The organism is Microbacterium maritypicum MF109, from assembly GCF_000455825.1.
GTDB lineage: Bacteria > Actinomycetota > Actinomycetes > Actinomycetales > Microbacteriaceae > Microbacterium > Microbacterium maritypicum_A.
Map to the genome: position 1 here is coordinate 570,407 of NZ_ATAO01000206.1, position 57,671 is coordinate 628,077.

Annotated in this window: 51 protein-coding genes (2 of these 51 running past the window's edge); 30 read left to right on the forward strand and 21 right to left on the reverse strand. The window is 66.1% G+C overall.

Going from position 1 to position 57,671, the window contains the following annotated elements:
* On the reverse strand, positions 1-154 hold the start of the coding sequence (locus tag L687_RS37035; RefSeq protein ID WP_152525935.1) for a hypothetical protein. The gene continues 341 nt to the left of window position 1, outside the view; only the first 154 of its 495 coding nucleotides appear in the window; its start codon is at positions 152-154; its stop codon lies off the left edge, out of view.
* A gap of 1,304 nt (positions 155-1,458) precedes the next feature.
* Here L687_RS37035 and L687_RS37040 point away from each other — a divergent pair.
* From L687_RS37040 to L687_RS37065, 6 genes are all read left to right on the forward strand, one after another.
* Positions 1,459-3,798, forward strand: a complete 2,340-nt coding sequence (locus L687_RS37040; protein ID WP_167540707.1) for a hypothetical protein — start codon at positions 1,459-1,461, stop codon at positions 3,796-3,798.
* Positions 3,795-5,156 (forward strand): hypothetical protein, encoded by a 1,362-nt coding sequence (locus L687_RS37045; RefSeq protein ID WP_021200899.1) that lies wholly within the window; start codon positions 3,795-3,797, stop codon positions 5,154-5,156. The genes L687_RS37040 and L687_RS37045 overlap by 4 nt, the downstream gene beginning before the upstream one ends.
* Before the next feature lie 66 nt (positions 5,157-5,222).
* Complete coding sequence (locus tag L687_RS37050; protein ID WP_021200900.1) at positions 5,223-5,408, forward strand: hypothetical protein; 186 nt, start codon at positions 5,223-5,225, stop codon at positions 5,406-5,408.
* Positions 5,405-6,001, forward strand: a complete 597-nt coding sequence (locus tag L687_RS37055; protein ID WP_021200901.1) for a nuclease-related domain-containing protein — start codon at positions 5,405-5,407, stop codon at positions 5,999-6,001. Before L687_RS37050 ends, L687_RS37055 begins: the two co-directional genes overlap by 4 nt.
* Entirely contained in the window at positions 5,998-9,735 is a 3,738-nt protein-coding gene (locus L687_RS37060) for a hypothetical protein (RefSeq protein ID WP_152525936.1), read from the forward strand. Before L687_RS37055 ends, L687_RS37060 begins: the two co-directional genes overlap by 4 nt.
* A 92-nt stretch (positions 9,736-9,827) precedes the next feature.
* On the forward strand, positions 9,828-10,595 hold the full coding sequence (locus L687_RS37065; RefSeq protein WP_021200903.1) for a metal-dependent hydrolase: 768 nt from the start codon (positions 9,828-9,830) through the stop codon (positions 10,593-10,595).
* A gap of 23 nt (positions 10,596-10,618) precedes the next feature.
* On the opposite strand, the gene L687_RS42850 is transcribed toward L687_RS37065, so the two are convergent.
* The 3 genes from L687_RS42850 to L687_RS37080 are packed head-to-tail and all read right to left on the reverse strand — an operon-like array spanning position 10,619 to position 13,629.
* Positions 10,619-10,996 (reverse strand): hypothetical protein, encoded by a 378-nt coding sequence (locus tag L687_RS42850; RefSeq protein ID WP_021200904.1) that lies wholly within the window; start codon positions 10,994-10,996, stop codon positions 10,619-10,621.
* 55 nt (positions 10,997-11,051) lie between these two features.
* Positions 11,052-11,672: a hypothetical protein gene (locus tag L687_RS37075; RefSeq protein WP_021200905.1), complete on the reverse strand. Its 621-nt coding sequence runs from the start codon at positions 11,670-11,672 to the stop codon at positions 11,052-11,054.
* A 13-nt stretch (positions 11,673-11,685) separates the two neighbouring features.
* Complete coding sequence (locus tag L687_RS37080; protein ID WP_152525937.1) at positions 11,686-13,629, reverse strand: PD-(D/E)XK nuclease family protein; 1,944 nt, start codon at positions 13,627-13,629, stop codon at positions 11,686-11,688.
* Between the two features lie 672 nt (positions 13,630-14,301).
* On the opposite strand from L687_RS37080, the gene L687_RS37085 reads away from it, so the two are divergent.
* From L687_RS37085 to L687_RS37120, 8 genes are all read left to right on the forward strand, one after another.
* The gene (locus tag L687_RS37085; protein ID WP_021200907.1) at positions 14,302-14,886 is read left to right on the forward strand and encodes a hypothetical protein; all 585 of its coding nucleotides are present in this window, start codon (positions 14,302-14,304) and stop codon (positions 14,884-14,886) included.
* Between the two features lie 2 nt (positions 14,887-14,888).
* Positions 14,889-15,980 carry a hypothetical protein gene (locus tag L687_RS37090; RefSeq protein WP_021200908.1) on the forward strand — a complete coding sequence of 364 codons (1,092 nt, stop codon included), beginning with the start codon at positions 14,889-14,891 and terminating at the stop codon, positions 15,978-15,980.
* Positions 15,977-18,463: a hypothetical protein gene (locus L687_RS42855; RefSeq protein WP_167540709.1), complete on the forward strand. Its 2,487-nt coding sequence runs from the start codon at positions 15,977-15,979 to the stop codon at positions 18,461-18,463. Before L687_RS37090 ends, L687_RS42855 begins: the two co-directional genes overlap by 4 nt.
* 109 nt (positions 18,464-18,572) lie before the next feature.
* On the forward strand, positions 18,573-20,327 hold the full coding sequence (locus tag L687_RS37100) for an FtsK/SpoIIIE domain-containing protein (RefSeq protein ID WP_021200910.1): 1,755 nt from the start codon (positions 18,573-18,575) through the stop codon (positions 20,325-20,327).
* Between the two features lie 5 nt (positions 20,328-20,332).
* On the forward strand, positions 20,333-20,803 hold the full coding sequence (locus tag L687_RS37105) for a hypothetical protein (RefSeq protein WP_152525939.1): 471 nt from the start codon (positions 20,333-20,335) through the stop codon (positions 20,801-20,803).
* 188 nt (positions 20,804-20,991) lie between these two features.
* Entirely contained in the window at positions 20,992-21,309 is a 318-nt protein-coding gene (locus tag L687_RS37110; protein ID WP_152525940.1) for a hypothetical protein, read from the forward strand.
* On the forward strand, positions 21,306-21,749 hold the full coding sequence (locus tag L687_RS37115; RefSeq protein ID WP_152525941.1) for a hypothetical protein: 444 nt from the start codon (positions 21,306-21,308) through the stop codon (positions 21,747-21,749). Before L687_RS37110 ends, L687_RS37115 begins: the two co-directional genes overlap by 4 nt.
* A 53-nt stretch (positions 21,750-21,802) precedes the next feature.
* Positions 21,803-22,009, forward strand: coding sequence for a hypothetical protein (locus L687_RS37120; RefSeq protein WP_021200914.1), 207 nt, complete (start codon positions 21,803-21,805; stop codon positions 22,007-22,009).
* Between the two features lie 31 nt (positions 22,010-22,040).
* Here L687_RS37120 and L687_RS37125 read toward each other — a convergent pair whose 3' ends face one another.
* The gene (locus L687_RS37125) at positions 22,041-23,240 is read right to left on the reverse strand and encodes a hypothetical protein (protein ID WP_152525942.1); all 1,200 of its coding nucleotides are present in this window, start codon (positions 23,238-23,240) and stop codon (positions 22,041-22,043) included.
* Between the two features lie 53 nt (positions 23,241-23,293).
* On the opposite strand from L687_RS37125, the gene L687_RS37130 reads away from it, so the two are divergent.
* The 7 genes from L687_RS37130 (at position 23,294) to L687_RS37150 (ending at position 28,605) form a co-directional block, all read left to right on the forward strand.
* Positions 23,294-23,731: a hypothetical protein gene (locus L687_RS37130; RefSeq protein ID WP_021200916.1), complete on the forward strand. Its 438-nt coding sequence runs from the start codon at positions 23,294-23,296 to the stop codon at positions 23,729-23,731.
* A 25-nt stretch (positions 23,732-23,756) separates the two neighbouring features.
* Positions 23,757-25,967, forward strand: a complete 2,211-nt coding sequence (locus L687_RS37135; protein WP_021200917.1) for an ATP-dependent DNA helicase — start codon at positions 23,757-23,759, stop codon at positions 25,965-25,967.
* Positions 25,968-25,969: 2 nt separating this feature from the next.
* The gene (locus tag L687_RS43290) at positions 25,970-26,422 is read left to right on the forward strand and encodes a WhiB family transcriptional regulator (protein ID WP_021200918.1); all 453 of its coding nucleotides are present in this window, start codon (positions 25,970-25,972) and stop codon (positions 26,420-26,422) included.
* A gap of 188 nt (positions 26,423-26,610) precedes the next feature.
* A complete protein-coding gene (locus tag L687_RS37140; protein ID WP_021200919.1) occupies positions 26,611-26,811 on the forward strand; it encodes a hypothetical protein in 201 nt (66 codons plus the stop codon).
* A gap of 112 nt (positions 26,812-26,923) precedes the next feature.
* Positions 26,924-27,319 (forward strand): hypothetical protein, encoded by a 396-nt coding sequence (locus L687_RS37145; RefSeq protein WP_021200920.1) that lies wholly within the window; start codon positions 26,924-26,926, stop codon positions 27,317-27,319.
* 282 nt (positions 27,320-27,601) lie between these two features.
* Positions 27,602-28,399, forward strand: a complete 798-nt coding sequence (locus L687_RS0121915) for a tyrosine-type recombinase/integrase (RefSeq protein ID WP_031207828.1) — start codon at positions 27,602-27,604, stop codon at positions 28,397-28,399.
* A 26-nt stretch (positions 28,400-28,425) separates the two neighbouring features.
* Positions 28,426-28,605: a hypothetical protein gene (locus L687_RS37150; RefSeq protein WP_021200922.1), complete on the forward strand. Its 180-nt coding sequence runs from the start codon at positions 28,426-28,428 to the stop codon at positions 28,603-28,605.
* Between the two features lie 34 nt (positions 28,606-28,639).
* Here the strand turns inward: L687_RS37150 and L687_RS37155 are convergent, their stop codons facing one another.
* The 5 genes from L687_RS37155 to L687_RS37175 form a co-directional block, all read right to left on the reverse strand.
* Positions 28,640-29,080, reverse strand: coding sequence for a hypothetical protein (locus L687_RS37155; RefSeq protein WP_235045243.1), 441 nt, complete (start codon positions 29,078-29,080; stop codon positions 28,640-28,642).
* Between the two features lie 341 nt (positions 29,081-29,421).
* Positions 29,422-29,856: a hypothetical protein gene (locus L687_RS42565; RefSeq protein ID WP_152525944.1), complete on the reverse strand. Its 435-nt coding sequence runs from the start codon at positions 29,854-29,856 to the stop codon at positions 29,422-29,424.
* 4 nt (positions 29,857-29,860) lie between these two features.
* Positions 29,861-30,220 (reverse strand): hypothetical protein, encoded by a 360-nt coding sequence (locus L687_RS37165; RefSeq protein ID WP_021200925.1) that lies wholly within the window; start codon positions 30,218-30,220, stop codon positions 29,861-29,863.
* The gene (locus tag L687_RS37170; protein ID WP_021200926.1) at positions 30,217-30,954 is read right to left on the reverse strand and encodes a hypothetical protein; all 738 of its coding nucleotides are present in this window, start codon (positions 30,952-30,954) and stop codon (positions 30,217-30,219) included. The genes L687_RS37165 and L687_RS37170 overlap by 4 nt, the downstream gene beginning before the upstream one ends.
* Before the next feature lie 25 nt (positions 30,955-30,979).
* Entirely contained in the window at positions 30,980-31,438 is a 459-nt protein-coding gene (locus tag L687_RS37175) for a hypothetical protein (RefSeq protein WP_021200927.1), read from the reverse strand.
* A 151-nt stretch (positions 31,439-31,589) separates the two neighbouring features.
* Here L687_RS37175 and L687_RS37180 point away from each other — a divergent pair, with 151 nt between their 5' ends.
* Entirely contained in the window at positions 31,590-31,841 is a 252-nt protein-coding gene (locus L687_RS37180; RefSeq protein ID WP_021200928.1) for a hypothetical protein, read from the forward strand.
* A gap of 20 nt (positions 31,842-31,861) precedes the next feature.
* Entirely contained in the window at positions 31,862-32,752 is an 891-nt protein-coding gene (locus L687_RS41965; RefSeq protein ID WP_021200929.1) for a RusA family crossover junction endodeoxyribonuclease, read from the forward strand.
* A 6-nt stretch (positions 32,753-32,758) separates the two neighbouring features.
* On the opposite strand, the gene L687_RS37185 is transcribed toward L687_RS41965, so the two are convergent.
* Positions 32,759-33,739, reverse strand: coding sequence for an ArdC-like ssDNA-binding domain-containing protein (locus L687_RS37185; RefSeq protein WP_021200930.1), 981 nt, complete (start codon positions 33,737-33,739; stop codon positions 32,759-32,761).
* Positions 33,740-33,939: 200 nt separating this feature from the next.
* On the opposite strand from L687_RS37185, the gene L687_RS37190 reads away from it, so the two are divergent.
* Positions 33,940-34,440, forward strand: a complete 501-nt coding sequence (locus tag L687_RS37190) for a hypothetical protein (protein WP_167540711.1) — start codon at positions 33,940-33,942, stop codon at positions 34,438-34,440.
* 16 nt (positions 34,441-34,456) lie between these two features.
* Here the strand turns inward: L687_RS37190 and L687_RS37195 are convergent, their stop codons facing one another.
* The 6 genes from L687_RS37195 to L687_RS37220 all read right to left on the reverse strand — a co-directional run bounded on the left by L687_RS37195 (position 34,457) and on the right by L687_RS37220 (position 42,631).
* Positions 34,457-36,550 carry a DEAD/DEAH box helicase gene (locus tag L687_RS37195; RefSeq protein WP_152525946.1) on the reverse strand — a complete coding sequence of 698 codons (2,094 nt, stop codon included), beginning with the start codon at positions 36,548-36,550 and terminating at the stop codon, positions 34,457-34,459.
* A 28-nt stretch (positions 36,551-36,578) separates the two neighbouring features.
* Positions 36,579-37,856: a hypothetical protein gene (locus L687_RS37200; protein ID WP_021200933.1), complete on the reverse strand. Its 1,278-nt coding sequence runs from the start codon at positions 37,854-37,856 to the stop codon at positions 36,579-36,581.
* Positions 37,857-37,873: 17 nt separating this feature from the next.
* A complete protein-coding gene (locus L687_RS41645; protein WP_021200934.1) occupies positions 37,874-38,698 on the reverse strand; it encodes an HNH endonuclease family protein in 825 nt (274 codons plus the stop codon).
* A 479-nt stretch (positions 38,699-39,177) separates the two neighbouring features.
* Positions 39,178-40,017, reverse strand: coding sequence for a hypothetical protein (locus L687_RS37210; RefSeq protein WP_021200936.1), 840 nt, complete (start codon positions 40,015-40,017; stop codon positions 39,178-39,180).
* 2 nt (positions 40,018-40,019) lie between these two features.
* Positions 40,020-42,026, reverse strand: coding sequence for a hypothetical protein (locus tag L687_RS37215; protein WP_021200937.1), 2,007 nt, complete (start codon positions 42,024-42,026; stop codon positions 40,020-40,022).
* A gap of 308 nt (positions 42,027-42,334) precedes the next feature.
* Positions 42,335-42,631 carry an HNH endonuclease gene (locus L687_RS37220; RefSeq protein ID WP_235045249.1) on the reverse strand — a complete coding sequence of 99 codons (297 nt, stop codon included), beginning with the start codon at positions 42,629-42,631 and terminating at the stop codon, positions 42,335-42,337.
* On the opposite strand from L687_RS37220, the gene L687_RS43160 reads away from it, so the two are divergent.
* Entirely contained in the window at positions 42,521-43,084 is a 564-nt protein-coding gene (locus tag L687_RS43160) for a hypothetical protein (RefSeq protein ID WP_235045250.1), read from the forward strand. The two genes, L687_RS37220 and L687_RS43160, sit on opposite strands and share 111 nt — an antisense overlap.
* Before the next feature lie 183 nt (positions 43,085-43,267).
* On the opposite strand, the gene ssb is transcribed toward L687_RS43160, so the two are convergent.
* The 3 genes from ssb to L687_RS37240 form a co-directional block, all read right to left on the reverse strand.
* Positions 43,268-43,843: a single-stranded DNA-binding protein gene (ssb, locus tag L687_RS37230; RefSeq protein ID WP_084487418.1), complete on the reverse strand. Its 576-nt coding sequence runs from the start codon at positions 43,841-43,843 to the stop codon at positions 43,268-43,270.
* 132 nt (positions 43,844-43,975) lie between these two features.
* Entirely contained in the window at positions 43,976-44,563 is a 588-nt protein-coding gene (locus tag L687_RS41970) for an exonuclease domain-containing protein (RefSeq protein ID WP_021200940.1), read from the reverse strand.
* A gap of 22 nt (positions 44,564-44,585) precedes the next feature.
* Complete coding sequence (locus tag L687_RS37240) at positions 44,586-45,650, reverse strand: hypothetical protein (RefSeq protein WP_021200941.1); 1,065 nt, start codon at positions 45,648-45,650, stop codon at positions 44,586-44,588.
* Positions 45,651-45,713: 63 nt separating this feature from the next.
* Here L687_RS37240 and L687_RS37245 point away from each other — a divergent pair, with 63 nt between their 5' ends.
* The 5 genes from L687_RS37245 (at position 45,714) to L687_RS37270 (ending at position 57,584) form a co-directional block, all read left to right on the forward strand.
* The gene (locus tag L687_RS37245; protein ID WP_021200942.1) at positions 45,714-48,830 is read left to right on the forward strand and encodes an ATP-binding protein; all 3,117 of its coding nucleotides are present in this window, start codon (positions 45,714-45,716) and stop codon (positions 48,828-48,830) included.
* A gap of 79 nt (positions 48,831-48,909) precedes the next feature.
* Entirely contained in the window at positions 48,910-54,069 is a 5,160-nt protein-coding gene (gene dnaE / locus L687_RS37250; RefSeq protein ID WP_021200943.1) for a DNA polymerase III subunit alpha, read from the forward strand.
* 72 nt (positions 54,070-54,141) lie between these two features.
* Entirely contained in the window at positions 54,142-55,287 is a 1,146-nt protein-coding gene (locus tag L687_RS37255) for a hypothetical protein (protein WP_021200944.1), read from the forward strand.
* The gene (locus L687_RS37260; RefSeq protein WP_021200945.1) at positions 55,284-56,240 is read left to right on the forward strand and encodes a hypothetical protein; all 957 of its coding nucleotides are present in this window, start codon (positions 55,284-55,286) and stop codon (positions 56,238-56,240) included. Before L687_RS37255 ends, L687_RS37260 begins: the two co-directional genes overlap by 4 nt.
* Positions 56,241-56,699: 459 nt before the next feature.
* The gene (locus L687_RS37270) at positions 56,700-57,584 is read left to right on the forward strand and encodes a hypothetical protein (protein ID WP_021200947.1); all 885 of its coding nucleotides are present in this window, start codon (positions 56,700-56,702) and stop codon (positions 57,582-57,584) included.
* Positions 57,585-57,587: 3 nt separating this feature from the next.
* Here L687_RS37270 and L687_RS37275 read toward each other — a convergent pair whose 3' ends face one another.
* Positions 57,588-57,671 carry the 3' end of a hypothetical protein gene (locus L687_RS37275; protein ID WP_021200948.1) on the reverse strand. The gene runs 171 nt beyond the window's last position, so 84 of the gene's 255 nt are visible here — the last part of the coding sequence; the start codon falls outside the window, past its right edge; its stop codon occupies positions 57,588-57,590.

Sequence of the window (57,671 nt, forward strand, 5' to 3'; positions counted from 1 at the left end):
CCACATGATCCGTCACCGCCGCCCATGCCGGCTCGTCAACCTGCACTCGGAGTAGTACGGGACCGGGCCCGCGCAGCATCCCGGGCACGCGCTCCGCCTCCGGAACCTCGCCCGGATCGACGCCCTCCAGCACCTCCGGGTACATCAACCGCAACGCGCTCTCATCAACAGGCCGTGGCAATAGCGCTGTCAGCGTCGCCAGCTTCGATGATGGGATCTCGACGGCACCACCCTCATCGTCCTCAAGGCCGACAACACCGCAAGACATGTGACTACGAGTCCACGCAACAAGAATCACCGAGGCGGTCGGCGCATCCATCCGTACCGCTGCTCGTAGATCATCAAACGCAGATATCGCCAGACGCGTCGTCAACGTCACAGGAGACCTCCCAATCGCACCGGCCAAGCGTACCGAGGTCGCTCGGGTGCGACTAGGTGGGAACCGCCGATGATGCTCGTACCAGCATGCGGCATCTGATCAGACTGAATCCACCCGCTTTACGAACACGACAAACCGTGCAAGCACATCTCGGCCCGGGATGTGCGAGAGGCGATAGCCGAGCACGGATCGCGCGAGGCAGACCGAGCGCCGGCAGGCGATAGCCCGACGCGGCCGACCAGCGCAGAACCCATCCGATCCCCCGCATACATAAGAGCTCGCGGCCTCCTTCGTCGGCCGCTCGCGCGTGGCGCGGCTTGCCGCTGCCGTTCTGTTGCCGTGGTGTCGCGTGTGGCGTTCCGCCGTCGTGGTGCTGTCGTGCTGGTGACGTTGCGCTGGGTCGTTTCGCTGCCGTGCTGCGGGCTGTTCGTGCGTATCGGGGTGCCGGGTTCTTGGTGCTGCGCACGCTGTGCCTGGGTGTTGTTCCCTGTCGTCCTTTCCGTCGCGTGGTGTCGCGTCCTGTGCCGTCTCGTGCGTTCCGTTTCGTGCCGTGTCGTTCCGTCGACGTGACGCTGCCCGGCTGTGCCTGTGCTGACCTTGTCAAGGCGACCATGACGCCCGAAGGGCACAAAGTGTCTGCGCTGCGCGCGCCCCTCCCGGGCAAGGCAGGTCCACCCTCGTGGGCATGCCGGGCGTGTACCCGGTGAAGCAGCAGCAGAGCGCACCAGCGGTGCGCAGCGGATCGTCGTCGATCCGCCCGGATGGTGCAGAGGCAGAAGCCAGCTTCAGACACCCAACCATCCCGCGCGAAGCGCAGACGCGAAGCGTCTCCGTCGAGCCTTCAATGGCGAGACAAGACCCCGCCCCGGCGGCACGTCCCTGTGCCCAGGGAACTGCGGGGTCGAGCGGCGGGGGCCGTGTATGTGGCGGCGCTGGGCGAATTACGTCGCCACATACACGGCGAGAAGCCGATTTCCCGGCCGTATTTCTCCCAGCGCTCGGGGTCGCTGTTCGCAGGGGTGGACGATATGACGTCTCGACACTCAGCGCGCGCGTTCCGCTTCACGAAGGCCGGCGCGATGCACACCTCCGCCACCGATCTCGGCAACGTCGCCTCCAGCGCGATCGTCGCCCTTCCTCCTGGTGCGACGTTCCTCACGACGCGCACCGACACCGGCCTGGAACACGTGCTCGTCACCCCTGATTTCTCTGACGCCGAGTCCGTCGCATTCGCGATCGCGCGGAGCATGAACGCCCGCAGTGACGAGGTCGATGAGGTCCCGGATCTGACCCGCACTGCGCACGTCGCCCGGCTACGCCTCGACCGCGGATCGACCCCGCGCCCGGACACGCAAGCGGGCGCAGACTTCACGGTGCTGTCGCGCGTCATCGGAGACATGTTGAAGCCCGGCGAGTGGGTCGCGATGGCTGTTCGGAAGCCGTCCAAGGCAGAGAGCCGGCACAACAAGATCTGGCTCGAGCACTTCGGTGTTCGCACTCACCATTCGCTCGCTCCGAACGCGGTCGTGATGCAACTGCTCGCCGGCGGGACGGACGCCCGGCGCGCGATGGACCTGACCGTGCGAACCGCCAGCGCGATCCCCGGTTTCGGTCTCAACGTGACCGGCGAGAAGGTGTCCCCCGCGAAGCTGGTGACGTCGTTCATCGTGCTCGCCGTGCTCCTGGTCGGCGCCGGGATCGCATCCATGATGATCCCGCAGATCGCGTGGCCGTGGTGGTGGACGTCGATCCCAGCGGCTGCGGCATCTGTCGTCGTCGCAGTGCTCTTCGGCCGCCAGGTTCTTCCGTCATTCGCTCGGTCGGTGCGGCGCCTTCTGCCGTGGGGCCAAGTGCCGGTCCCGTCACGCCGCTTCGGACGCTGGCAGCCGCCGAAGGCCGCACGCACAGTCCAGAACAAGGAGACCGGTGCGCTCACCGAAGTACCGGCACAAGACGGCGACTACCCGCTTCAGGAGAACGCGTTCCTCGTCGGCCCGCACCTTCCACTGGCCTTCGTCTCTCCGCACACTGGCGCCGGGTCCGGTTCCGCATCCACGGCCGCGCGTTCCGTCCCCGGCGAGCTTCGCGCGAAGGTCGGGCCGCGCGCAGGCGTCGTGGACGACAGCCCCGTCCATCTGTCGTACGCCGACATGTGGGAGTGTATGGCTGCCATCGGCCAGCCGGGCTCTGGAAAGACGGCTCTGCTCGAACATCTGTGGGGTTCGCTCGCGTGCGATCGGAAACATCCCGGCGCCGCGTTCGGACTGCCCGCGCGCAACGCGATGGTCGCTTTCGACACGAAGGGAGATGGGAAAGCCACCGAGCAGTACGCGAAGTGGATGGAGTTCGCCGGCGACCAGCCAGATGTCTTCCACGTGGCCGACCCGACCGCGCTCGAAGGGATCGAGCTGTTCCCGGATCTGTCGGGTCAGACGGCCCACGAATGGGCACGCGACGTCGTCAGCGCCATGCAGTACATCTGGGGTGAAGAGTCGATCGGTGCGCGCTCGTTCGACACGCTCACCAACGTCATGCAGGCGTCGAAGCTGATCGCGCGTCACGACATCGCGGAGCGGGTGGTGCTGCGCACGCTCCCCACCGATGCGTCGCCATGGTTCTACGCGAACCTGCTACTCACCAACGAGGGAGATGAGATCGGCACCGAGCTGTTCGCCGCTCTCGCCGATGCCGCCGTTCAGCCGGACGCACCAGCAGAGATGGCGCAGGCCGTCGCGACGCTGTCACCGATCTACGGTTCCGGTGTGACGCAGGCGCAACGACGTCAGCTGGTGGAAGCGCCGCGCACAAAGATCTCCGCGCTCGTGTCCGCCGAGCACTGGTGGTCGCGACCTTCCACTCGAACTTGGGATGAGCTGCTCGACCAGGACCGAGCTGTCGTCATCAACACCGGCATCAGCCCGTGGGGGCACGTGCTCGACGAGAAGCTCCGAACGGACCTGTCGAGCCTGATGCTGTTCACCTTGCGCAGCGCGATCCGGCGGACGTGCGTCGGCTGGTTCGAGAGCGGCCGCGCCGTCTGGGTGTTCGCGGACGAGGTGAAGCACATCGCGAACGTCTCCGCCGAAGTGATCTCCTGGATGCGCAACGACGCGCGAGCGTACGGACTCCGCTGCATGTTCGCCACGCAGACACCGGACACGCTGATCCCCGAGCTGCGGCGCATCCTCCTCGGATTCGGGACGCTTGCGCTCTTCAAGCAGAAGGAAGGCACGACGGTCCGGGAGATCGTCGCCACGCTCACGCTCTCCGGAACCACGTGGGACACACCCGACCTGGTGAACCTTCGGCGGTACGAAGCGATCATCTCGACGATCTACGACGGCAGCGAGCTCGAACCGTTCAACGCGGTCATGCCGGACTACCGAGGCGAGCGAGACGCCGGCACCTGGGCGGCATGATGCGGTTCGATCAGATTCCCTCCGCGACACCGGATGCATCCAACCGGACCGCTCTTCGGCTGGACCCATACTGGGACGGTCTGTGGCAGTTCGGGTCCGCCGGACAGTGGGTCAAGCGCGAGCACGCCCAGCGGCTTCGCGCGGCGGGAGTGATCGGTCAGCTGCCGGGCCGGCTGCGCACAGACCCCGCCGAAGCTCTCGCCCGAATCGATGCTGACTGGGAACGCAAGCTCGACATCCTCGGCGCCCTCGCCGGGTGGCGAACACTCACCGCAGAGCAGCAGGCCGCGTTCGCCGGCACGGTCGCCGCGGGCACACGTGACCGCGTCATCGGCGACCTCTTCGCGCTCGGGCTGATCGACTCCGGCACCATCTGGGCCCCCACCTCCGAGACGGCCGGCGCTGACCGTGCAGCCCTGTGGCGGCCCGCAACCACGGAGGTCTTCGACAAGCTCCTCGCCCCGCTGCTGACGTACGCCGAGACCGTGTCCGTCACCGGCGGGGAGTCGTGGACAAGCGGCAGCCAGTTCGACCGGCACAACATCCTCACCGCGGAGCTGTGCCTCCGGCTCGCAGAATTCGCTCGGATCGGCACGGTCCTCGGCGAGCGGCTCTCGCGTGTGCGCACTCTCGCGTACTCCGGCGCCGGCGCACCAGAGCCGCCGGGCGTCAGCAATCAGACCGCCGACGCCGTCATCGTCCGACGCGATGGGCTGCGCATCGCCATCGAGACGACAGCGCATACCGGCGGGATGCACCGGTTCGTGAAGAAGGTGAAGAGTTGGTGCGACGTATTCGCCCGCCGACCTCTGGAGACCAACGGCTTGGTCGTCTGCTTCGTCGGCGTCGACCGCGTCGATGTGCGCGCCGAGAAGTCTGTCCACTATGCAGCCCGGAAGGCGATTGCTCGAGCCACACGTGATGTGCCCGGCATCGCCAGCAATCGTACCGCGGACCGCATCTTCTACACCGACTGGACGGACCTGTTCCCCGCGCCCCGGGAGGCATCCGCGGACCTGTTCACGTTCCGCGCGCAACGACCGAACGGACCATCGGGAGGATGGGTCGACGCTCACCTCCTCGATGAGGAATCCGTGCCCTTCGATCCGTCCCGGATGCCAATCGACCCCACGGCAGTGATCGCGAACGCATCCGGCATTCGCGCCACACCGCACTGGCTGCGCGACCCCGTCGACGCCCGGCCGCAGCTGCACATGCTTTCGCTCCGCGAAGCCGGCCTGGACCCGATACCGCACCCGGCACGCAACCGCCGCACCGGCATCCGACTCCAAGACCTCGAGAGCAAGAACAGGGAGATCGGCGGAGCGATTCAACCGCCCGCGCGCCTGCGCTTCTAGTGCACGACCGGTGCTCGTGTTCGCAGGGCTGGACGACATACGGCAACACATGGAGGCAGAGCAATCATGGGCAGGATCAAGGACCTCACCAGTCGGTTCACGGAGCGTGTCAACGAGGACGCTGACGACATCGGGGCATACTTCCACTCCCGCAAGGGAATGTGGTTCAGCATCGTCGCCGTCGTCGGCATCGGTGGCGCCATGCTCTTCGCCCTCGGTGTCAACATCGTCGGGATGGTGCAGGGATCATGACCGGCATTCCAGGTACGGTCATCGGCCGCCCCGGCGGCTCCCTCGTCGACGCTGGCTGGGCGAAGAACGCCGCAGTCGCCGACATCGGACGCGCCGGCGAGCAGCGCACCGCCGCGGTACTCAACGACCTCGCCCGTCTGCCCAGCGGGCCGACGGTCCTGCACGACCTTCGCATCCCGATCCCCGGGTTCACCGCGAACATCGACCACGTCGTCGTCGCCGGGTCCCGGGTCACGATCATCGACTCGAAGGTCTGGCGCCACGGCATCTACTGGACCGCCGCCGGGCGGACCCGCCGAGGCTTGGAGAAGATCGACTTCGCGGACAAGAAGACGCTACCGACGGCGCAAGCAGCGCTGCGGCGTCACCTCGACTCTCGCATGACCCGAGACACAGTGTTCGGGACGAACATCCTTGCCGTCTGGCCTGCGGGCGACGGCGCACTCCTGACCTTCGCCTACCGCCCCCAGGATGCTGTCGTGGTTCACGGTAGGACCCTGCGCCGGCGACTTCCCCGGCTCACCGGCGCGGCTCCCGCGGACCCGGTGATCGTGCAGATCCTGTCACAACTCGTCAACGGGACTGACGCATGATGGCGGCACCACGAAGCGTCGCCCCGCAGCCGAACCTCGCACCGCTTGTCGGCGCGAGTGCTGTCGTCCTGTGCGTCGCAGCGTCGGTCTTCCGCCTGCCGGGTTTCGTCATCCTCCTGCTCGGCCTCATCGTCGCCGGCATGATGAGCTCGTCCCCGCCGCTGACGGGCAAGAAGGACGCTGCTGGGTACCCGACGATCGGCAACCCCGGAGAGCATGCCGCGGTCCTCCGCCATCGCCGGTGGTCAGCGCTCCGCTGGCGTCTGCTCGTGCCGAACCGCGACTGGCTGCTCAACGACCCGTCGGAGGTGAAGCCGCACATCGAGCGCGCGAACCAGTTCGCGAAGGGGCCGCTCAAGAACATCGCACGAGTCCTGCAAGCGGCGATCGTCATCTTCTGGCTGGTCGTGCCGATGTCGTTCACGTCGATCGGGGCGCTCGGACTCTCCGCTACTGTCTTCACCTTCCCTGTCGACGCGATGGCGCTGTGGGGGTGGATGCCTGACTCGGGCGCCTGGCTTATGTGGCCGAACACCATCTGCGCATACATCACCACCGTCGAGTTCTTCGCGACCCGCCGTCGATACGCCGCAATGGAGGACCCCGCTCCGCCCGTCACGATCGGTGATCTCCTCTCGAAGTTCCTCGAGGCGTCCCGCGTGAAACTCCTCGCCGCTCTGCTTCTCCCCGCGGCGGCCGGGACCGCGGCAGCGATCGGCGTATGGTTCCTCACTGCACACCTCGGCGTGACCTGGCTGTTCGTCCCGTTCCCCCTGCTGCTGGCCGGAATCGCGACCGTGTTCGCCGCAGTGCTCTGGCGAGCTCTCGCACTTCCGGACGCCCTGAGCGACTGGCGGAACACCGTCCAGGCGCGCGAGGTCTGGCAGCAACGCTGGGAGCCGTTGAAGATGGACCCCCGCCCGTACCTCATCTCACACTCCCGGCACGGTGATCCCGCAGCGCCTCTGATCCTTGACACGTTCGATGCGCCGCCGACTCAGGGGGCATCCGGGATGCTGGGCATGGGCTCGAGGATCCACCCGCTCATCGGAGCTGGTCAGGCAATCGCCGTACTCAACGAGCCTGACGTCGACAGCTCGGGCCAGCCGATCCCAGGCAGCCGGCACCCTTCCCGTTTCAGCGTGGCCACATGGCCTGTCGACCAGCCCATCGATGTCTCAGATCCGACCGTCGACCGCGGTCTCCTGCGCGAGCGCGTCCGCTCAGCCCTGGCGATCGCCGGCAGCAGCTATCCGCAGTTGATGGTGTCCGCCCTCGACCCGATGTGGGACACCGCCGACACGGACAGCACCGCGGCGTGGTCTGTGCAGTGCGAAGCCACGGATGCCCCGGTCGCCAGCATCCTCCCTGCCATCGCCGCAGAAGTGGGAGCTGCCCTTCGAACCGATGGGGTCTACGACAAGAAGACCGGGCTGCTATACGTCGGCGCCCTGACTGCGGACAGTACGCACTATGTCGACGAACGCCAGGCCCACCGATTCGTGGAGCTCGCACGCGAGGCGCGCTGGAACCAGCGATGGAGCGACGTGCTGAAGATGGGCGAAGCACGACCCCGCACCGAATCCGACGTGTACAAGACAGCGCAGCTTCCGACTGGCCAGACGATCGAGTGCCAGCCTTTCATGACCCCGCAGGGCATCAACGGCTCGTATTTCCTGACGCAGCAGAAGGAGAAAGCGCTGGCGAACGCGTTGGGCAACGCCCCGTGGGTGTCTGTTATCGGGTGGGAAGGCCGCGGCGACAAAGCCGGCGAACGGCACCCCGGCGCGTTCCGTGTCCTCTGGTCGGCGCAGCCCATCCCGCTCGACCCGGCACGCCTGGAGCCTCCGGGCCGCGGCAGGCCGGGCGATGCACTCCGGTGGGCCATCTCCGCCGCCGTCAACAGCGGATTCGATGCGGCCAAGCTCGCCCGTCCCGAAGTCGTCGCGGTCACCTCCCTCACCACAGCTGACTCCCGTGGGCACATTTGGGATGTCCGTCTGCGTCTCTACGACGGCGTCGTCCTCTCCGAGGTCAAGCAGAAGGCCGAGAAGATTCGCGGCGGTATGGGCGGCACCCCTTGGCTGAGGGTGACCGACAGCGGCGAGCACGTCCGTGTCGTCGTCGGCGCCGTGCCGGAATCCCGAGGTGTCGAATTCGCCCGCCCCGAGGCGAAGAAGCTCACCCTGGCTTTGGATTGGGAGCAGCGCTTCACGGACGCCAAGCTCGCCTCGCCGGTCGACGGCGTCGCCCCGCGGCTCATTGCTGCTGAGCCCCTGGAGACCAACGAGCAGGTGGACGTCCTCGAGTTCACCCTCCCCCGCTCCCTGGCGATCACCGACTTCCAGGAGCAGAAGACGGTCGACAAGCTCCGCGCAGCATCCGGGAAGACGTTCATCAACGTCCGGCACAACGCCGACCCCTCCCGTTTCACGATGCTGGTCTGCGACGTCGATCCGATGCCGAGCCCGGCACCGTTCATGTGGGACCGAATGGGGGTGGTCACACCCCGGTCGACGACCTTCGGCACGCGCGTGGAAGGCGCGCCGGTCACCTGGCACCTCGACAACGACAGCCACCTCATGGTTCTCGGTCAGAACGGCTCCGGCAAGGGCATCGGCATGTCCGCGATGGCTGCGGACAACATCATGTCGTTCTGGGACGTGTACGCGGCCGACCCGATCAAGGGGTTCAACGACTTCCTCTTCGCGGATCCGTGGCTGCGCGCTCGGGCGACCACCTGGACCCAGACCGTCGCGGTCGTCCGCCACCTGTTGCGCCTCCTCGACGAGCACAAGAAGCTGAACGAGCACTACGGCGTCTCGAACATCCGCGATCTCCCTGACGATGTCCGCCCTCGGCTGTCCTGTCTGTACCTCGACGAGTTCACATCACTGGTGATCCCTGATGCCGTAGTGAAGCTCCGCGACAACGCCGATGAAGCGGAGCGGAAGGAGTACGCCGCCACCGTCGCGATCAACAACTACAAGCTCCTCATCGGCTCCGCGATCGGGCGCATCCTCCGTGAAGGACGAGCCCTGGGCCTCGTGCTCGTGCTCGCCGGTCAGAAACTCACCCGCGAGGAGCTGAAGTACATCCCCGGTGGGGCGACCATCAAGTCGCAGATGTCCCGCCTTGCGATGGGCAAGATGAGCTTCGGTGACATGATGAGCGCGTTCGCCGACGCCAGCAGCGCCCTAGGGCTGCTCGGCCCGTCCGTCCCCCGCGGCCGCGGAGTCTTCGAGTCCACGTCGGAATCCGCCTTCGCGGTGCAGACCTGGTGGGCCGGTGGATCACAGGCTGACCACTTCCGCATCCTCGCGGAGAAGATCGCCGAGATCCGCCCGCCGCTGACCGCCGGCGAGAAGCTTGACCTGTCGATCTCCGATTCGCAGGCAGATCAGAGCGTGGAGGTGTTCGGCGAAGAGATCACCTCATCGAACGACACGCTCGATGAGGCGCATGAGGAGATCGTCGACGTCGTGCTCAACCTCGACGACGATCTTGAGTTCACATTCGAACCGGACCCGGATCCGGTCCCCGACTTGCCACCGGATGCTTCTGTCGCCGATGCCCCCGGCGAGTTCTCCGCTCCGCCGACGTCGGACGCCGATGAGATGATCCCGGATGAGCTGTTCGATGACGCACCCCGGACAGCACCTGCGGACGACCTCTTCGATGACGTCTCCTCGCCCTCACCCGCACCGCCCCAGGTCGAGGACCTGTTCACCTGACTACCGAGTTGCTGACCGCCCACGGGCCGCAGCGGAGAGGACGATCCTGTGTCCACGAATGAAGAGACGATCCGCATCCGGGCGGGTCAGCCATGATGGGTGTCAACCACGCCGCAACGGGTGCGGCCGCCTGGGTGGCCGTGACGTCCACCGCGATCCCGGCGTTCGGATGGTATCCGCTCCCCGCGGAGGCAGTCCTCCTCGGGGCTGCAGTCGCTGGGGGTGCGGCGCTGCTCCCTGACGCCGACCACCACAACGCCACGATCGCTCATTCAGTGCCCGTCCTCGGAGGCGTTGCCGCGGGAGCTGTGGGACTCGTGACCGGCGGACACCGAAAGGGCATGCACTCCCTCCTCGCCATCGCCGGTGTCGTGGTCGGCACGTACTTCCTCGGGCAGCTCCAGTGGCAGCCGCAGGGATGGCAGTTCCCGATCCAGATCGGCTCGGCGGCTGCCGTCGCCGCCACGACTGCCTTCGCGTTCAAAGTCCTTGGCGGGAGGCGCTGGCTGACCGCATGGGTGCTCGGCGCTCTTCTCGCTGGGCTGGTGGCCCTGCTGATGCCGTCACAGTTTGCCTGGCTGCCCGTCTGCATCGGCATCGGCTACGCCGCTCATATCGCCGGCGACCTGCTCACCTTCGGCGGAGTCCCTCTCCTTTGGCCGCTCCAACCCGCGCCGCCCGGACCGATCCGACAGGCATTCCTTTTGAAGTCGATGTGGAAGCCGTCGGGGCGCTTCGCGGTCCCTCTTCTCGGCTCGACCGGGAAGGACCCGCAGGAGCACGTTCTCGGCACGCTGGCCGGTCTGTACGCCGCGTGGGGAGCCATCGGGGCGGTGATTGTCCTATGGCCATGGAAGTGACACCGGAGCAACTACGTGCAGGCCTACGCGCCTGGGCGCACGGTTCCCGCACCACCGAGGCTGCGGTCGAGCTGCTCATCCGGCATCAGCGAGCAATCCACGCCCGCGCCCCGTGGCTCAACGTCACGGAAGACGGGGTGTGCTCCATCGACGTGGATGCCCTGCGGTGGCATTCCGGAGCCTGGTCCGGGGGCGAACAGCGGGTCGTGCGCATCGCCTGTTCGCTTCTCGGCGGCGATCCCGTACGGCTCGACGACGACATCAGTGCTCTGGGCCGTCCCGAGATGGACCTTGTACTCGCTGCGCTGTCCCATGCAGCCGGCGCCGACCAGAGCGTCGATATCCGTCTGGACGAGGACGGTCGCCCCCATCTGCACGTCCTCGATCTCGGCCCTCTGCATCCGTGGCCGGAACATACCGAAGGCCAGTCGTAACGACCGGCCTTCGGTAGAGGTGTCAGGCGACGTTGTGCAACTGAGGCAGCCGCTTCAGTCGCGGCACAATGGACACCCGATCCGGGGTCTTGCGCGAGTTCCAGTCGATCATCGACGCGCCCTGCTGAAGGGTGAAATCCGCGGGGAAGTCCGGGTCGGGTCCGCGGTCCTCGAGGGCCACGAGCACACGCTGGCTCTCCCCTCCGACCTTCTCACCACGCTTGGTGACGAGGACCTTGTGGCCGATCAGGCTCTCGGCCTGTCGGGTGAGCTGCTTGGCGCGCTCTCCGTCTCGGGAGTCGATGCGATCGAGGCGGATGTGCTCGATGCCGTCGGAGTAGTACTTCGAGACGCCCGTCCGGATGAACACGATGGGGCGGTTCGTGGGCTGCTTGCCGTCGACCCCGTTCCCTTCGAGGTCGACGTAAACGATCGTGCCGACGAAGTGACCCACCCCGGTCGAGTTCTCGGCCTTCTTCTCGGCGTGGTCGAAGATGCGCAGCTGCGGTGAACCGTCCGAGAGCATGTCGACGATGCGGCTGATCTGACCGTTGACCTGATCGTCGGTCGCCCCGGGGCCGGCGGACGTCACTGCGGAGAGCAGGATCTGCGCCTTCAGGGAGTCAGTGATTTCGATGGACATGGGGTTCCTTCCGTCACTGCTGCACGGCGGCAGCGAAGTAGTTGTGGGAGTCGTTCTGCAGCAGGTCCCGGCCGTGGAGGTCGATCAGCTCCGTCATGCCGACGATGAGGAACTTCTCCGTGTCCGCCATCCACTTCTCGATCTCTCCGACGGGACGCTTGAACGGGAACGGGCGTCGCTCCAGACGCGCGGCGAGAAGGCCCCGAATCCGCGTCTGAGCACCCGCCTGCCAGGTGGCCTGGCCGGTCAGCTGAGCCTGCGCCCGGAGCACGATGCCGCCGAGGACGTTGTTGAAATGCGCCCATGCCTCACGGCTGACCGGGATGTTCTGCTCGTCCATGTGCTTGAACGACTGGGAGACGATGCCTGCGAGAGCGATCGCGGACCACGAGTTGAGGTTCAGATCGAAACCGATCAGTTCCTGCTGCGGTGCGGCTTCGGCTCGCACTCGAATGTTCTGCTCGGTCACGCTTCCTCCTTGGTTCGGTTCCCGTGCTGTCTCAGCACACATACCCGGCGCGGGCGGCACCTCGTCGCCCGGTGCGCTCACGACCGGCGTGCCAGCATCCGGCGTCCCCGTCGACGTGGACGGGTCCCCGAGGGTGATCGGGAACAGGTCGTCGCCCTGTGCCGGGATCGGTTCGGCCGGCTGTTCGAGTTCCGGCGTCTCGACGGCATCAGTCGCGGACTCGGGCTCAGCGGCGTTGGCGAAGACCATCGGGGTGTCGACGTCGACGCTGTCCTCTCGCGGAGCCTCGCTCGTTCGCGCTTCGGCGGCCGCGGCACCTGGTCGAAGAGTTGGGATCCCCAGCTCCACTGCGCCGTACTGTCGACGAGCCGTGAGCTGAAAGCGGTCCATCCGCTCCTCCGGTGTGCCCGGAGCGGCCCTGGTTGCCGGGTGCGCTGAAGGGCAGGAGTTCACGAGCTCACACCAAGCGCAGACCTTCGATGGACGGGTCTCGAACTTCGCTCGATCCGCGGAGTCATTCATGAGCTTCCACGCACCGCTGTAGCCGAGCAGCATCTTGTCCATCTCCGGCGCGGAAAGGTTGATCTCGCGAACCTTCCCGAGGGCTGGGAAATAGAGGGTGGCCATGGCTGGACGGATCCCGGTGTACGTCTCGATGCCGAAGGCGTATAGGCGCTGCTGGTCCCCGTAGTCGTCCGAGTACATCGGGTTGGGGGTCTTCAGCTTCTTCGGGTCGTTCGACTTCTTGTAGTCGCGGATCGCGATCTTGCCTGAGTGCTCGCCGGACGCCTCGACGGTCGCGATCGTCGTTTCGAACCAGTCCCTCCGGTCCTCTAGGTTCCTCTTTGCCTTCCAGGCCTCCTTGTCGCCGTCCGCGACCTCGGGGAGATCGTCGATCTCGGAGACGAGGAGAGAATGCCGGTTGCGCAGCTGCTCGAGGGTGACGGCCCCGACGGCATCCGGGGTGCACGGCACCCAGTCGATCCGATCGATCTTGCAGATGGAGGGGATGTCGCGAACCGTGACGAACAGCGTTGCCTCGATGCCGATGACGATCACGGAACGAGGGTCCTCGATCTCGAAGATCCCATGGCAGAGGCTGGAGATCTGCTCGATCCAGTTCCGCCGGTTCGCGTCGTTCGCTCTGAGGGCATCTTTCGTCTGCTTCTCCAGCTTCTCGAGTGCCCATTTCTGCGACCCGGCGGAGTTGACGAGCTCATCGATCTTCTCGTGGGTGCGCTCCGGTGCTGGCAGCGCGTACAGGTCTTCGAAGACGGCGTGCATCGCCGTACCGATCTCTGCGTCCGAGAATGGGTCCTCGTTCCGAGGGAGCAGGCGTGATGCGGCCATCGCCGCTGGGCACTTCAGCGTGCTGGCAGCCACCGAGGCTGAGAGGACCTTTCGGCGCACCTTGTCGACCGCTTCCGGGTCGCCGAGGAGCAGATGGCCTCCGGACCAGGCGGTATCGGGCAGCAGAGTCTGGGTCATGGGCTGCACATACCCGGTCTGCAGATTGGAGCTTCGCGTCGGGCGCACCAATCACCCCTTCGGAGTTCTTCGTCTCAGAAGAATCCACGGGCGGGCTGTTTGCCGCTCCTGGTCACCTGCTGCGGTCGGATCGCGGTCGTCTGGCCCTCGCCTCGGAAGGGGTGTCGCGCCTGCCAGGCTATGCCCGAAGGCCGTAATTCAGTTCGCCGAGAACCAATCACGGCGTGTTGTCCAGGGTGGCCAGATCATCCGCCTGGCCACCGTGTTCCTTTGAGCCAGCTGGCATCGGACCGAGCCAAAGCGAGACCCGGACAGAGCCTGTCTGTCCGGGTCTCGCCCTACTCCCTTCTGGTCAGTGCCGGACCCGACCAGAGAGAGAAGAGAGTTAACGACTCGTCTAGAGAACTACTACTACTACTACTTCCCGACTCCTGTCCCTCACTCTCTCATCTCATGTGTGGCCTCGGGGTCTCTGTATGTATCCGTCCGCAGATGTCTGTCCGTCTGACCAGCGCTGCCGTTCCCAGTCGGGAGTAGGGAATGGCCCGGTCTCGCCCGCTGTGACCGCATCTGGCCGGACAGAGCAAACGTGCTCACCAGCAAATCGACGGGGGCGCTTGTCGCTGTTCGCAGGGGTGGACGGATGTAGGGATTCACACGGCAGGAGGACCCATGTCCGGATTCGCAATCGACGAGCACTCGACCGACACCGTCAGCGACGACATCGACGTCATCGAGCAGGACGGGGAGGACGAGACCGAAGAGGTCGACGTTCCCCGGGGCGAGGCAAGCGGTCCGAAGCGCAGTAGCGCGCGGAACGCTCGCACGGGTTCGCGAGCCCGTCAACCCATCACACGGGCAGGTGCCGCACGTGCCATCGCCAAGTACGTCCAGCTCACCGAGGCCCGCGAGGACCTGGTCGCGATCCTCGCGGTCAGCCTCGGGGCACCTGAAGACGATCTCGCTTCGCTCGCGGCCACCGTCGTCGCAGGCAAGGGCACACCAGCGATCTCCTTGGTGACGGATCTTGCCGATGCCGCCGGGCGCTCCCCCCACGAGGCGACTGTTCATGCCATGCAGCTCAGCCGGGAGGATGCGAGGCAGGCGTGGGCGTTGCTCGTCGCGGCAGGTGTCGTCACCGGGCCGATCCCGGCGAAGGACGGCGCCGCCGCTGTCGCCCTCGCCCAGGCCGTGGAACAGATCGGCGACGACGAGCGAGCTGCGTTCGACCAGGTCTCCGAACTGGCTGGGCGCTGATCATGGCCGGCCGTCAGCCCCGGAGCGTTTGGGAGGATCCCGGCACCCGATACAACGCCGAGGCTCCGAACGTTCAGAAGGAGAACCGCCGAGGGAAGATCCTGCGCGTCGGCGTCTGGATCATGGCCTTCGGTGCCTTCCCGCTGGCCGTGGTACTCGGCTTCGTTTCCATCGGCCTCATCCAGAGTATGAACGCCGAGAAGCCTGCCCAACTGGGGTCGTTCGACACGAACGGTTCGGCAGGAAAGCCAGCGGCGACACGCGCTCTGATCGATTGGCTGACCGCCGATCCCTCGCCACTGCCGAACGGCAAGCTGATCTCCTGGGACGGATTCGATGTCAAGGAGCCTCCGGCACCTGTCGATGACACCGAGAAGCCGGTGAGCTACCACTTCGAGCTCCACCGCTTCACCCTGGAACGGAATGACTCGCTGTACAGCGCTTCCGTCCAGGTCGTCGTCGACGGCGCCGGCGTCAGTGTGATGGGGACTCCCAACCTCTTGCCGATCCTCGATGCCCCTGCGACAGCATCGTCGCCTTGGTTCGGTCTCGGGACCGCGACTCCGTCGGAAGCCGTGCAGAGCGCGGTCGAGGAGTGGGCAAGCGCATTCACCGGCGGCGACCCGACCGCGCTCCGACGAGTCACGCGTGATCAGGATGCCAGCAGCACGTACGTTCCGCTGGTGGGGATCGAGACTCTGCAGTCCGCGAAGATCACGACCGCGAGTTACAAAGTCGTCCCTGCCGCGGATGGGAAGACCAAGGACGACAAGACCAGGATGATCGTCCAGGTCACGCTCGAGGTCTGGTGGGACGGCCAGACCCCGACCGAGGAGGAGCTCCTCGGTCCGAAGCCACCGACAGCGCAGAAGATCACTTACGACCTCCTCGTGCTGCAAGCCAACACCGACGCCGCATATGTCGTTGCCTGGGGTGAGCCCGGGACCGGACCCGACCTCAAGCCCGAGGCGAATGCCATCGCCGGCGTCGACACCCGCAACCTCGAGCCGGGAGAGGGCTCGCAGACCCCAGACCCGAGCGAGTCCCCTGACCCGAACGACACTCCTGCTCCGGAAGGGACGCCGGCACCATGATGGCGAAGAAGCCCGCGAACAGCGCATTGACCATCCCGATCCTTCCTCAGTTCGAGACGCGTGCGCGCCGCCCGCTCTTCGATGGCTTGTGGCCCGGGATCGACGGATCCATGTGGCTGTGGCGGTCCGTACCGATGGGCTCGGTGCCGGATGCGCGCACAGAGGAGGGCGCCGTCGCCGTCGGTCATGGTCTGGCCAACGCGTACGAAGCTCTCGCCGCATTCGCGGGCAGCGGCGCGCACCGCAGCCAGGTCAAGTCCACCTACCGTGACACGCATGCGCTGCTCTTGAACGTCCCGACGACCTTCAAGGCGAACCCGAAGTCGCCGATCGCTGACGAGCTCAACCGTGAGTACGGCGATCGTCCGACCATCCAGCGTGTGCTGCTATTCGGCGTGCGACTCAAGGCGACAACCGGCAACGGGACCCTCAAGAGCGCCGTCGACTCCGTGTGGGAAACGCTCCGCTACGGCGGATCGCCCCTCTCCGACTACGAGAAGGACCACCGCGATATGGCGATGGTGTTCTCGCGAGCCGGCTTCTCCGTGCCCAGCCTCCAGGAGCTGCATCTCGCGGACAGCTGGTGGAACTACGGGCTCGCAAAGGGTGTGCCCGTCCTCCTACACGACGAGCACATCCACTTCTTCCACTCCGCTGCCGAGGCCCGCGCAGCCGTCGACATCAACCGGCTCGACTGCCGCGACTGGCCGGAGGCGATCGGGGAGCACGCGATCAGCTTCGCGGCCGTCGAGTCCTTCGACCTGGATTTCACTCCCGCCACGGACACCAAGGCTCGATGGGTGATCCCGCTGCTGGAGAACGGTGCGCGGGGCATCTCCATCCGCGCGAAGGTCGAGCCTTCCAAGGTGACCCGGAACGAGCTACGCGGGCAGCAGCGTCGGTATCGTGCCGATCTGAGCGAGCTGCAGGCCCAGGGAAAGATGGATCGTGCCGAGCTGGAGGAGCGCGAGACCCAACTGACGTCCATCGAGCGCGCCTACGCGAATGGTGGTCCGGCGACTCTCATGGACACGTCCGTGATCGTCGGGTTCAGCGGAGTGATCGACGACATCGACAAGTTCTCGCCTCCCGGCGCCGAGCTGTCCCCCATGCTGAACCGCCAAGGAACCGCATGGCACGAGACGATGGCGAACTCCGCTGTCCGGGCGAACCCGCTGCAGCACGATCTCCCTCAGACCACGATCAGCTACAGCGCCCTGCCAACGCTCACGCGGATCGGTGACGCTGACGGCGCGATGATCGGGATGACCGAGGACGACCGCCAGCCTGCGTACCTCTCTCCCGTCGCCGCGGCCGATGAGGACACGCTCCCGTTCCTGTATGTCCTCGCCGCCACCCGTGCGGGAAAGACGATGCTGCTGCAGAACATCGCTCACCAGTTCAACCGGCTGCTGCACCCGCAGGTCATCATCGACTTCAAGAAGAACAGCGACCTCTCGGACATGGTGCGCTACTCCGGCGGGCAGACGATCAGCCTCGACGACATGGTGTCCGCGGACGGCCCTCTCGACCCGGTCCGGATCTTCCCTGACCGTGCGGACGCGATCGCGAAGGCGACGAGCATGATCCACCGCGTCAATCCGTACCACGACTCGCGCGTGGATGCTTACGCCAACGACATCTCGTTCGCGATCAGCTGGGGCATCGAGAATGGGGCGAAGGCCACTGGCCAGGCGCTGATGATGGCAGCCAAGGCGGGCCTCATCGAGCAGAAGATCATCGACCCCATCTTCAAGCACGCCCAGGTGTACCCGATGTTCCGTGCGACCTTCGGCATCGAACCACACACCCAGGCACTGAACCTTGCCGACGGCCTCACCCTGGTGCGGTCCGGGGCAACCCAGGTCGAGCTTCCGCCGATGGGCATGGACCCGGCGGACCTCCCGCGCGCTGAGCCGGCAGTGCGCAACTCGCTGAACGTCATCCGCATGCTCGTCTGGGGCAGCCTGGCGTCCCTGTCGAGCCGCCGCGGCGTCCTGCACTTCGACGAGTCCTGGATGCTCGAGAAGGCGAGCCCCTCGGATCTCGACGAGGTTGGACGTCTGTGCGGCCAGTGGGGCGTGTTCCCGATCTTCTACAACCAGCGTCCCTCCGGACCGCTGAAGATCGGCCTGAAGGGATACATCAGCCGCTTCCTGATCGGCCACATCAAGGACGAGGAAGAGGCATCCGCCGCACTGCAGCTGGCGAACATCGACAACCCCCGCGCGCTGGAGCGGATCACCGCCGAGCGATACCACGGCGATGGCGGCGGCCTGAACTGGGACTCGCTGCAGCACCTCCCCGATGGGAACGGTGGTGTCGCGCGTGGAAGCGTCTTCTACTACGCGGACCTCCGGAACCGTCTCGCGACCGTCGAGCACCGCCCCAGCGACGAGTTCCTACGACTCGGAGATCAGTCGCCGGAGGGCATCAGCCGCCGACAGCGAGAGAAGGAGGAAACCCTGCTCGCACTGCGCTGACCAGAGACCCCGGGCGCCTTCCCCCTGCTCTGCGCCCGGTCCCGACCCGGCGCCGCACCTTGCCGTGGGTGCGACGCCGGGTCCTTTCCTGTTCGCAGGGCTGGACGGTATGAGGCGCACGCAGATCAAGGTCGGCCCGCAGTTCAACCCGAACAGCACGCGCCATGTCGACGAGCTCCTGGAGCGGATCGAGAAGCGCGGCGGAGGGAAGGGCTGGAAAGTCGTCGACTATGACGGCACGCACGTCACACTCATCAACCGCGGCGTGATGCACAGCGTCGAAAGTGCGACCAAGCGCACGAAGATCATCAACCTGGGTGGCGAGATGCGTGCTTCGGATGGCGAGAAGACCGCGGCGATGCTCGAATCGAACCCGAAGTACGAGGGCTGGTTCCTGACCCGATTCGAACCGCACATCAACCGCGCGGTGCTCTCTCAGCTCACCGAGGGTGAACGTCGATGCCGGAGCGCGGTCGCCAACGCCCTGCGGGTGAAGCCCTGGGACGTCCAGATCAGCCCGCGAGACGGTGGCGGATTCCTACTCGATCTCCCTGAGTCCTACACTCCGAGCGCTCACGACGCCAAGCTGCAGGAAGTCGCTGAGACAGCCGTCGGCAAGGTGGGCTGGTACTTCACCGGCGACGCCAAGTCGCTCCGAGGGGAGATCGTCCCTTCCCTCCCTCCGACCTTCGCCGACGTCATCAGGTACCCCGCCGATCTGCTCCCCCGGCCTGCCGGAGGCGGTATCCCACCGATCCCACTCGGTGAACGTCTATCCGACCGCGGCGATGTCCCGAACGACGTACTGACGCTCGACTTCGATGCTGCGCCGCACATGCAATTGGGTGGAGTGACCGGTGGAGGAAAGTCCGTCACCGTGAACATCCTCATCGCCGGCGCTCTCGCCGCACTTGCAGAGATGGTGATCATCGACGTCCCCCAGAAGGCTGTCGACTTCGAGGCGTGGAGGCCTTTCGTCCGGCCGGGCGGGTGGGGTTGCGAGTCGTTCCAGGAGAACGCAGTCGCTCTCGAGGAGCTGTACAAGGAGGGCGAGCGGCGGGCTGCGACGCTGAAGCGCTATGGCGTGAAGAAGATGTCACAACTGCCGGCAGACATCCGTGCGACGATGCACGACGTCCTCATCGTCGTGGACGAACTCACCGGCCTTTTCACGATGGACTCCGTCCCGCGCCGGCTTGCCGCCGACGACCCGCTGCGCATCGAAGCCGAGTCGAAGAACTACGCTCGTGAGCTGATCCGGACCTTCATCGAGAAGATCGCAGCAGAGCAGCGGTTCGTCGGATTCCATCTGGTCGTCTCATCCCAGGTGGCAACAGTAAACACCGGAGCGAGCGTCGCGTTGCGGACGAACCTCCCGCATAAGGCCCTTCTCGGTTCGAATGCCTCCGACCAAAACCGGAAGAACATCCACTCGGATGTGACCTCGATCCCAGGCGTCCCCGCCCATATCAAGAACGACCCGAAAGCATCCATGGGCGTCGGCACCGCAGAGTTCTCCGGGCAGGCCGCCTGCGTCTTCAAGTCGTTCTACGCAGATGAACAGGAGCTCATCGACTTGCTACGCGCGCGAGGAAATCAGGGGCTGCCGCCGACGCAGCTCGATCAAACACGTCCTGATCCATCGATCGTACGGAAGCGGTTCCCTGAGCTGGCACAGATCGCCGAGCATGCTCGCGAGCTGGAGACGCCCGACTACGCCGCGGCCGACGCGAATCGGCCTCTGGAGGCTTGGGAGATCGACCCGGAGACGGGAAGGCCGCTCACCGGCTTCGCCCGAGCGAACGCAGCGCGCGCTGAAGTGACTCGAGTGGCAAAGCAGGCCGCACCTGCACCGGGTATGTGATCGGCATGATCAGTACCGTCAGCTCCGAAAAGGCGTCGCCGTCCGTCGATGCCGAGATCGGTTCCGTCGTTATCGACGCCATCGACGCCGGCGCCGATGTTCACGTCATCGCTCCCGACGCCCGTGGAAGCTACGCCTGGGCAGAGCCCTGGCTGCGGTCGTTGAGCACGGACGCTGCTGCAGCGAGTCGGGTGCTCGCCGAAGTGACCGACCTGATGGATGCGCGGACGTTGATCCTCCCTCCGGGTGCCCCCGTCGCCCCCGTCGTGGTCATGATCCACGACATCCCTGTCGCCCAAGACTGGGCCGAAGTGATTCACCACCTGAGACGGATCGCAGACGGCGGCCGTTCGGCAGGCGTCCTGCTCGTTCGAATCTCCGGACCGCAGACGGCCATCCCCAGCAAATCCACTACGGCCGAGTGGGCGGAACGCGCACTCGAGCTGTTCGGACCAGGAAGGGAGAATCTCCCGTGACCACCCAGAACCACGGAGTCGGCCTCGCCGGGCGTACCCCACACATGTCATACACCTTCGCGATCGCAGACCTCCCGCATGTACGGCCGGGGGCCGCCGCCCTTCGACCTAACTTCGATCGGCTCCTTCGATCCCTGAACCGCTTCGATGGCTGGGCCGTCACCATTCGCGCGGACAACGTTCCTCGCATGGTCGGCGCAACCGACATCGTTGCGTGGAGCAGACGGGAACGAGTGCAACTCGGCGCGAAGGCCGTTCGCGGTGAAGAGCTCGTCGCCATCAAGCGTCCCGATGGCAGGGAAGCCCTGGATGGGGCGCTCCGCTCGATCCGAACGAACGATGTGGTGATGAGCGGCTTCGTGCTGCGCCCGGCGTGGTGGACCCGCTGGGTGACCGCGCACCTCGGCTATCAGGCCGGCGTCGATTCCCTGCAGGTCACGGTCGGGAGCATGGATCTCCTGTCTCCCTGCGACGGCATGCTGCAGTTCGAGCTGGAGGCCGCGTGATGGACGGACATGCGCTGCTGGACAACACCAGCGCCAGCATTACTGAGACACAGACCGCGTCGGAACTCGTCGATGGAGTGATCGACGGACATGCGGATGCCGACGACGACCAGCGGCTGGCGCTCCGTGCGCGTTTCCTCGCCGAGCACGCGAACGCCGTGCAGGCCACGATCCTCGCCGATGTCGCCCACCACTACGACCTCGACGAGGACGCTCTCACGGTGCTCCTTCACGACCGTGCGCGAGAGGCCGTTGCCTTCGACCGCTGGGACTCCGACATCCCGCTGATCCTGATCTCGACCGGGTACACACCGTTCACCGAACGTCCCCGGCCCGCCGGCGATTCGATCGTCTGGCTCGACCCATCGACAGAGACATCGTTCCTGCGATCGATCAGCTCCATCGGCCCCGTGACGTGGTTCGTCGCCGACGCCGCTTGATACCGACAGGCCCAAGAGGACCAAACGTCCGACAGAGTCGTTACCATCAGGCCATGGACACGATCCGATACAACGGAGCCGTACTCGCAGCGGTTCTGTGGTCTCTGGCAGGCACAGCGGCCATCATCTCGTGCATCACGATGTTGGTCCGTGGCGATCACCCGGTCTATCTCTTCGGTGTGCTCGGTGGCCTGCTCATGTTCTGGTTCGCCTGGAAGAATCTCCGCGAGGCACAGGGCAAGACCTCGAAAGGCGACTGACACCCTGCCCCAGTGCATGTCCGGGTCAAGCTCAGGCGGCCGACGACAGCCTGAGCTCCTGCCCATCGGAGCGCACCATGTCGAGGGCGCCGAAGAACCAGTCGCTGACGTCAGCGATGGTCTGAACGTGCCGCCCCAGCGGCTGTCCTTTGAACGAGAGAACAGCCATCGCCGACTCTTCCCAGTGCCCAGCTGCCGCGGCGCGGATGCGTTCTGCCTGAGACTCGTTGAGTGGGCTCCTGTTGTCGCGCGCACTCCGGGAGGCGAAATGCTCCGCCACCCACGCAGCCTCAGTCTGCTGCATCAGGCTGGACCACCCGCGCGCGGACGATAGGCCCTTCGCGGCGCGCCGCAGCTCACGGCGCTGGGCTTCGCTCGGCCGGGAGGGCATCACGACGGTTCCTCGGACGATCGCGGCGATCACCAGGGGACCTTCCTCGAGAAGAGCTCTTGCGTCGTCGACGGTGTAGTCGACCCAGAGGTCCAGGAGGTCATGATCTGGGTCCTTGCCTGCAGGGACGACTCGGCCTTCGATGATCGAGAGCATGTGGAGCAGCGAACGCGCGAGCATCTCAGGCGCGTCCTCGCGATCGAGCAGGGAGGAGATCCTCCGCCGTGCACGCGTATCCGCCGTGAATGGCTTCGGCAGTCCGTGCAGCCGGAGCAACTCGGTGGCGGTCTCCTGCTCGATCTCGTGTGGGAGCATCTTCTTGCGGTCCCACCCTTCGATACGGTCAGCGATCTCCGTGATGACTGCGTTCTCGCAGGATTCGAGGTAAGCCTCCTCGGCACTGGGGATCGGTGGCATCCACCCGTTCGACGAGGACGCCGGCGCCGCGCTGCGCGCTCGCGCGCGCCTGATCTCCGTGATGCCACCGGGGACGCAGGAGCGGGCGTACTTGGATGCCCACGCGATGGGCGCTCGTGAGATTGAAGCGAGTTCCACACGTCGACGTTCCCCGAGCTCGCGAGGCCCGCCCGTGCCGAGGATCACCCGTTCGAGAGATCGCACAACGTAGTCCTGGACTCGGTCCCGCTCGATCTGCGTGAATGTGCCGTATGAGCGGACGGCGCTGGAGACGATTTCGAGGTCCGGGTCGAGCAGCACGCCCATGATGCGCAGCCGCTCCGCATGCTCGACAGATGGGTCCGAGGCTGCCCGGGATGCGGCTGCGCGGATCTCGTCAGCTGCGGTCTTCCTGCGTTGTGTTGCCTCGCGGGTCGTCTCCATGCCCGGCACATACCCGGTGCCACGAGGGCCACGTCGCCGGGCGCACCAAGGTCATGGGACGAATCGATGAGCAGGGCAACAGCCACGACAGCACAGGCCGGTTCGACGGACGAATCAGGATCGACCCCGAACGCTCCCTTTCGGACGAGCTCCTCGCTCAATACCCGGATGCTGAGATCGTCCCCGTTCCGGCATCTCCCGGCGCGCTGGATCCGTTCCAGGCCGCTCACGGGAATCGAGGGAAGCTGACGTGGGTGGTGCAGGGGGATGATCACGAGACGCGTCTGGTCGAGGCAGAGTCAGCAGACGCTGCTGCCGAGTATGCCGCGGCGGAGTTCTCCGATCAGTACGACGAGGAGATCGGCGCGGATTCGATGAGCGTGCTCGGTGCATTCCGCGGAACCCCAGGCGAGGTCGACGCCGAGGACTTCGTCGAGATGGACGGCATGGACCGTTCCGTCGCCGTCCGCGCCCTCCGGGAGGCTGACTGAATCCATCACCGGGTATGTGCGCTGCATGGCACATACCGCTATCGCGACGGACGCTCCCCCGGTTCCCCAGGACGAGGGCGAGGACCTCGACCTGCTCGTCGCGGCTGTGCGAAGCGCCACAGGTCTCCCCCACGCGCGTCCTCGCGAAGGCCAGCAAGCGCTCTACCTGGATGCGATCTCAGCTCTCGAGCACGACCGCGATGTCATCGCGTTGGCTCCCACCGGGTCCGGCAAATCGTTCATCACCCTCTCGATCGCGTTCCGGGCCGCTGTGCGATCCGGTCATCGGACGCTGCTGTCCACGCACTCCCTGTCGTTGATGGGGCAGATGGAGGACAAGGACGTGCCGACCATGCATGTCGCTCTCGCCGAGACGCATCCCGAAGCGACCGTGCGTGTGGCGTTTCTCCGCGGTGCGAACAACTACGCGGATCCCGCGAAGGCGATCGCGACCGCCCAGGTGCTTCTCGCAACCGACGATCACGACCTCGTCCGTCTCGCCAGCGGACTCGACACCCTGATCCCGAACAGGGCAGACCTCGTAGAGCTCGGTGACGTCGGCGATCCCGGCGAGTTCGCTCAGCTGGTGAGGTGGGCACTCCGAGTACACCTCACCGATCGGGAGCCAGGTGACCGCCACACCTGCCCGATGTCGCACACGGAGGACGGCTGGCGTGCTGTCTCGGCGTCGTCGAGCGAGGCGGACGACGGCAGCCGCTTCGGGGTGACGAGCCGGCTCGAGCTCGCCAAGGACCGAGCATCCCGCGCTGACATCGTCATCACGAACCATTCGATGCTCGCTGTCCAAGCGGCAAAGCGCCTTCGGATCGTCACCGGCGGCAAACGCCTCGGATCGTTCGACCTCGTGATCGTCGACGAGGCACATGAGCTGCCGGCAGCTGTACGCAGCCAAGGCGAGGCGAAGCTCTCGGGCGGAATCCTGCTCACGGCGGCCGCTCGTGCGTATCGGGCCGCGGGCTCCCCGTCGACTCTTCGATCGTGGATGGACGAAGCGGAGGTGATCGCCGGCGAGATCGACGATCAGCTACGGCCGTTCGCCCCGCACAGGCATCAACCGGATGAGACCCGACGCCTACGACCAGACGATGCTCCGCTCGCAGATCAGGACATCCGTGTGAAGGTCTGGGCCGAGCGCGGAATGGCCGCTCTCGAATCCATGACGCACAGCCGGGACGTCACGAAGCAGATTCGTGCCACGTCAGCTTCGGACAGGCTCGCTCAGATGCCGGCCCTGGTGAAGGAGATCGGACGGCATCGAAGCGGGTGGGCCCGGTGGGTCGAACACTCCGAGCCGAACGAGAACCGACGTGCGTGGCTCGTCGGCTGCGTGAAGCCGGTCTCCGTCGGCTGGCTCCTCCAGGACAACCTCTGGACCGTGCTGGAGGAAGACGGAGAGTCCCGGCGCCTGCCGGTCTTCGCACTGAGCGCCACCATCCCCGCCGGATTCGCACAGCAGGCCGGGCTCAACGCCCAAGCAACCGCCTACCCGACCCCCTTCGCTCGCGCATATGAGCGCAGCGCGCTGTTCATCCCCCACCTGACCGGCCGGGATCTCTCCCAGGTCACCCGCGAGGGCCGGTACGGCAAGCCGCAGTTCGACGTCGGCAGGCATGCGGAATGGTGCACCGATCAGATCGTCGACCTCGTTCGAGGGAACGCGGGTCGTGCACTGGTCCTGTCCGCCACTTCCGCCAGCGGTCGACGCTACGCCGACGCCCTCCGCGCGCGCCTTCCCCGCGACATCCGTGTGCACACCCAGTGGGACGCGAAGACAACGGGAACCGTGACCGCAGAATGGCGCGCCGATGTCGGCAGCGTCCTGGTGGGAACGAAGTCCCTGATGACCGGGGTCGACGCCCCCGGCGAGACATGCTCGCTCGTGATCATCGACCGGGTGCCGCGTAGCCCGAAGAACCCGTCCGACGAAGCCCGCGTCGACGACCTGGTGGAGCGACTTCAGTTGGACCGCTTCTCCTCCTCTCATCTCATCTACGCCGCCGATGCCGCGCTCCTGCTTGCTCAGGCCGCCGGCCGGTTGATCCGCTCCGAATCCGACACCGGCATGGTCGCGTGCCTGGACCTGAGGTTGCTGAAGACGCAGCTCGCCTACCCGGAGATCACGCGGTCGCTGTACATGGGCGCCTTCAGCGCGCTCGGCAATCGGTTCACTTCCACCGACTCTGCAGTCGAGTGGCTCGTCTCGAGGGGAGTCTGATCATGCACGAACACAACGGCCTCGGCACCGTCCTCGCTTCGAGGACCGGGGCTGCTCCTCCGACGGCGTGGAGTGACAGCCCGGCGCTCATCGAGCCCCAGCCGTGGACCCAAGAAGCGCTGTGCGCTGAGACGGACCCCGATCTTTTCTTCCCGGAGAAGAACTCCGGGAACACCGCCCAGCGGGCGAAGGAGGTCTGCGATCGGTGCGAGGTTCGCGAGGACTGCCTCCTGTACGCCCTCACTGCCGGCGAGACGTTCGGCATCTGGGGCGGCACGACGGAGTCCGAGAGACGGAAGATGCGGAAGGCGTCAGGCGTGACGGCGCGGCGCTCGCGGCGACTCGCCGAAACGTGTGGCCGCGGCCACGAGCTCACATCCGAGAACGTCTACGTCAACAAGCGCGGAGTGAGAGAGTGCCGCACCTGCGCACGCGACCGGCGGGCAGCTGCCTGACTCACCGGGTATGTGGTGAGCATGAAGATCACGGCACCATCTCCAGGGACTGCACGGTACTACCGGCTTCGCCGGACGGTCCGGTGGGTGTTCTGGGGCCCGATCACGACCGCCGTCGCTTCTTGGAACCTCGCGATGGTCGCGAGCATCCTCGACGCACACTGACGCCTGGGAGAGGAGGTGAGGATATGACCACGTTGCTGGACACCTCCGAACAGGGGCCGCGACCGACAAGTGAGCAACGGCTCGAGGCGCTCGTCACAGATCTCGAAGCAGTATGCGCACGGTGGGGCTCGACTTCCACACTCGCGCAGATGGTCGTCACCGAAGTCCGCGAAGCCATCGCCGACAACGCTCCTGCCCAGTCGCATCACCACCGCGGCCACTGATCTACCCGGGATAACCTGGCTCGGGATAAGTGAGATTACCCCGGATAGATCACTGCGCCCGGTTACCTGTGCGGTCCGATGAGGCGCAGCGACGACCGGGTATGTGGTCGGTATGGATGAGATTCCCGACGCCGACGACGAGTTCGATCGGATCGTCACGCACCAGGTGGACGACGAGCACTCGGTGGTCGAGCTCGAGCTGACCACAGTTGAGGCGGTGATCGATGCTGCCGTCGGCCATGTTCTTGCCTCCGCTCGGGCCGAGCGCCGCGGCCGACTCGATGAGGCCGATGCTGCCGAGAATCGGCTCTACGGGATCCTGCCGACTGAGAGGGATGATCTCGACGAAGCGCTGAACGCCGCGATCGGAATGCTCGCCGCTGAACGTCGCCTGCACCACCGCTACCACGTCAAGGTCCGGATGACGGTCGCTGCCGGATGTCTTGGCCTCGTCCTCCCCACCGCCCTTGTAGCCGCGGTCTCGTTCCTCGCCTCGCTCGGCCAGTGACCGCCCAGAATCCGCACCGGCGCCTATCCTGCGATCATGACCACGAACCCCTTGGCCCCACTGCAGTCAGTCGATGCGAGCATCGTCAAGACGGCGATGGACCTCGCGGACGAGGCGGTGTCAGCCAACACCCGGCGGACATATGACCGAGCTTGGCGTTCGTGGACGGTCTGGGCGCAGGCGCACGATCTCGCGGCCCTGTGCCCTGAAGAAACTGGCCCAGAGCGCGACCGCTGGGTCGCTGGCTTGATCCTTCACCTCGCGGATCGTGTCGAGTCTGGAGTGAAACCTTCGACAGCCGCCCAGGCGATCCACGCCATCCGCTGGCGCGCGATGAGGTCCAACGACCTCTCGACCATCACCGCCCTCGCCCATCCGCAGATCACACTTCGCCTCCATGGCATGGCCAGGCGAGAAGCCGACCTTCCCGTGCGTCAGGCAGATCCTCTCACGCTGGATCTCCTCCGCAGCCTCTATGAGCACGCCGGGGACCCATCTGCCCGTGACCTGCGAGACCGTGCCCTGATCGCCACTGCAACGGCCGCAGCGCTCCGTGCGAGTAGCGTCGCCATGCTGACGCTTCGCGACCTCCGTCCAGCGGCGACGATCGACGGGCTCGTCCTGCATCTGCGGAAGTCGAAGACAGACCAGACCGGAGTCGGGGCAGACATCCCGATCAAGCGAGCAACGGATGCCGGCGCGCGAGCCCTCGACCCGGTCTCCAAGATCAACGCGTGGACGCGGTTCTACCGTGCAAGCGGCGCCACACCGGACTCGCCCCTCTTCCCCCGGGTGCGCGGGTCGAACGCCATCACCTTCGAGGCGTTGCGCAACCCCGACGAGGTCATCACCGCAATGCTTCGGAAGCGCCTGATCGGCATCGGGCTGGACGAGCACGAGGCGAACCGGTTCTCATCGCACTCGTTCCGGGCGACGTTCGTGACTCTCTCCGCCGCCGCCGGCGTCACCGAGGGCGACATCGCCGAAGTCACGCGTCACCGATCTCTCGCCTCCGTCGGCATCTATCGCCGCGTGTCCGCAGAGAAGGTCGCGCAGGCGGCATACCTCGGGGAGCGTTGATCTGACACACCGGGTATGTGGTGAGCATGGATACCTCACTCGCCACCGCTCCGAACCGCGTCCTCGACGCTTTCGTCGCCCAGCCCCTCACTGCCGCTGAGTTCGCAGCCCAGCTCCGTCAGGCGTGCAACGCTGGTCGGATTCCCGTAGACCTCGAAGACGAAGTGGATGCGGCACTGACCGTTCTCGACGCGATCCCAGCTTGACCTTCTCGCCCGGCATCTACGACTGCTGGCGAGTTCAGACCCGGCCCACGTCGAACTCAACAAGGTCGGCGCCCCTCAGCCCCAGCGAGTCGGGTTCCAGGAGCCGAGCCTGGATCCGTTCGACGATCCCAGCGTTTCGATCAAGGACCCGTTCTGCTTCCTTCGAGGCAGCCGTCAGGATACCCTCCACTGTGAGCTCCCCGGTCGGATAGGACTGCGGACGACGGCCGATGCAGATGATCTTCATCGCGCACAGCATCGCGTTCCGAATATCGTCGTCGGGCCCGGAGTCGTGAATGCCGTCGCCATGCTCAACGACCATCCCCGCGAGTCCGATCACGATCCTCGCCCACATCTGGTCGACCGGAGCACGAAGGATCGAGTCGGGAGCGGACCAGTGGACCTGCCCGCCGGAATTGCCCCGCATCAGGATGTCGACGCGATGGACCGTCATCCCGAAGGCGAGTGCGACCACAGCGTGGGCAGCCTCATGCCGAGCTCGAATCGGCATCGTCTCAAGGTCTCCTCGATCGGCCACTGCGGCCATCCCAGGCCCAGCGGTGCCCAGCGCGACCATCCCTGACCGAGAGCAGGCAGTCCCCGCAATCCGCCGCCGGAGGATCCACAGCACGGCACGGGAGACCGCGCAGAAGCAGAACACGAGGCCGCTCAATTGCACGGTCGTCCGTGCATCCAGGGCGAGCAGCTCTCCAAGGGGAATGAGGAAGATCTCGGGCGCGACGATCGCGATGGATCCGACGATGAGGAAGAGGATGCCAGTGCCCATGGGGTTCACATACCCTGCCCTGGCCGAGGTCACGGCTTGATCGGGATGATGAAGCGTCCTTGCTCGTCGAGGAAGAACCGCGATCGTGCTTCGTCGTAGTCGTCGAACAGGTCCAGTTCAGTGTCGAGGGAGACATCTAGGGGCTTGCCGCCTGCGTCGTAGACCTCGTCGGGGAATCCGAGGCGCTCGTCGTCCCGCCAGGCGAAGCGCATCTCGACCGCCTTCGGGTTCAGCATCACCGCCTCGGCGCGCGCGAGATCGAGCTGCGCGTCCTGGGCGCGGCCCCGCGCATCGAGCATCGCCGGGAGTTGCTCCTCCCAGAACTTCGCCGCCGCCTGCCGGTACCTCGCCTCCGCCGGTGAGTCTGCTGCTGTCCCAAGCCCCGATTCCGGGTCGCTGCGGTCATGGCCCGCAAACTTGCCCGCAATGTCGTGGACATTCCCCTTGGCGTCGGTGCCCATCATGCGCTCACCGCCCCACCAAGCCGGCGCACTGTGGGCAGTACGGCTGCTCATCGTCCCGCTCGAGGAACCAGTAGCCGCCGCATCGCGAGCAGTCCTCCGGAGAGTGCGCCGTGAAGACGACCGCGAGCTTGCTGTCGCCCGCCAGCCTCCATTCCTCCATCTTCTGCAGCGGGGTCAGTGCGTCGAATCGGTCGAGCGCATCGACCATCATGGTCGCCTGCTTCTTCGGCGACGCGTCGCGGAACGCCTCGAGAGGCGTGAACTGGGCGGGCGCCAGGGTCCCGTCGGCCTCGGTGCGGTGACGAGCGGTGAACTCCCCGCCGTGCGAGGAGACTCCGCGCGGCACGCGTGTTGTGATGGTCATGAGAGTCCCTTCTTGGGGAAATCCGGATGCTCGGGCGACAGCCCTGCAGCTGCAACCGCGGCGTCGAGTCCGTCGACGGGTCGCGTGCGGATGCCGTGGTCCTTGCGCAGTTCGATGAGCACAGACCGCTCGGTGCGTTCCTGCCCGCGGAACCGGACGGTGACGACGGGGAGCGCAGTCCCGGTCGCAACGAGCACCGTCTCCGAGCGATCCTTGAGCGTGATCTCCGTCATTCCGTCGCCCGCGCTGCAGGATCGGGTGACGGTGGCGTAGTTCGTGCGAGCCCACTCCGCGAACTCTTCGTCGTACTGCTCCTCGGTGACAATCCGAGAGAGATCGACACGGTCCCCGTCCCAGAGGTAGTCCGCTGCGGTGAGCTTGCCTGGTTGCCCGTCAGCGAGAGCTTCCGAGACCTCCCGGGCGGCGGCTGTCGCCTCTTCCGCGTCGTACGCCCACTCGGTCCCCTCGTACGCTCCCGACCAGGCCCCGAAGCGCTCAACCTCGACTGCTCGCCCCGCCGAAAGGAACTCGCGCATCTGTGTTCTCGTGGGTTCCTCCCCTGGCGGGATCTCCAGATCGCACAGCCATGAATCGACGAGACCGTTCGTCGTGCGGCTGAGCGTTCTCCTGGCCGCCGTCGTGGACAGGCCGTCTTCGTCCGGCTGCGATCGGACATGCCCGGAGAACCGCCCCCGAGTGTCGTGGATCGCACCGTTCCCATCGATCATCGTCATGGTGTTCACATCCCCGGTATCTGAGTCATCCAAGCGGGATCGCGTGTGCCGGCAGCTCACCGCCGCGGCCTCGCTCACCTCGCGTGAGGAAGGGGTCTTTGCGGTCCTCCCGTTCGGCGAGGAACCACGCGATCGCCTCGTGACGGTCCGCAGCAGCTCCGAGCTCAGCCGCTTGGCTGGCGATGACCGGGGCGATTCGCTCCAGATCGACGGTGGCCGGCGTCCGTGTCAGGACATGCCCCTCTTCAACCCACGCCTCGGCTCCGTCCTGTGCGCTGAGCTCCTCGTCAAGGGTGAGCACGACGATGCGGATTCGTCCCGTGCGTGTGTCGCGTTCGTACACGACCTGCACGCCTGACGCCGACGCCCGCGCAATGGTGTCCGGCGTCGGCTCTCCGAGGCTGCCGAGAGGGTCGCTCCGGTGATGAGATGCGAACTCACCACCGTGGCCGCCCGGCGCGCCCCGTTGCTGGCGGATGATCATGCCGACTCCTCCGGTCCTGGATCTGTGCTGCACACCTCCTGCACGCCCGGCGCTCGCTCCACTCCGGCCTTGATCTCCGTGAGATCGGTTCGTCTCGACAAGAACGACGGTGCGTCGCCGTACCCTGTAGGGAGATCACCCGGGAGGTGCGATGGCGAAGACGGTGACGTTCCTGACGCAGTTTCAGACGACCGATGACGTCAGCGGGCTGCGCGCGACCGCTCAGATCGCCGTCGGTGGCACGGGAACCTTCACCCTCGAGTCGCCTGATGGTTCGACATTCACCGCGGATGCCGCAGACATCCCCGGACTCGCGCGCCTTCTCGCCGAGTGCGATCAGTTCTGGATCGAATCGCAGCCCGGGCATCCGGAGCTTGATGCTGCTGAGGCTGCGGCCCTGTAGCCACCGGGTATGTGGGGGTCATGACCCCGCTCGTCGAACCTGACCTCCAGTTCACAGTTCGTGGCCTTCCTGCGCCTCAGGGCTCGAAGGAGGTCAAGCGCTACGTTCAGGGTCGCGCGATTCTCGGTGAGTCTTCGGCGAAGGTGCGTCCGTGGCGCCAGGACGTCGTCGCTGCCGCGGTGGAAGCGATCCGCAGATCCCCGGGTTTCCGGCCAATCGACGGGCCGGTGTTCCTGACTGTCGAGTTCTACGTTCCGCGTCCGAAAGGGCACCCGAAATCGCGGCGGACAGTGCCGACGACGACACCCGACCTCGACAAGCTGCTCCGAAGCACCGACGACGCCCTGACGACGGCCGGTGTGATCACCGATGACAGCGTCGTCGTCGACATCTGGGCACGTGACCGGTATGCCGTGCCCAACCCCGAGGTCGGCTACGACTGGGAGTTGCCGGCACCAGGCGCGGTAGTCAGCGTCTTCAGGATCGAGGCCGAGTCGACATGGGCGGATGCGCCGCTGTCCGTCCTCGCGGGTAGGCATCTCCCCCGACGTGCCATCCCCGCCCCTGTCGCTGCTGCAATCGCGCTGAGCACGGAGGAGTTCGATCCCGAGCGAGCAGGATTCGTCGTACGGTCGGAAGCTCGTGACGGCGAACTGGTGGCAACGGTCGCTCGAGCAGTGAAGCGCACGCAGCGCCGTCCCGACGAGACGGTGCTGCTCGTGATCGAGGACGGAGCCCGGCGGCTGAGCAGTTACCCGGGGCAGCCCTTCACGTCTGCACAGCAGGCGATCGCCGATCTCGGGTCCCTCACATCGGTGAACGTAGTTCTCGCGCGCCGGCTCGCGGCAGAGGCGCCTGCGATCTCCCTCGGTGCACCCGCTGAGTCTCCCGTCGCGGATCTGTTCGACTGAACGCTCTCACTCCCGCGCGTTCTGCCAGGGAAGCTCCATGGTCCGCTTGAACGCCTTCGAGAGCCTCTCCCCGACGGAGCGGATCGCGTCCGGCTCGAAGGCCTGCCACCCGGCGACGTACTCGCTGGCTGTGCGCTGGTGCGCCTGCATCCCGTTCATACGGCACAGAACGTAGGCGAAGCTCTCCGCCTCGACCTCCATCTCGCCCCGCTTGCCGCCGTGATCGGTCGAGTAGCTGCGAGTCTCCTCTTTCCCGGTGTGACCGCACATGATGTGTCCGAGCTCGTGCGCGAGGGTTCTCGCGCGCTCCCCTGGCGCAAGCGGCGAGTCGATCACGACACGGTGCGGCGCGCTCATCGTCGTGTACCCCTGCTTGCCGCCGCTCAGCTCCTCATACGAGATCGTGTAGCCCTGCGCCGCGATCGCCGATTCGAGATCATCGGTGAATCCGGGAGGAGGCTCTTCGCTGAACGGGTGATACCCCTCCGGGAGCGGCTCACCATCGGTCTGCGAGATGTCGAAGACCGTCGCGGACGTGAACCCGACGACCTTCTTGCGCGGCTTGCCGTTCGAATCGAGATCCACGTTGCCATCGTCGTCCTTGGCGTTCACCACCTTCGGGGCGAGGATCGCGATGCCTTTCTCACCCTTGCGGACACAGCGACCGAGGCTCTTCCAGGTCTGGAATCCCGCTACGCGAGTGGCTCCAGGACGTTGGATCATGATGAGCACCTGGTTCTGGAAGCTGTAGCGGTGGAACTTCCCCATGGTGTCGAGGAATCTGTTCCACTCCTCGTCGTCACTGAGCCGGTCGACGGCGTCCGCGAGTTCGGCCCGCATCGCTTCGACCTTCTCCTGGACGCTGGCATATCCCGTGAACGTTGGACGCTCAAGTGTCCCGAGCGCCCCCTCGGGCTCGGTGCGGACATGCCCGTCGAACCGGCCGGCCCTGTCGTGGATGTTCCCCTGCTCGTCGATCGTCGCCATGGTGGATATACGCCCGGCCTGAGCGCAGCGGTGGCCAGCGCCGGCACCGAGCCGGGCGTTCACCGAGCATGGGAACCACAGATGCTCACGGCAACATCCACGACTCCAGCGGCCGGTTCGACGGACACGTTCGGACCGAACCGGATGGAGGTCTGGAGCGCCGCCCGACTTCGACAGAGATCGACGGGGCCACACCAGGCATGAGCGAGGACGAGATCCGCTCGATGGACACGGCCGAGCTCCGCTCCGCATACGACGTCACCGTGCAGAGCGCCTATCAAATGCAGGAGGTGCTTCGGGACCGCGGGGAACTGGAGGGCGATTCCCTCCAGGTGGTCAACTACCTGAAGTACTCCGAGAGGGACTTCGATCTCGCGATCGACGCCGCGCGCCTCCACCTAGGACTTGCGGGCGTCGTCCGCGACCGTGGCGCATTCCGGCAGTCGGTCGACGACGGATTCGATGTCGAGACGGTCATCGGCGCCGAACGCGAAGCGCAACTGACAGATGCGCAGCGCGACGAGCTCGGTGAGCGCGCATGGGAGGTCTATCTCGAGTACGAGAAGGACGCGTACGAGAACGACGAGAGCTGGAGCGAGCCAGAGTACTGGGCGCACCATGAAGCGGTGCAGCGAGCCTACCGCCGGGCATACACAGCATGGGCGAAAGAGAACGGCATCCCCGTTCTCACCGAGGAGTGATGGGCCTCCAACAGAGTCATGCCCGGGACGACGTGCGGATCGCTTCCTCGATGACCAAGATAGCGATCTCCATCAGGCCGACCATGTCCTCTTCCGGCATCGTGTTCACCGAGTCGTTGTCGCCGAGGGCGGCGAGCACCTTCGACTTCCGAGCCAGCACTCGCTGCACGGCCTCATCGAGGGTCCCCAGGGCGACCAGCGTCGTGTAGGACGACGCCTGTGTCGCTCCGATGCGGTTTGTGCGATCCTCCGCCTGCACGATTAGAGCCGGCGTCCAGTCGGTCTCCACGAAGATGGAGTCTGAGCTGCGTGTGAGCGTCAAGCCGACACCGGCTTTCGTGATGGCCGCCACGAGTACCGGGATCAGCCCGTCCTGGAACCGGTCGACGATGCTGTCCCGGGCTGCGTCGCTTGTCGATCCGATGATCGCCTCCGCCTGCGGCAAGGCGTCAAGCAGCGCTGCGGCAACGTCGAGGTGATGGGTCCAGACGATCAGAGGGCGATTCCACCTGCGGATGCCTCCGGACTCCGCGAACCCTGTTGCGTCGACGTGAGCCTGGATGAGCTCCTTCGCCGCGTCGACTTTCGCGAGTCCCGCCGCTCGTCGCAGCTGACTGACGATCTCGAAGGAGGCGCTCTTCGCGTACTCCTCGATCTCGGGTTTCTCCGGGTCGCGGCCATGCTCGTTGCGGAACCATGTCACCCACGACTGCACGCGCGCGATGACGTCCTTGTGCGCCTTCCGGTATCCGGTGAGCTGAACGTCGAGCGGGAGGTTGGTCCGCTGCTTCAGAGGGAGCTGTGGAAGGGCGTCCCGCTTCCGCCGGCGCACCCACACGTAGTGCTCGAGGAGTGCTTTCAGCCGCGGTAGCGCGGACTTCCGGGCGTGCCAGCCGTTGAATCGGTCCTGGGTGCAGAAGTCCTCGAGGAAGGGCCCGCGGCCGCCGAAGACGGGCGCGAGCATTCGCGTGAGCTCGAGCACGGGCACCAGCTCGTGCGGCGCCGCGAAGATCGGGGTGCCGGTGAGTGCGATCGGTGCGTTCCGCACTCGAGTCGCGACGTTCAGCACCGCCTCAGAGCGCTTCGATCCAATGGTCTTCAGACGGTGCGCTTCGTCGACGATCATCTCGTCTGGCGCCCAGGCTCGAAGCCGTTCGGCAGTGGCGGGTCGCGCGGCAAGCATGCTGTCGGCGATGATGACGACGCCCTCATCGGGGAGTGCAGGCTCCTTCCGTCCAGCGCGGAACACCGCAACTGAACCGAAACCGGTCATGTCCGCCTCCCGAGCCCAGTTCGTGGTCAGGAGAGGCGGGCAGACGATGATCGTCCTCCGCGCGGCGCGCATCCGGACGGCGAGCAGCGCCTGCAGGCTCTTGCCGAGGCCCGGCTCGTCGAAGAGGCAGGATCGCCCGGCAGCGACAGCGAGAGCACCCGCCTTCTGATAGTCGTAGGGGTCGCGAGCAGTGACAGGGAGACCGGCAGGGGCGATCCGCCGAGTCTGGTCGTCAGGGATGTCGTTGATGTGCAGCGCTGCGGAGAGATGTCGCGCGAGCGGGGCGAGTGCCTCTGGAACGCTCGGCAGTGTCCTCATCTGATAGGCGGCCGCTACTGCGTCCTCGGGCCAGAGCACACCGGGCCGGATGTCGCCGTTCTTGTCGAGGACGTCAGCGACGTAGGTCCAGAACAGCTCCCGTTCCTTATCCCAGACCGCACCGGCACCGAGAAGCTCTTTCGTGAGGTCGTACCCAGCGAGGCGGTGGCGGACCATCACCAGGCGCCCATTGCCGTGGAGCTTCGCGAGCGGCATCGCGAGGGCGTTCAGCGACGGGGCGGTCCGGAGCGGCTCGGGGCAGGTGGACCAGTCGACAGTGATCCCGGCTTCAGCGAGGGTCTGCTCGGGCGTCAGAGTGCCGAGTCCATGGATCCTCCAGGATTGCTCCGCGGCGATCCAGCGGGCGTTGCAGCGCTGCTTGACCCAGTCGATCATCAGCAAGCTCGGCTCCTGCGGATGCGGAAGGCGAGGGTGGATGCGGGCGAGGATCGCGGGTTCGGTGATCGTGCCGTCGACCGTCGCGAGGCCCGTCGTCCCAGTAAGGATCTGTGCAGGCATGATCTGCACATACCCGGCCGTGGAAGCGTTACAGAGGGATGCGTTCCAAGGCGGGGCCGACAAACTGACTGATGACTCCGGTGGCGCTTCCGATCGTGAGCGTGACCCCCATCAGTAACCCCATGGCGTCCCGGAGGCCCCCGGCGATGGCACGGCCTGTTCGGGAACGAGTGAACGAGCATGCCACGGAGCCGTACGCTGCTACGGAAGCGAACGCGAGCGAGACGGCGGTGATCTCAGGAGGGAACATCCATCCGATCGCCGGGAACGAGTGAAGCTCGTGGGCGACCCAGGCCAGCACGCCGGAAACGTAGAGCCACCCGCCGATCGCGAGTCCCGGCAGCGTAACCAGCAGTTCACGGGCCGTCATGCCGGAACTGAGCCGCAGATCATGAAGTCGCTCAGCACCATGGAGGCGGTAGAAGGTCGCGATCTGCTCCGAGTTGGCAGCCGACGGACGCCGCTCATGCTCATCCGGAGCCTCCGGAACATCGTTCTCGCCCTGCGTCTTCGCAGACTGCGCAGTTCCCCTTGAGGGCACGTGCTCGAAGGAACGACGGTCCAGCGCGGCGTGCGTGTTCAGCGCCGCAGTCGGCGCGGTGACCGCGCCGGGGAGAGACTCGATGATCCGGTTGGCGGCCTCCACGACGTCGCCACAGGCGTCGAGATACCGCTGCCCCTCGTCCGCCGGGTCGCCACTGAGCTCAGCGAACTGGTCCTCCCATTCGCCGAATCCTCCGCGTTCTTCGCTCACCAAGCGGAACCGTTCGACGGCCTCGAACATCCCCAGCAAGGGCTGACGACGCTGGGCATCCCTGGTTGAGATCCACTGGTCAGTGCGACGTGCAGCACGGCTCAGGATGAGACCATGCTCGCGCAGATACCGGCGCACCAGTCCTGGCGCTTCGGCGACCGCGGCAGCCGCGTCGCGGCCGTCTGGCAGCTCGGAGCTGAAGAGGCGATGGTGATGACCAGGGCCCCGCAGGGCGTCATCGAGCGGCTCCGTGGCCATGTTCCTCTTCGTCCAGGATGCGAATCTCATCTCTGCCGAGAAGATGGCGGAGCCGAACGCAGCCGCGGCAACGAGCGGAGCGGCGGCGAGGTACTCGGGAAGCCCGAGTCCGATCACCACCCCCAGGGAAGACGCGGTGACCAAGGTGGCGGCTGCGATGGTCGCTGCAGGGCGCTTGTGGGTCCACGGTCGATGATCCTCGAAGGTGAGAGGATCACCTTCCCAGAGGACCCACGCGTGCCGCCACCAGATCCGGTGGAGGCTGATCTTCACCTCGGATGTGCTTGTGCTCACGCTGGTACTCCCCGGGCTCAGCTGCAAGAGGCGATGGTCGCCGCCAGCGACTGGCGGTCGTCTTCACTGATCTGGAGTTCGTAGGTTGCGGCAACGGTGACGAACTTCGTCGCGTAGACGCATCGGTACGACTCGTTCGGCGGCATCCAGCGAGCGGGGCCCTTGTCACCCTTGCCGTTGTTTGTTGGACCGTCGACGGCAAGGAGGTTGGCCGGGTCGTTGGCGAACGCCAGCCTTGCAGAGTCATCCCACGACCAAGCTCCGTGCTTCCATGCGTACGAGAGGGGAATGATGTGGTCGATCTGGACCGCCTGAGAGGACTGTTCACCTCGCACGAAACTGATCGCGCTCCCCGTGTACGGATCGTCGAGGACACCTGTCATCACCTTGCACTGGTCGGCAGCGAGGCGGATGTCTCGCATGTCGCGCTGAAGGACGTCGTTGCGCGTGTCGCAGAGGTTCCCGTCGACGTCGAACCAGCTCGTCCCGAAGAGGTCTCGGTCATAGTCCGGAATCCTCGATGTGCTCTGCGGCTGCAGGGAGTCGAGGACTCCGCTCAGTCCGGGGACGTCGACAGGAAGGATGTCTCCCCGCTGCGCCTTCTCCCACGCGGCCTGCACCGCCTCCGACGCTTCCTCGACCGTTGGCACGTTCTCAGGAACCGTGGCGTCAGGGAGCGGCATGTTCCAGTCGTCACCGGGCACTTGCTCGACGATCTCCGTGGTGGTGATACCCAGGAGTTCGGCAACGGCTGGCCACCACCGGGGCGACTGCACGGCGACGACGATCGCGACCGCGATGACGGCCGCGAAGGCAGCGAGCCTCGTAACGATCTGCTCCATGGAGATGCTGCGCTTTGGTCCTCTCATGCCCGCCACATACCCAGTCCCCGCCACCGTGTGGTCATGCGGCGTCCTTCGCCGCAGCCGCGGCGGTTGACCGTGCCCGGACGAGTTTCCCCTCGCATCGGTGCGTGAAGTAGCACCGTGTGGGCAAACTAGCTGGTCCAGTGAATCCGTACCTTCCGCATGCGGCGCAGGCTGCCACGGTGATGGTCGGCTTCACCCTCAGGAACGGCAAGATGAAAGAGTACCGGTCGAGTAGGGCCTGTTGCTCCGGCGTGAGGCGAACGAGCAATCGGATGTCCTCGCGAGTGGCGAGTTCCACGACCTGACCCCACGTGCCCACCTTCAGACGCCGCATGACGAGCTGCGCGACCTGAGCAGCCTGGCAGGGCTCTGGGGCGTCGAGGCTGTGCTGAAACGTCTTCGGGGGTGCGGGCTTGCGAGGTGCCATGCAGGTCACATACCCGGCGCGGCGTCTACTCGCCGTCAGGTCGTTCGGGACGCTTGTCTGTCACCACGAGGGTGTTCGATCCGCTACCCCATGTCCCGACGATCGCTTCCGGCCTGTTGTCGGTGATGATGGACGTCACCCATTCGCTTCGGTTGAACGTCGCGGGGCTCGCCGCGACGTACACGCACAGCTGGACGGTCTCGTTCGTCTCCAGCCCGTGCTCAGCGAACGGTGTCGCCAGGGCCGAGCACCCGAACTGCCCATCTCCGGGGTAGGCTTCGACGCTCTCGCCTGCGAAGTTCAGGAATCTGATCGACTGGAGCGGTTCGAAGGCTGTGATGTCCCCTGTCCCGCTCCGGGCGAATTCGCGGATGCGGAGCACGACCTTCTGAATGGCGTAGACGTCCGGGGCGGCGGCCGGTGCACCTGGTTCCGCGCCGGTCCATGCGGTCACCAGATCGCGTTCGGGACCCAATGGGAGGTTCTCGCTGATGCTGTCGATCGACACGGCGACGGAGGGGAAGACGTCCGGCGAGGAATGGTTGGCCATCGTCACCATGAACATCTCGGCCATCTCGGGCTGATCGGGCTGCAGCCATTCCGGATCGATGGGTCCTGTCAGCAGCCCGTGAGGGATCTCGGGAGGCAGCTCGAGAGGGGCGAACTCTCCGGCAACGACGCCGGCCGGATCGAACGGTGCTTCTGTCTTCCCCGGTGCGGGTTCTGGCCTCGGCGCTGCTGTCACGGTGGGTGCTGGTGTCTCGGTGCGCTCGGGTGCCGGCGCGAAGCAGCTCGACAGCGCCATGGAGGCGCCGAGTGCCACCGCCGCCGCGAGGATGTTCCTGAGGACTCGATTGTTGACCATGGTCATCCTTCCGGCTTCGCGGGAGTGTCGCCGAGCGTGGTGCTGCTCAGCCCGATCTCGATGTGCAGGTGGTGGCATGTGTCCTTGAACTCGCGCATCGTCGTGATCTTCTGCCACCCACGGCAGTCGAGCTGACCAACGCCGGAGTCCCTGGGCGCGACCTTGTCGAACGCGAGGATGAAGCGGATGCTCTCGGGGTCAGAGCCGGTGACTTGGATGCCGTTGAAGTGCCCGAAGTCGATCGCTTTCCCTTTCCAGTGGTAGCTCGCGGTGCCTGTGCCGGCGTGATCGTCCACGCAGCGGCGGTTGAGGGAGTTGATGGAGTACACGTCGTACATCCGTGTCGCCATGACGAGCGCTTGGAGGACGCCGGTGTCGAGGGTGCATGCAGGGGAGATCTTCTCGCCGTTCGCGTACGCGCCGATCTGGTCTCGAGCGGCCGGTTCCCACCAGAGCACTTTCCCGGCGGCGGCCGCCGCCATGATCTCCTGTGCGAGCTCCTGATCCGTTCCGGTGGGCACGGTGCCGTCACCGGTTCCACCGCGGCAGCCAGCCGGCTTGTCGTCGATCTCCGGTGACCCGATCCCGCCGATCCCATCAGGCAGGGCAAGAGCCGGGGTGTCGGCGCCGAAATGCTGCCAGATTGCCTTGGCGAGCTCGATCTGCTTCTCATACTTGTCCGGGAACGCGGAGACCTGGACGTCCTGGGCGACGTCACCTGGTGGCTTCGTGTCCCATCCAGCGATCTTGCCCATCGCCTCGTAGAACCGTGCGATCGAGAACGCCGGGTTCATCAGGCGCTTGATCACCCCTTCGATATCGGTCTTCCAGTCGGACTCCCCGACCGTGCCCCATGATCCTCCGATCACCTGCTGCTGGACGATTCCGACGCTGGAGTGGTCCGTGCCGACAGCGTCATGCGGCAGGGTGAGCGAGTACTCGAGCTTGCTGTAGTGCTCCAGCTGACTGGCAGGCGTGTTCGAGCGGTCCAGGTCTGTGACGACTCCGTCGTTGGCGTAGTTCTGGAATCTGCTTTCTACCCTGGCGGTGATCAGCCCGATGATCGCAGCCTCTTCCTCCTTGCCGGGCTGCATCGTTTTGGCGATCCCGATGATCGTCCGTATGATCGCGACCTGCTCCTTCGTGTAGGTCTCCCCGCCGTAGACCCACTCGTCACCCACGATCTGACCAGAGTCTCCACCGCCGCTGGTGCACTGGTCCTCGCCAAGAGCCCATGAGAGGGCTCGGTCGTAGATCTGTCCGGCCTCCCCCTCGGTGAAGCCGGCGCCCTGAAGCGCCTGAAGGTGCACCTCCCGGACCTGCTCGGCTGCCTGATGACGGGGGTCTGTGTCCGCGGCCGGGATCACGAGATAGCTCTTGTCCGAGTATGCGAGTCCTCCCGTGCGAAGGTCCCGATGACGCCTCTCCTTGTCGACCTTGTCCAGCTCGCGAGCGACTGCGGCCGACCACTCGTCGACCGACTTCCCTTCCTTCTTCTGTGCCTGGATGCTGGCCACCAAGTACCAGGGCAGCTGATGCTCGTCACCGATCTGGCGCGCTTCGCCTGGCCGGACGTTCTCGTCTTCGGACTGCTCCACCGAACGGGTGGTGCCTTGCTCCTGCGACCCGCCGAGGGCGGAAACCAGCGCACCACCGAGCATCATCGGAAGGGTCAGCACTCCGACCATGACTGCAACGATGACCAGGGCGAGACCGATGATCACTCGTCGGGTCGTCCGGTTGCGGACCGCACTGACTGCGGCTCCCTTGGCGGCGCCTGCTGCTGCACCGGCCACACCACCCGCGGCGCCTTGAAGCGCCCCCTGAGCGGCTCCAGCAGCAACGTCCTTGAGCGCCTGCTTGCCCTCCGAACCGGCATCATCGCCGGAGGGCTTCGCGCCCTTCGCGCCACCGATCTTGCTGATGGCCGCACCGGCGGCGTTCTTCGCCAAGCCGGCGCCGAGCTTGCTCGTCGTTCCGGCGGCCTTCGCTCCGCCCGCTGCTCCCACCGTGCCGCCGATTCCTGACCCCGCACGTCCCGAACGTCCAGGCCCGCTGCTCGACCCCTCGGAATCGCCATCGGATGCCTTCGAGGAGGACGACCGCGACTGCTCGCGCCGTCGCCTCATCTGCTCGTCCGCGTGCTTCCGCGCAGCTGACCCGCCGGTTGCTCCGTGCGTCCTAGCTCGCATTTCACGACCTGGCTTCGAGGCGTCCGCGGAGGGATTGCCCGGGGAAGCGCCGATCGTCGACGACTCGTCGTCTGTCCCGTTGTTCTTCGAGCTTCCGCTGCTCGCGTTGCTTCCCGTGCTCTCGCTCATGCCCTCACCCACTCACCGACACCGACGGGTGTGCCCGCCGGGAAGTACTTCCTCCGTCTGCGCTCGATCCGGAGCCGCTGCGTCGATGTCGGGATCCTCGCGCCCTTGCTGGTGTTGCACCGCCCACAGGCTGCGACGAAGTTGCGCATGCTCGTCGCGCCACCTCTGGACCAGGGATAGAAGTGGTCGCCGTGCTGCGCCGTTCGGGTGCATCGCCAGAGCAACCAGCGGTCGTACTCACACTGTTGGGCGGCCCGCCCGAACCCCTGCGCGCGTTCCAAGGCTGTGTACATGCGCCGCTCGTCGCGCGCGCCAGGTCGTCGACGAGCGATGAGGACTACGACGGTCAGGACCGCAAGAGCGAGGAGGACTACGACGGTCAGGACCGCAAGAGCGACGACGGCGGCGAGGATCCATGGGTCGACCGGCAACATACAGTCCAGCCCTGCGAACACCTCGCGTCAGATCGCGATGGGTTCCCCGCGGACCCACGTTTCCTCGACGCCGTCATCGTGGATCACGGCGGGTCCGTCCTCGCGGTGGAGAACGCCGTCCTGCCACCACTGCTGCTCGCCATCGATGCCCTCGTAGGCTGGACCGTTCTCACGGTGCTTCTGCCCGTTGTGCAGGTAGATGCGTCCCGTCGGCGCGTCGAGTGCGACATCGAACCCGCCCTCTGGGTCGCGACGCTCGAGAATGGCGATGCTCAGGGGCCGGCGATGCACACGCTCTGCGGCGGGCCCTAGCGTGCCTTCGGCTTCCGCGCGCTCTCGTCCGGCGAACTGCCCACCCCCGGGCCCCTCGCCGCGATGCTGGTTTCCGTGTCGATCGGTCGTCATGTACCGCACACGCCCGGCGCGCCCGTGTATGTGGACTTGACGCGACGAAGCCCCGGAACCGTCGGGGATTCCGGGGCTTCGCTCAGTCGGTCAGAACAGGTCGTCCGACATGGCCTCGACACCGCCGGCGGGTACCGCCTGCGGGACAGGGGCACCCTGGGGAACCGGAGCTGCCTGGGGGACGTACTGCTGCTGCGGAACGGCCTGAGGCTGTGTCGCCACGACCGGAGCCGTCAGCGCAGGTGCCGCCGGCTGGACCGGCTGAGCCATGCCAGCAGGCGGCTGAGCTGCCTGCTGCCCCTTCGGCGCGCTTTTGGTGAAGACCGTGGTGCCGAACTGCAGGCTGGGACCGATCGCAGTCGGCTCGATCTCCAGCGAGTACGCCGTCTGGCCCTCCCGTGTCTGATACGGCTTGTGCTTGAGCTTGCCGTACACGATAACCTGCTGCCCCTTGGCCAGCGAGTTGGCGACGTGCTCACCGAGCTCGCGCCATGCGGCCACGCGGTAGAAGATCGTGTCTCCGTCCTTCATCGCGTTCGCCTCGCGGTCGAACACCCTCTCCGTCGAGGCGACGGTGAAGTTCGCCACGGGGATGCCGTTCTGCGTGTAGCGCAGCTCCGGATCCGCCGTCACATTCCCCACGACCGTCACGTTCGTCTCGTTCATCTCTAGTTCCGTTCTGGGAACCCGTGGGTTCCCTTTCTCCTTGCGACCACCCGTCCACTCGGTTTGTGGAGGGTCAGACGCCGCGGGGATGCGGCCTCTGCCATGCACATACCCGGTCTGGACGGGAATGCTTCACACGGGGATCCTGCGAAGCAGATCCCACGCAGTACGGGCGACCCCGAGGTCCTCTTCGATGTCCGCAAGTGCCCGGTGCGCTTTCGCGCCGCCGTTATGGAGCTTGCTCATCGCTGTCGAGCCCGTGGCGTCCTTGAATGCCTGGGCGACGATCGAGATGTCCAGCGGCCGGTAGTGCAGCAGTGCGGCTACCTCCGGGAGGTGGAGCTTCGTCCATGGCCAGTCGAAGTTCGCTACTCCCCCGCCTGCCATCCTCAACGTCTCGCCGGGAGTTGCCAGCGCGGACAGCCACGCGCTGGTGTTCCGGTCGACCCATCCGAGCGTGGGCGCATCCCACCCTTTCAGAGCAAGTTCGTACCAGAGACCGCTCTCGTGGTGCATGCGCTTGACGTACTCGTTCGAGTTCAATTGCTCCCAGGCCTCATCGGTGGTCTGGATCAGCGATGAACGGCGGTCGATCTCGCGGAGCTCCTTGTCGGTGACGATGAACGCCACCTCCAGCAGATGATCATGCCTCTCGTCGAGTCCGGTGGTCTCGTAGTCCGTCCAGACGTAGGCTGCTGGCCCATGCTTGCGCTCTGTCATGGGCCTCAAATACCCGGTAATCTCACGCCCGCGCGTTGTAGAGCTCGCGTGCGGAGAGCAGTTCGTCGAAGGATGCTTCGCCGGCTTCAACAGCCACGTGCGCGCGGACCAGAGCGTCGTACGGGGTCACCACCGTGGTGGGTGCCGTGTGCCGTCGGCACTGGTGCCCGCGGTCGGCGTTGAACCACCGTCGGCAGTCGCCGCACTGCTCGACGGGAACGCGCGCCGCGTTGTGCTTGACGAGCGCGTTGTACTGGCCCCCGACGGACGACGACTCGCGAACGGCACGGTAGATCGACTCATCGACTCGGTATCCGTATGTTCGATCGCCGAGCTGGATGATCATCTCCTCGGACGCCCGGTTGTATCCGACACCGCGGACCCACGAGGAGTTCAGCCTGTCGGTCTCCATGGTTGCGCCTGCCTTCGCCAGACGCTGCTTGTGCCGCTCAAGGAGGTCTCCAGCCTCTCGAAGGGCATGGGCGGGACGCCGGGACTCGAGGATGCTGGTGACGGCTTCCGATGCCCGCCACGAGACGTTCGCCGGGAAGCCCAGGGGCTCGACGGACCACTGGCCCGGACCGTTCTTCGTCACGCGCACGTGCCCGATGATGGAGTTCCCTGCCTGCCCCTCGAGCTCGATGGGCATCTCGAAGGTGCCGCCGTTCTCGGCGGCGAACTGACGGACCGTGCTCACGTCATACATGCGGAGTGCGAGACCGCCGCCTTCGTACAGTTGCCGCGGGACCCGAAGGTTCCCGCCGATGGACCGCCCTCGAGCCTTCCTCTGCTGCCCCGGCATGTAGTCGTCTGGCATCAGCGGATACCCGGAGCCGACGCTGGCGTTCCGCCTCGCCTGCTCGTGCCACTCCTCGATGCCCTCCGCCGAGCGTGCGCTCGTCGACGTCGACCATGTGGCGACCGCCGGGAGGTACCCACGGTCCTGCAACTGTCGACGCCGGTCGAGGAGGAGCTGGATATCCGCGCGGTCTGCTTCGGACAGCGACCCCGCCGGTCCGGTGCGGATGTGTCCCGCGTACTGGCCGCGGCCGTCGTGGATGTCGCCGTTCGCATCGATCGAAACCATGCTCAGAGCACGCCCGGCTACACCCGGAACTCGGACTTCTCGGAGACCGGGTATTCGATGGTCATGGCGAACAAGAAGAAGGTCAGCCGTTGGACCCCGGAGGACTATGCCTCCCTGAAGGTGTTCGGGTCCGGTGCCATCAAGCTGGCGGACTCCCAGGTCGCTCCCTTGGTCGCGCAGTCCCGCGGGTACTCGACGGTCGAGGATGCGGAGGGAGCCAAGAGCATCGCGTCGCTCGCGTACGCCGAGGAAACACAGAAGAGGGCGCTCACCCGACGGCTGACAACGATGACCCAGGACGCGAACGACTTCCTCGTGCTGCCCTGGTACTCCCTCGCTGCCGTCGCGTCACGGCAGACGACCGCTGACAGCGCCTGCACCCAGGTCCGTCCTGCTCGCCCGCTCATGAACGCGAAGACGAAGAAGGCGCCGAAGTACGAGCTCCTCGCCGGCCACGACTCGGTGCTCGACGTCAACCCCGCCACACCACTCGAGTGGTTGACTGAGTCCCCGACGGTGCTGATCACCGAGGGCTGCATGAAGGGGGACGCGGCGCTCAGCGCGAAGCTGCTCGACGCCGGAATCGACCGGGATGCCCTGAGCGCGATCGCTGAGGGCACTCAGCACGAGGCCCGCCTCGCACTGCAGGCGCTGATGACGTCCCTCCCTCGGCGCGAGTGGGTCACCGTCATGTCTCTCGTCGGCGTCGGGAACTGGCACAAGCAGCCGGAATGGAACTCGGTACGGCTCACGAATCGTGATGTCTGGCTCGCCTTCGACGGCGACCTGCGAACGAACCGTGCCGTCTGGGATCAGACGGAGCGCATGTGGGAGTTCATCCTCACCAGGAAGGGTGCGCCGAAGCTGCTCGACCTCGGCGGTGCATCCGCTGAGAAGGACGCTCTCACCTCCGGGTACGACGGCAAGGTCGGCATCGACGATTACCTTTCGCACGTCGGCACATGGAAGGACCTCGAGCAGTTGCTCGAGTCCGGCCTTCCAGTGGCGCCTGAACGTACCAAGGGCGCTGGCGGATACCGGCCGGGCGACTTCCGCGTCACCGATGACGGGCTGTCCGTGGAGGAGTGCGTCAAGCGCACCGACGCGACCGGCGATACTGCGGTCATCTGGGAGCCACGGCTGCCGTATGGCGGTCGCGTCAAGCGCATCAGCTCGCTGCACGCCATCAGCGAGATCACCCCGACGACGGGCAAGGCGACGCCGCAGAACGTCATCCGCTCGGCGAAAAAGGGCCAGTGCGTCATCGAGATCAACTGGCGAGACGCCGATGGGGCCGAGCGCTCCGCGGAGATCACAGGCACGAGTGATCTCCTTCTGACGAGCCCCACGGACTGGAACCGCGCGAACGCGCACATCCCCGACGATGTCGCTGCTCTGCCTCGGTTCCCTCCTCGCAAGGGAGCGGAAGCGGACGGATTCCGTGAGGCCATCAAGGCCTTCCGTGCCGACGAGACGGAACGTGCCGACACGTGGGACGTGATGGGCTACGTACCGACGAGCAGCGGCTGGCCCGTGTACATCATCGGAAACCAGGTGCTCGGCCGCACGCGTAGCGACGAGGCGAGCAACTTCCCCGGGGTGACCAACGAGGTCCTCGACGGCGCCTCGCGCTTCGGTGTCGTCGACACGTACTGGGAGCACTTGGAAGCCGAGGATCTGGACGGCTGGAAGGCTCAGATCCGCGCGGACATCGAGACCGTGGTCCGCGCCTTCGTCGTCGAATCGCCGTGGAAGGACCCTACGATCGGGCCGATCGCCGTCGCCGTCGGCCTCCGGGCGACAGCGCCGGCGCAGAACGTCTGCAATCTCTATGTCTCGGGCGGTTCGGGCGCGGGCAAGAGCTACCTGGCGTCGTTCATCGCCAACTTCGTCGCCGCACCCGGTCGGGTCTTCACCGAGAACAGCCTCCCCGGCAGCGGCAATGACACCTTCGCGGCGCTGGAGCACAGCGTCAGCCGTACCCCGATCTTCTTCATCGACGACATCGCCCCGACGGCAAGCCGTCGTGAGCAGGAGAACCAGGCGAAGGCGATCGAGAACATCATCCGCGCGAAGACCAACGGAGGCGGCCGCCGTCGAGGAACCGCCGACGGCGATCAGAGGGCAGTGCAGCTGCCGCGCGCCGTCCAGGTGTTCACTGCCGAAAACGGTCAGACCACCCCGTCGATCCGTCAGAGGCTGATCAACATCAACCTCGTCGCCGGGGACACCGACTCTGCACGCGCGAAGCACCTCGAGAAGTTGACTCGAAGTGACGACCAGCCGCTGTCCCGGCTCACGGCTGCCATGATCCGGTTCTGGCTCAACGTCGACATCAACGAGACCGACCTCGCCCTGCGGGACGACATCCCGCTGGAGGGGCTCCGAACCTGGGCTGACCTGCACGACCTTGCTCACAACAGCATCGAGGAGGTCGCGGAAGACCTGGAGCGACGGTTCGAAGAGGAAGGCGCCCCGGGCGGAGTCGCGTCGCGCCAGGCCCGCACTTGGGCTGACATCCTTTTCACACTCGACGTCCTGCTCGCGCTCGGGAAGTGGGCGGGTATGAAGCATGACGACCCCGTCCTCCACCCGTTCAGCGACACGAAGAGGCTTCGGACCTCCATCGTCCGTCGCGCACGGATCGACGTCAGCAACGCCCGGGCGGACACGATCGTTCACCGGCTCATGGCGGCGCTGCGTGACCTTCTCGAATCCGGGAAGGCGCACCTCGCACACCCGACCATCTCCGGCGCACGTCCGGTAGAGTCCGGGGAGAACGCCGACTGGCTCAACCGTTCCGTCGGCTGGCGAATGAACCCGCGGATCGACTCGTGGGAGCCACAGGGTGAGCAGATCGGCTACCTCGGCCGTGCGAAGGACGGGGACGAGCTCATCGCGCTGTTCTCCTCTCAGACCGCGTTCAACCTCGCCGCCCGGCACTTCCCGGATCTCATCCCTCAGGGGCAGCGTGCCACGGACACGTGGCGGCAGGTGTGGACCGAGGACGGCGGAGCATTCGTCTCGAAGGAGTGGAAGCAGAACGGCTCCCGAGACATCCAGGCCCGCGCCCGACTGCGTGGTTCCGGTGAGGACCAGGCGACCATGCGCGCTCTGGGGGTCCCCGTCCTGCTGAGCAAACTGCTGTCCATGGAGGACCCTGAAGCCACCGGAGAATGACGACGATGACCGTCTGAGGACACGACGCGTCCAGCACCGGGTATGCGCTCTGTGAACGCATCTTCCGGAAGGAGACGCCGTGGCTTTCGCCCATCTGCACGTCCACACCGAGTACAGCGCCCTCGATGGCCTGACTCGAGTCAGCGACCTGTTCCCGCACATCGCATCGCTCGGACAGACCGCCGTGGCGACAACCGATCATGGGAACCTCGCAGCGTGCTGGGCGGCGCAGCAGCGCGCAGACGCCACCGGAGTGAAGTACATCGCCGGATGCCTACTCGCCGGGCAGGAAATCATCACCGACCGGGGCATCAAGCCCGTTGAGGAAATCACTGCCGGCGATCAGGTTCTCACCCATCGCGGGCGGTTCCGCCCGGTGCTTCGGACCATGACACGACGCCACCGAGGCCACGCCTACCGGATCCATCTGGCCGACAGGTACTCCAGGCCGCTGATCCTCACGGATGAGCACCCGATCCTGATTCGCGATAATCACGGGAACACGGAGTGGCTGAAGCCGGGCGAGATCGCCGCCGGGCGCGCGAATCGGCACGGTGGCAGCGAGTCCTGGATGTCGTACGTATGTCTGCCGAAACTGCAGTCCGCCACCCAAATTCTCCAGGTATCGGACTACCTGCCGGCGGGCGAACGATGGTCTTTCATCGGCAGCGTGCTCGGGAAGCGCTCATCTGTTCGCAACCGGCGGGTCCGATGGAAGAAGTTCCCTGCGGTCCTGGATATCGATCACGAGTTCGCGTACTACATGGGTCTGTTTGCCGCGGAGGGTTCATTCGGCCGCCATCGCGACGGCCGCCTGACCGGGCGGATGACATTCGACCTTCACCGTGACGAGACCGCCTATGCGCAACGAGTGGCGAAGTTCGCTGAGTCGTTGGGTGGCCGGGTTCAGATTCGCGAGCGTAGGACGAACTCTCTCGTCGTCGACGTAGCGCTCCTCCCGCTCGCCCACGTGATGGACTCGCTCATCGGGTCTGGAGCAGACAGCAAGCGCGTCCCAGCCCAGATTCTCCAGGCGCCCGAACCCGTTCGGGAGAGCTTCGTCGAGGGTCTGGTCGACGGTGACGGCCGGAGTGCGGTGCCTGACGACTCCGGACGGAGGGGGCAGTTCCGGACAACTTCGCGCGATCTGGCCTGGGGGCTCCGCACGCTCCTGACCGACCGCGCACTCTTCCTGGGCATCTCGGAATCCCACCCCGCCGGAAAGCGCCCCATCTACGCAGTCAGCTACCGAGAGGGCGCCGCATACCGGCGGACGTTCGACGACGAGAACTTCGTGTACCGTCCCATACGCGCGATCGAGCGATTCGATCTCGATGACGACGTCTACAACTTCGAGGTCCAGGACGACAACTCCTACGTCTCCGACTTCGTCCTGCACAACTGCGAGTTCTACCTCGCGATCGGCAGCCGGTTCGACCGGAACGTGCTGTGGGTCGACTCTGACGACAACAGCGCCGACGAGGACGGGGCCCGGCCCGACGAGGACACTGCGACCGATGGCGAAGAGCGCGGCGAGGAGCAGCGCAGCGGAGCGGATGGCCGGAAGGCTCGACGGTACATGCACCTCACCGTGCTCGCCGCGACGCCCGCAGGCTGGACGAATCTCGTCCGGCTGAACAACCTCGCGCAGGAGTCCATCTGGCAGAAGCCCCGGATCGACTTCGAACTGCTGGCTCAGCACGCAGAAGGCCTGATCGTCCTCACTGGATGCCTCGGTGGGCCGGTCCTCGGCCCGCTTAGCCGCCGGAATGCCGCGGTCGAACGGATGACGGAGCTCGAGGCCCAGCTGCGGGACGACGATGCGAAGCAGGGCACCGAAGCGGCCTTGTCCGAAGAGGAGCGTACGCAGCTGACGAACCAGCTGATCGACGCGTCCGCGGACGCGAACGCCGCCTGCGAGAACCTCGAAGCCCTCATCGGCGCGGTCGGACGGGAGAACGTCTACGTCGAGCTCATGGAGCACGGCATCCCCTCCGAATCGGAGATCCTCAGCGACGCGGTCGCCCTCGCGAGGGAGTACGGGGTCGGCATCGTCGCCACCAACGACTCTCACCACACGCATGCTGAGGACGCCGACGCCCACGCCGCCTGGCTGCTCGTGCAATCGAAGAGCACCCTCGACAACCCGAAGTACGCGTTCCACGGGGAGGGCTACTGGCTGAGGAACGAGGAGGAGATGCGCGCCCTCCGCCCCGAGGACTGGTGGCAGGAGGCTTGCGACACCACCCAGCAGATCGCGGATCGCTGTGCGCCGAGGACGCTACCGACCTGGCGGAACCTCATGCCGTCGTTCGAGACGCCCCCTGGCCACGACAGCAACCTGTCGTACCTGTTCCACATGCTCCGTGCCGGCGCGCACCGCCGCTACGGCGGGATCGACGCGGACACCCAGGCCCGCGTCCGCAGCGAGGTCGATGTCATCGCCGGCGCCGGCATGGTCGACTACTTCCTGATCGTGGAGGACCTCATCTCCTGGGCACGATCCACCCGTCCTGTCGCCCCAGGCGGTGAGCCGAAGAAGCCCATCCTCGTCGGGCCCGGTCGCGGATCCGGAGGCGGATCTGAGGTCGCGTACCTGCTGAACCTCACCCAGGTCCCGCCCCGCCCGAACGGTCTTCTGTTCGAGAGGTTCTACGAGCTCGGACGCAGCGAGCCGCCAGACTTCGACATCGACTTCCCGGAGTCGCGTCGCGACGCGGTGATCGAGTACCTCGGCCACCGCTACGGCCGCGCGAATGTCGCGTTCCTTGGAACCTTCATGGTCGACCGGACCAAGGCCGCGATCAAGCATGCAGCGCGCATCCTCTCGCTCGATGCCCTTGGCGCGAAGATGACCGATCTGGTCCCTCTGGTCAGCGCGAAGCCGATGGCGCCCGATGCGATGATGGACCCCGAGCAGCCCGCAGCAACTGAGTATCGGCGGATGGTCGAGAACGACTCGAACGCCCGCCGGATCCACGAGTATGCGGCTCGGTTCCACGACGTCATTGCCGGCTACGGCATCCACGCTTCCGGCATCATCGTGTCGGCTGTCCCCCTCGCCGACCTCGTGCCGCTGCGCCGCTCAAAGCGGGGCTGGGTGATCCAGTGGTCCGGCACCGACGCCGAGCAGCTCGGGCTCCTCAAGGTCGACGTGCTCGGACTCCGTTCCCTGGATGTCGTCGACAAGGCCGTGGAGTACATCCGCGAGTCCACAGGCGAAGACCTGGACTGGATGTCGCTGCCGGACCCAGCCGCAACGCACACAGGCGTTGAGGCGTCACGGATGTCGGCCGCGTGGAAGGTCATGGCTGAGGGGCGCACTGCCGGCATCTTCCAGCTCGAGTCCCCGGCGATGACGGAGCTCGCCATGAGCGTCGCCCCGAACAGCCTCAACGACGTCTCCGCACTCGTCGCGCTCTTCCGGCCCGGTCCGATGGCTGCCGGGATGCACGAGACGTACGCGCGCCGCAAGCGAGGCGAGGAGCCCGTGGACTACCGGGTCTTCACCGCGGACCCGGCCGAGCAGGCGCAGATCGCGACGGTCCTCGGGGAGACCTACGGGGTGATCTGCTACCAGGAGCAGATCATGCAGCTCGGCACCGTCGTCGCGGGTATGGACGCCTCGGAGCGCTCGAAGCTCCGCAAGGCCGTCTCGAAGAAGAAGAAAGACATGATGGATGCGACCCGCGAGCGGTTCGTCACCGGCGCCGTCGAAGAGATCCGGGACGCATCCGGCGCAGTCATCAAGATGGCGTTCGCAGAGACCACGGCGGTCACGCTGTGGGACATGATCGTGGGCTTCGCCGAGTACGCGTTCAACCGCGCACACTCGGCAACCTACGGGCTGCTCTCGTACGTCACCGCCTATCTGAAGGGCAACTGGCCAACGGACTTCGCGGCCGCGACCCTCGCGGTGACAGACGGCGACCAGAAGCGGATCCAGATCCTCCGCTCACTGCGAGACGAAGGCGTTGAGGTCCTGCCGCCAGATGTGAACCGTTCTCGCGCTGAGACGTTCCCCGAGCGTGCAGGCGCGATCCGGTTCGGGCTGTCAGAGATCAAGGGCCTGAACAAGGCGCTCGGTGGGCTGATCGTCACGGAGCGAGAGCGTTCCGGGAAGTTCGAGTCCCTCCACGACATCATCCGACTCGTGAACGTCCCCCGTGCTGACGGAGACAAGACGACAGCGGCAGCCGTGAAGTCGAACGACATCCGGAATCTGATCGACTCCGGCGCGGTGGACGCCTTCGGTCCTCGACTCGGACAGACGCTCACTGCAGCGGCAGCCGGGCTCGAAGCTTTCCCTCCTCCGCCGATGGAGTGGGGAGTCCTCGAGCGGGCCACTCGCCAGCGCGATCGCCTGCTGGTCTCCCTGGGCGAGCATCCGCTGCTTGCCCTAGCCGACCAGGTTGACACGGTGACGATCCGAGCATCGGGCGCTTCCCAGTTCGATCGCAAGCCCGTGCGGGTCGAGCAGGTTCCGGACCGTCCCGGCGAGATCGTCCACGTCCTGGCGGTTCTCGGAGCGTGGTCGGAGCGTGTGTACTCGAAGGGCCGCATGGCGAACCTCCGTATCGACGGGATCGACCAGTCCATCCCGGGAACGATGTGGGACTCAGAGCTTGCCGAGCACAATCGCTCACCTCTGACACGCCCGCTCGTCGGTGACATCGTCACCGTGCACGGCAAGGTCCGGTACCGAGAGATCCTCACCGACCCTCGGGACCCCGACTCCGAGACGGTGAGCGTCAAGGAGATGCAGGTCTACAGCGTCCGGAAGGTCGACGTAACCGATCCGGCCATCGGGTCGTTCCCGCCTTCCCCGTACCCACGGATCGATTTCACCGCCCCACCGGAGGCTGTGCGGGAGCCGGTCGTCTATTCACCGCCGCTGTTCGTCGACGATGAACCGGTGGCGCCTGCGGAACCCGAGCCTCCTGCGCCGTTCACAGCTGAGGCGCCCGTGCCGTCTGCCACGCAGTCGGCCGCCGTGGCGACCCTCGAAGCACCGCCTGCGACGGGCGTGTGGAGCATCGAACCAGGGATGACAGCCGGAGTGCCGGTCTCCGCAGGGTGGGCGCCGTCTGCGGCGATCGCGAACGCTGGGGCCCTCATCGACCGAGCCTCCCAGCGAGAGCTGCTCGCCGCGCTGAAAGCGGCCCACGCAGCACACCAGGCCACCACGTACACCGCTTCCCGGGACGGCGATGCCGTGCTGGTGCTGCAGCTGGAGTGACGCATTTTGTCGACCGATGCCCGAGCTGATGCCTCTTATCAGGTAGCGGCGGCTAATCAGGAGGAACACCGCATGAGCATGCGAGACCCGTACACGCGACCAGCGACAGCGGACGACACCACGGCGCCCGCTGACGTCATTCCGGATGAACCCGCACGCATCGCTTCGCCGTACGCTCGCCCCGCAGCGAACGGCCAGCCGGCGGACCGAAACGAGCCGGCGCCCTCGCCGCATACGGAGCCGGCGATTCGGATCGATCACCGCCCCAACCTCGACAGCGCCGACCCCGCAGACGCTGCCATGTTCCGGCGCCCAGGAGCCTCGGTCGCGGTCGAACGTCGCGGCAACCGGCGCTCAAGGGCAGAGCGCGGCGAACTCGTGATCGTCAGCTCCGGACGCGGTGGCGGCGGCAAGTCGACAACCGCTCTCGGCCTCGCCGACAAGGCTGCGAAAGCAGAGCTGTCCTGCATCGTCGTCGACGCGAACCGCGGCCAGCCGGACGTCCGCATCTACATGGCCATCCCCCGGTCGGCTCCCGTCCCGACGATCTACGACGCGCACGCGACGCAGGACGTGACCGCGGCATTCATGTTCCCCGGCGACTATGCGACGTACCGGTCGGCGCAGGGCCTGAACACCCCCGACTTCGGGCTCGTGCTCGGGCCCCGCAGCGCTCAGCAGGCAGACCAGAAGTACTCCTCGCCGCGGGTCTACGGCGACGTGATCGATCATGCGCGGACGCTCGCGGATGTGGTCATCGTCGACACGCAGATGATGGAGCAGGAGCCCAGTGACCTCTGGCGTCATCTGTTCATCCCGCTGCTTCGTGCAGACGCATGGCTCGTCGCCGTCACGGACGATTCCCCTCCCGGCCGGTCGAACCTCGAAGAGCGGCTGCGCGCACTCCGCGAGGACGGTGTCGAATCCGGGCGGACGATGGTCCTCGCCAGCCACTACGCCGCGTACACGGACCGAGACGAGGCGCAGCTGAACCAGATCTACAGCGGACTCGGGTCCGTGATCGGCCACACCGATTATGACGAGAAGTATCGGCAGATGACCCACGACGGTCACCTGGATTCGAGCAACCCCGCCGTCTCTCCGGCCCTGAGCGCCATCCTGTCCCGGGTCACGGGCCGGATCGACCTGTTCACCGAGCCCGACCACAGCCGGAACGGACTCCTCGGCCGGATCCGCCGCGGGAAGGGCCGCGCGTGATTCTCCACCTCAGCGACCACGACCGCGGGCTGTTCCCCACCAGCGATACGCTCGCGCAGACCCTCACGCACGTCGCGAACGGTCACGCCGCGTCCCGCCTGCTGGAGTCGGAGTACCCGACGATAGGACTGGTGGTCTCACTCCCCCAGTTCGCGAGGGCCGACTGGGCAGGGAAGACGAGCATCAACCGGGTGCAGTGGGAATCCGACCCCGAGGGGGCCACCGGCACCGTCATCATCGTCCCCCTCGAGACGTCGGCCAACTGCGAGTGGGTCATCGACGACACTTCAGCGGGGCAGTCCACTGGCTCCGTGACCATCTCGGCGGATGGCATCTCAGGTCTTCTTCCGCCTCAGGCCGGCGAGGTCCCTCTCGCCGTCGTGCACGATGGCGTCAACGTCGACCGCGCACTGCGGCACATCGTCGAGCTCGGCTCCAAGGCACAGTTCGACCTCCTCTACAAACTCGGGCCCTACTCGAGGTCGGCGATCGCGACCGCATCCCGACGTATCTACCGCGACATCAACGACTCCGCCCCTGACGAAGGCGGCGACGTCATCGACCGCGCGGATGCGGAGCAGGTCCTGTCTCGGCTCATGTACGGCTTGGATGGCGAGACCAGCAGCGTCGTGATGCGGATGATCACTCGCGTTGCGACGACGGGGGCTGCGATCCGCACATCCACGATGAAGTACATGGCCACCGCGATCTGGTCCGCAGCGGAGAGCATGGTGCGCTCGCACATCGGAGACCCGCCCATGGGCCGACAGTTGCGACGTATCGCCCGCGAGCTGAAGACCATCGACCCACACCGGGTCCTGGAGACATACCGCGCGAACCACCCGAAGGCGCTGATCAGCGTGAACCGCGTCCAGGCAGCACTCACCGCCGGCGCCACGATCGGTACGCACAGCCTCGAACTTGACCAGCCGCGACCGGACGACAACTGGTGACGCGCAGCCTCGCGCCCCAGCGGAGAACCTCATGACGATGCCGAGTCTGAACTCAGCGAACCTCAGCCGTGCTGAAGCTGACCGGATGAGGGCGGAATGGCTCGTTCGCCTGCACACGGGTGAGACGACTGTGCCGGAGCTGATCCGGCGGTCCTGTGCCCCCGGCTATCACCCGCTTCTGAGGATCCCCCTGGTCCGCTTGCTTGCCGACCAGGACGGCTGGGGGCGAGCTCGAGCGTTCCGGGCGATCAACCGTTCTCTGGCTCTGCTCGGCAAGCCGCCGATCAGCAGAGCGGAGGCATCGCGCCTCCCGCTACAGTGGCTACTCGACGCCCGCTCCGGCGGACGTCGGTGCATGGCGCTGAGCGAAGCGGCGAGGCAGCAGACGCGGGAATCCCGCCCTTGGACGGGGTGGCCATATCTGCCGGAACCAGCGATCATGCACGAAGGGGAATGACAATGGCGACGGAACAGAACGACACGGAGCTGCGGGCCCTCCTCCAGGGCATCGCATCCAGCGCCGAGCCAGCACGCACCGTTCGCGTCAACCAGGTCATCGAGCGTCTCGCCGCCGACCAGACGCTGGAAGTCTGGGGCCGGGCGATCGCCCGTCGCTACGCTTCCTCCGGCATCGACTGGGAAGACGCGACGAGCACTCTCACGATCGGGCTGATCCGCAAGCTGCACGATCTGACACCCGAGACGTTCAACGCCATCCGGATGCCGATCCTGTCGCGCCTGTACTACTGGGCGAAGGATGCCGTCAGCGACTGGGCCGATTCATCGGCTGTCACCCTGGCCCAGGGGATGGTGGGGATCAGCCGCCGGCACCGTTCGGCGCAGAAGAAGCGGCAGGAGATGGTCGCCGCGCTCGGCCGCGAGGTCACGCCGGCGGAGGTCGTCGAGGCGTACAACTCCGATGTGCTCGCGCACCGGACGAATGCGGCGAAGCAGGGCGAGATCATCGATGTCGGCGACGTCACCGGCGTGTACCTGCGCCGGGGCACGCTCGTCGAACAGCGCCCCGATGACCCGTATGCCGACGGAGACTGGTTCGTCTCCGAGGCCGACACCGGCGAGGAGGACCTGGAGACGGCGAGTGAGGTCGCTTCGACGATGCAGCTGCTTGAGCGGGACGCTCGCTGCCAGTTCGACCCACCGCACTCCGAGACTGTTGTGCAGACGCTGCAGGTCTGGTCTCAGATCGTCCTCGCCGGGGAAACACCGTCCGCGAGGGCGGTGGCGAAGGTCATGCACGTCAGCCGTGACCGCGCCGGAGATCTGCTCCGTGATGTGAACGGGCTGCTCGAAGTGTTCCGCGAACGAGGCGCGGTCGACGCCTGACGGTCAGCGACGGTCGAACCAGAACCGGCCGTCGATGCAGATGAGCGCTGAGGTGCTCGTGACGGGACCGTCGGGGAGGAACGAGGT

Excerpts from the sequence above, each read along its gene's own strand:
- L687_RS37040 (WP_167540707.1), top strand. The coding sequence starts at position 1,459 with ATGCACACCTCCGCCACCGATCTCGGCAACGTCGCCTCCAGCGCGATC.
- L687_RS37045 (WP_021200899.1), top strand. The coding sequence starts at position 3,795 with ATGATGCGGTTCGATCAGATTCCCTCCGCGACACCGGATGCATCCAAC.
- L687_RS37050 (WP_021200900.1), top strand. The coding sequence starts at position 5,223 with ATGGGCAGGATCAAGGACCTCACCAGTCGGTTCACGGAGCGTGTCAAC.
- L687_RS37055 (WP_021200901.1), top strand. The coding sequence starts at position 5,405 with ATGACCGGCATTCCAGGTACGGTCATCGGCCGCCCCGGCGGCTCCCTC.
- L687_RS37060 (WP_152525936.1), top strand. The coding sequence starts at position 5,998 with ATGATGGCGGCACCACGAAGCGTCGCCCCGCAGCCGAACCTCGCACCG.
- L687_RS37065 (WP_021200903.1), top strand. The coding sequence starts at position 9,828 with ATGATGGGTGTCAACCACGCCGCAACGGGTGCGGCCGCCTGGGTGGCC.
- L687_RS42850 (WP_021200904.1), bottom strand. The coding sequence starts at position 10,996 with ATGCAGAGGGCCGAGATCGAGGACGTGCAGATGGGGGCGACCGTCCTC.
- L687_RS37075 (WP_021200905.1), bottom strand. The coding sequence starts at position 11,672 with ATGTCCATCGAAATCACTGACTCCCTGAAGGCGCAGATCCTGCTCTCC.
- L687_RS37080 (WP_152525937.1), bottom strand. The coding sequence starts at position 13,629 with ATGACCCAGACTCTGCTGCCCGATACCGCCTGGTCCGGAGGCCATCTG.
- L687_RS37085 (WP_021200907.1), top strand. The coding sequence starts at position 14,302 with ATGTCCGGATTCGCAATCGACGAGCACTCGACCGACACCGTCAGCGAC.
- L687_RS37090 (WP_021200908.1), top strand. The coding sequence starts at position 14,889 with ATGGCCGGCCGTCAGCCCCGGAGCGTTTGGGAGGATCCCGGCACCCGA.
- L687_RS42855 (WP_167540709.1), top strand. The coding sequence starts at position 15,977 with ATGATGGCGAAGAAGCCCGCGAACAGCGCATTGACCATCCCGATCCTT.
- L687_RS37100 (WP_021200910.1), top strand. The coding sequence starts at position 18,573 with ATGAGGCGCACGCAGATCAAGGTCGGCCCGCAGTTCAACCCGAACAGC.
- L687_RS37105 (WP_152525939.1), top strand. The coding sequence starts at position 20,333 with ATGATCAGTACCGTCAGCTCCGAAAAGGCGTCGCCGTCCGTCGATGCC.
- L687_RS37110 (WP_152525940.1), top strand. The coding sequence starts at position 20,992 with ATGGTCGGCGCAACCGACATCGTTGCGTGGAGCAGACGGGAACGAGTG.
- L687_RS37120 (WP_021200914.1), top strand. The coding sequence starts at position 21,803 with ATGGACACGATCCGATACAACGGAGCCGTACTCGCAGCGGTTCTGTGG.
- L687_RS37125 (WP_152525942.1), bottom strand. The coding sequence starts at position 23,240 with ATGGAGACGACCCGCGAGGCAACACAACGCAGGAAGACCGCAGCTGAC.
- L687_RS37130 (WP_021200916.1), top strand. The coding sequence starts at position 23,294 with ATGGGACGAATCGATGAGCAGGGCAACAGCCACGACAGCACAGGCCGG.
- L687_RS37135 (WP_021200917.1), top strand. The coding sequence starts at position 23,757 with ATGGCACATACCGCTATCGCGACGGACGCTCCCCCGGTTCCCCAGGAC.
- L687_RS43290 (WP_021200918.1), top strand. The coding sequence starts at position 25,970 with ATGCACGAACACAACGGCCTCGGCACCGTCCTCGCTTCGAGGACCGGG.
- L687_RS37140 (WP_021200919.1), top strand. The coding sequence starts at position 26,611 with ATGACCACGTTGCTGGACACCTCCGAACAGGGGCCGCGACCGACAAGT.
- L687_RS37145 (WP_021200920.1), top strand. The coding sequence starts at position 26,924 with ATGGATGAGATTCCCGACGCCGACGACGAGTTCGATCGGATCGTCACG.
- L687_RS37150 (WP_021200922.1), top strand. The coding sequence starts at position 28,426 with ATGGATACCTCACTCGCCACCGCTCCGAACCGCGTCCTCGACGCTTTC.
- L687_RS42565 (WP_152525944.1), bottom strand. The coding sequence starts at position 29,856 with ATGATGGGCACCGACGCCAAGGGGAATGTCCACGACATTGCGGGCAAG.
- L687_RS37165 (WP_021200925.1), bottom strand. The coding sequence starts at position 30,220 with ATGACCATCACAACACGCGTGCCGCGCGGAGTCTCCTCGCACGGCGGG.
- L687_RS37170 (WP_021200926.1), bottom strand. The coding sequence starts at position 30,954 with ATGACGATGATCGATGGGAACGGTGCGATCCACGACACTCGGGGGCGG.
- L687_RS37175 (WP_021200927.1), bottom strand. The coding sequence starts at position 31,438 with ATGATCATCCGCCAGCAACGGGGCGCGCCGGGCGGCCACGGTGGTGAG.
- L687_RS37180 (WP_021200928.1), top strand. The coding sequence starts at position 31,590 with ATGGCGAAGACGGTGACGTTCCTGACGCAGTTTCAGACGACCGATGAC.
- L687_RS41965 (WP_021200929.1), top strand. The coding sequence starts at position 31,862 with ATGACCCCGCTCGTCGAACCTGACCTCCAGTTCACAGTTCGTGGCCTT.
- L687_RS37185 (WP_021200930.1), bottom strand. The coding sequence starts at position 33,739 with ATGGCGACGATCGACGAGCAGGGGAACATCCACGACAGGGCCGGCCGG.
- L687_RS37190 (WP_167540711.1), top strand. The coding sequence starts at position 33,940 with ATGAGCGAGGACGAGATCCGCTCGATGGACACGGCCGAGCTCCGCTCC.
- L687_RS37195 (WP_152525946.1), bottom strand. The coding sequence starts at position 36,550 with ATGCCTGCACAGATCCTTACTGGGACGACGGGCCTCGCGACGGTCGAC.
- L687_RS41645 (WP_021200934.1), bottom strand. The coding sequence starts at position 38,698 with ATGGAGCAGATCGTTACGAGGCTCGCTGCCTTCGCGGCCGTCATCGCG.
- L687_RS37210 (WP_021200936.1), bottom strand. The coding sequence starts at position 40,017 with ATGGTCAACAATCGAGTCCTCAGGAACATCCTCGCGGCGGCGGTGGCA.
- L687_RS37220 (WP_235045249.1), bottom strand. The coding sequence starts at position 42,631 with ATGTACACAGCCTTGGAACGCGCGCAGGGGTTCGGGCGGGCCGCCCAA.
- ssb (WP_084487418.1), bottom strand. The coding sequence starts at position 43,843 with ATGAACGAGACGAACGTGACGGTCGTGGGGAATGTGACGGCGGATCCG.
- L687_RS41970 (WP_021200940.1), bottom strand. The coding sequence starts at position 44,563 with ATGACAGAGCGCAAGCATGGGCCAGCAGCCTACGTCTGGACGGACTAC.
- L687_RS37240 (WP_021200941.1), bottom strand. The coding sequence starts at position 45,650 with ATGGTTTCGATCGATGCGAACGGCGACATCCACGACGGCCGCGGCCAG.
- L687_RS37245 (WP_021200942.1), top strand. The coding sequence starts at position 45,714 with ATGGCGAACAAGAAGAAGGTCAGCCGTTGGACCCCGGAGGACTATGCC.
- L687_RS37255 (WP_021200944.1), top strand. The coding sequence starts at position 54,142 with ATGAGCATGCGAGACCCGTACACGCGACCAGCGACAGCGGACGACACC.
- L687_RS37270 (WP_021200947.1), top strand. The coding sequence starts at position 56,700 with ATGGCGACGGAACAGAACGACACGGAGCTGCGGGCCCTCCTCCAGGGC.